This is a genomic window from Aequorivita todarodis (assembly GCF_028561335.1).
Lineage (GTDB): Bacteria > Bacteroidota > Bacteroidia > Flavobacteriales > Flavobacteriaceae > Aequorivita > Aequorivita todarodis.
In genome coordinates, this window is sequence record NZ_JAQQTG010000020.1 from 172,379 (window position 1) to 230,049 (window position 57,671).

Here is a 57,671-nt window from a genome sequence, read left to right on the forward strand (position 1 = left end):
TTCAATAAATTCTATAGAGACTTCGACATCATAATCAGTTATATTCCTTTTAGTTTTATAAATCGGCTCAATATCTGCCTCATGTGCAATCATATTTCTACGATCAATTATCAAATTCAATTGATTTTTAATATTCGTTTCAGAATCACCAAGAACTATTGCAATTTGTTGCCATAATTGTACAGGATGGAATAGTGAAATGGCTTCTTTAATTTTATTTGGTCTTTGAAATGTTTGCCATCCAAGTTTTTCTCTTAATTCCGTTTCAAATGAGATTAGTGGAGGCGAATGTGAAATCCCGTGAAAAAAAGCCAGTGAGATTTGTTGCTTATCATATCGTGGTGTAGTAGGACGAATTCCATTGAATATTTCCTTCATACCAACAATCGTAAGTTCATGTATTAGGTGATCAAGAGCACTAACTGTTAAAACAATACACGATCGTAGCACATTTGATGTGTCTATGATTGAAGGATTTGGAAGATGCAAGCTTTTTGTTATCAGATGAGTTTTCTTAATCTCTTCAATATTCGTTTGAAACTGATTAAAAACGTTATTCATTAATTGGTCATGTTTTCAACGTTTACAGCTAATTCTGAGAAAATGTTTAGAAACCTTTCACGTATTTGTTGATATTGCTCTAAAACTGTTCCTGTACCTAATTGAGCATCAGTTAATTCGTACACAGGAAGTCTTCCTCTTTGGGAGCGTGGAATTAGTCCTGAGAAATTTGGTATTTCAGCTAGACAATAACCTTTTGCAACTTGACCATTTATATATTTTGCTGGGTCTAATAGCATACCTTCAGCATTAATCGTTGGAACCAAAGTATTTGTTACTGTATTAGAAACCTCATCAATCCACTTCTTAAAAGCGCTTGATGGTTCACCATTTCGAATTGTGAAATTCTGTACTATTGTTCCTAAGAATTTAGTTGTTTTATCAGGGAAGGGATAAGAACTATCTTTAAATGTGATTCTTGCCATTTTTGCCCATTGTTCCCATTTAGGCAACACATTCGTCAAAGATTTAATGGCCATTACTGAAAAATAATCTGGCGATGTCGGAACAAGAAAATAATCAGATAAACAGAATAAATTTTGATTAATTGAGCTTAAACTGGGGTTCATATCTATAAGAATATAATCTGCTGAATATTTTTGTGCCAATAGATCCAAAAAACTATTAAGAGCACCAGGTAAGTTTTTTAGCGTTGGGATTGTATTAGACAGTTGATGCGCGATACTAAGTGGCACCTCATATTCGGATAATCCGATATGCCCAGGCACAAGAAGTAAATTATTGTTTTCCGGAATCTGATAGCAGTCAATTGCAGATAACGGTACAGGTGTAGCATCAAAGGCGGGAGCAATACCTGATTTTATATTTTCATTAGGATGATCGACATAAAAGTCGTCAAAATCATCTCCTAGTATTAAGCCAGTCAAATTGCACTGGGGATCAGCATCCACAAGAATCACTTTTTTTCCTTCTCTTGCTAATTTCCATCCTAAATTATAGGTCGTAGTCGTCTTGCTTACACCTCCTTTATGATTAAAGAGGCAGATTTTCTTTGTCATATCTTTTTCTATTTATGTTATTCACTATTGCAGCTAACGGTAAATTGTATGTTGTCGTAGCGGATTTCGAAGAGCGTCATCGTCCACCGGACGAATGACGGTCGAGAAAGGAGCAAAGACAACGCATACCACCGAGACCGCTATGCAATATACAAAATGTTAGCTGCTGGTGTTTTATTTTACTTTTATCTTAATGTCATACTTTTTTATAAAATCACTTACAACATCTGCAATTTTTTCCAATAACTCATTCGATGCTCCATTTGTCAATTGTCTAGTATGAATTACCAATTTAGGAAATACATTATTTTTTGTCTCGATGGAATAATGAATCCACAATTTATCTGTCTTTGCACAAATAATTTGCTCTGAATATTCGACATCAAACAGCTTACAAACTTCTCCTCGGTACGTTTCAATATATTTATTGTCTGTGGCAAAAATTAAAATTATTGGGAATTTGAATATAAACGGGCTCTTCCAAAAAATATCCTTACGTAATTCTAAAGCTGTTTTAAATCCTTTTTGTTTTTTTGCATCACTCGTCTTTGGAGCTGGTAAAGTGCTCAACTCAGTCGTAAAAACGTTTTCGACAAAACTAATTTCATAAAAGTCTTTTTTCGAAATCGTGTCACATATATTCAGTTTGTCTAAAATGAGATTGTATAATCTTTGATACTTTTGCCAAGTATGGTTCCTATTTCTTAACTTTTCCTCCTCTGGGATAAAACGATTCGAGTAATCTATTTTATTCTCTTTCCATAGTTGACTGCTTCCGTGAATTAATTCTGAATCAATCGGCATTCCTGCTTCTTTTCCAACAAATAATATTTTTGCATTTGGATTTCCCAATCCGACATATTGTTTGTCAATTATACACTTGTCAACTAGTTCATTAAAGTCTTTATTGTAACTCATTTTAGTCTTAGTTTATTGGTGAAGTACGCTCGTTAGTTTCACTTGCAGCTAACCCCCCCGCTAGTGCGCGATTGTATCGCGTTCCCTCCCCCCTGGCGCGGGCGTCTCGCCCGTGTCTTACACACTTTTAAATCCTTTCCTCATACATACTCGTAATCTTTAAATCCTTATCCCAAACGGCATGTATTTTTAAATGATAAATAATGTCCCTGCCTTTATTTTCTTTAAGGAGTTTGTAAATCATATTATAGGTTACGGCATAACCCTCAGCCAAGGGTGTGACTTTAAAGGTGTCCCATTGTATGTCTGTACTTGTTAGTGGATGGCGCTTTATGTATCTTTTAGTATCCTCTTTGATCTCTGAAAATGTAACATCAGAGCGAGTGTACCATTTATCTACGCTCGGACTTATAAAATCTTCCAAGGCATCTATATTTCCCGAATGTATGGTTGTGTAATATTCTGCTGTTTTTTGTTTTAAGGAATCTTCTATGGATGTATTAAAAGCATTGAACAACAAAATGGCCATCAATACCAACCCTATTCCAGTGGCAACTACTATTTTTTTATTTTTAAAAAAAGGAATGGAAGGTTTCTTTGCCGGGGTTTGTGGTTCTTCCCCTCGCCTTTTCAGCAAATCGTCTAATTTATTTTCTGATTGCTTTAAAGGTAATTTCAAAGTGGCGCTATCAATAAGTCCCTTAGTAATATTATAACGTTTTAAAAACGTAGGGTAAAGCTCAAGATAACTTAGTTTATTCAATGGAATTAAACTTAAGCGGTTTGGATTGTCGGGAGTGCCACCATAGCCTATTGCGATAAAAACAGGAATGTTTTCTTCCCTTTGTAAGGTTTTAAACCGTTCTATTTGCGTATAGCTAATTACCTCTATCTTATTATCGGCATTAAAGCCGGAACGGTACTTGGCTTCTACATAAAATTCTTGGGCAGTTTTTTTGCACCTGAACTTAAAATCAGGCCGTAAAGTATCTTCGGCATACCGGGTTATGTTTTGATCATAGTTGTTGGTTCTGGAAACAAGCACATAATCAGATCCCTTAAACAATTCATCCTCAACAAATTTTTCAAATAGGTCGCCTTTTTTAAAAGATTCGGGTTGCATTTTTTCTATTTCAATTTTATTCTTTTTGTTTCAGTATCGTATTCGTAATTCACGATATTTTCATTTAAAATCAATTGGATTGTTTCTTCAATGACTTCAAAAGGAACTACAAACCATTCTCGCGGATTGAGTCTTTGTCCTTTATCGTTAAACAAATCAATATCTAAACAAGCATTTGCAAAAAACCTATGCAGCAGGTTCTCAATTTTGTTCGCATTCCGATTGTAAACCTTGTAAGTCGCTATTTTCTTGACATCTGCAAACATATAGGTTGCTTCGTTTTTGGCGTTTTTTATTCTATCATCAACTGAACCACTTGCAAAGCCGATTTTGTATAAGTCCTTTATTTCGGCAAGTTCTTTTTTAGCTGACTTAGTTTTCAAAACGTAAATCCAACCTGACTGAACATCTTCCTCTTTTACAAGTCCTGAATTGATGAATAGGTCTTGTTCAATTTTGTCATAAGTGTTGGTAATTAATTTACCATCCTTCTGAATTTGTTTACCCAATGAACGATAAAGCATATTGCTATAAGTTCCGTTTTCAAAAATGGTTCTTGTTCGACCATCTTTTCTTCTAGCTGTTTCTATTGATAATTTTTCGTTAGATCTTTTAAAGTTTACATTTTCAAGATAGCACATTACTCCTGTCACAATATAATAGTTACCGACTTGAAGATGTTTATCTATATCCTTTAAGGGCTTAATCTTTCGTTTACCTTTTTTAATTTCTTTGTGAACTTGAAGGAACATTTTTTCATACTTCGCAAAGTCCTTTTCTTTCATTGGTTTTCTTTGAGCCACAAAATCGGCTTCTGCTCGGTCTTCAGGTCTTGGTGTATGTTTAAATTTGAAAATGTCTAAATCCTTGTCAGGATCTAACAAGCCCAATTCATCATCATTGAAAATGTCATCAATGGATTGTTTTTCCATTTCTACGTGACCTAATAAATTATGCCTATCAAAAGGTTTGAGGATTTTTTTCTGGTCCTCATTTTCTCTAAAGTTTTTGAGTTTGGCCATTAAACCATATTCAGACATACTTGATTTGTTGGGTTCTCTGTCGTTCTTGTCAATGAACACATTGATTTCCTCAAAAGAATCAATCAGCCTTTCGTCATCTGTTTTCACAGTTGAAGCCTTGACTTTAGAATCTAACAATCCAAAATCATCATCATTAAAAATGTCGTCTATGGTTAGTTTCTTCTTAGCCATTCTCAAGTGCTTTTTTACGTTTCAACTCTCTTAAAAACACTAAAGCTTCTGCCATTCTTTTTTCCTTGTGGTCAAAAGCTTGAATACTTGGTTGTTCTCCCTTGTTGTTTTTTACCCATTCTTTGATTTTTGGCCAAAGCAAAATCGCTTCTTCTTCGGTCATTTCAATTTTAGTGGATTGAATATGCTCGTCAATTAATTTTAAAACCTGAGTTGTTACCGATTTTGAAAGGATTTCAAAAGCCTTTTGGAACGGATTCACTTGGTCAATCAGGTCAATGTGGATGTCATCAATGTTCACAAAGCTTCCTGCCATACGGATGAATTTCTTATCGCCTTGTTCCTCAATTGTTCCGTTTTTAATTACTGAATCTACAACTACGTGTTGTCTCACTGCTTCAACATCTTCTTCGTCCAAATCAGGATAAACTTCTCTGATAATTTTAGGAATCAAAACTGTGTTTATTACTTCTGGTTCAATGTTTCCTGGCATTGCTTTGAGCATTTGTGGGTCTTGAAGAATTTTTGCTTTTAAATCATTCAAGTCCGTTTCAATGATGTCTTTTGCTCTTTGAGAAGTTGGTAATTTGAAACCTCTAATTTTTATCGTGTTATCGTCATCATCTTCGTCCTCATCATCTTCGTCTTTTTTGAGTTTGAATTTAAAGTTTGGTGCTAAAACTTGTTCCATTAATAAAGATGCTGTAATCGCTTTCAGCATATTATTTACTGATAATTTTACTTCTTCATCTTCGGCATCTGGTTGAGCAATGAGGTTGGTAAATTGTGCGTGTGTTTTGTTGTTGCTGTCTCTTGTAGCTCTACCAATGATTTGGATAATTTCAGTTAATGAACCTCTGTAACCAATGGTTAAGGCGTGTTGGCAGTAAGGCCAATCAAAGCCTTCTTTTGCCATTCCTAAAGCTATAATGATGTCTATGTCCTCTGGCGAATTTACAGTCCGTAGATAAGCACTTATTTTATCTCTTGATTTTGGATTGTCATTAACCAAATCGGCCACTTTTAAAATCCTGCCTGTTTTGTGGCTTTTAATGTGCAGAACGCCTGTTGTCTCGTCTTGATACTCCAATTCGCCCAAAACATCAATGATGTGATTGACTTCTTCGTATTTCTCTTTGGATGATTCGGCTGAATTTACACTTGGAATGTGAATGATGGTTTTCTGATTTTCATCTAAAATCTCCGCCAAAGCCGACATTTCTTTTTCAGGATGTTTCTTGAAGTATTTGCCCGTGTAAAAGTGGTAGCCGATTCCCAACGACTTTAAGAACTCGTATCCATTTAATTGTTGGTAATAGGTGTATGTTACTTTGGTAAATTTCGCTTCATCTTCGGGCATTAAAACAGGAATACTATCGCCTCTAAAATACGAACCCGTCATTGCGACAATGTGAGCGGTAGAATTGTGCATAATGCTTTTCAAAACCTGACCTAAAATATTGTCGCCTTCTGCTGAAACGTGGTGAAACTCATCTATTGCGACCAAAGTATTGTCTAACTTTTTGGGGTCTAAACCATCAAAAGCGAAACGCAATGTAGCGTGCGTACAAACTAGAATTTGTTCATCCGATTCTAAAAAATTCAAGAATGCCGTTACCTTACTTTTTTCTTCGCCTGGTGTGCAGAGGTTGTATTTTGGATTTGGATTCCAATCGGCAAAGAAGCCATACTTCTTTAATTCTGTTGAACCAAAAGATGCACCAATAGACTTTTCAGGAACCGCAACAATTACTTTGTTGATGCCCTGATGTTGAAGTTTATCTAAGGCGATAAACATTAAAGCTCTCGATTTACCTGATGCTGGCGGTGCTTTCAATAATAAATACTGTGCGGTTCTGCCTTCGTATGCCTTTTCTTGCATTTCCCGCATTCCAAGAGCGTTGGTGCTTTTGCTCTTTCCTGTTTGGTCGTATTCTACGTGTACTAAATTTGGCATATCTTATTTTTTAACTCTCTTATTTCTAGTTTTCTTCTGCTTCGCAAACAGCGTATCCTTTTTTACCATTTCCTCATATTGCTTAAACAAATACTCCAAACGCTCGGTATCGTTTTTAAAAGGTTGCAAACGGTAACATTGCTCTATGGCAGTATCGAGTGCTTGATGGGCTTGTAGCAAACCTTTGGGCATTGTGGCTGGGTTGTACAACTGAGCCATAGTTTTGCTGGGGTGTTTGGCTCGCTCATCCAAAATATCAAACACGTATTGGTTGAGGTTTTCCTTTTGCTTGGTGGTGATGTCTGGAAAAGGGAAGGTGTTGTAAACTAAATTTACAGAATACCTAATATCTTCTCTCATTTTACCACCAACAGCTTTAGCCCAAAGTAAATGTAACTTTGAACTTAATATGCCAAAATGGAAAGGTGAAAAATTATAAATAACAAACACTCCGTTACTTAATACTGAGCCATCTGGTTCAATACCAACAGGGATGTAATTCCGATTTGAAGAGCTAGTCATTGGAATTATAATTGACTCGCCACTTTGATACTTCCTATAAAAAAATCTGTGAGGCACTTCTGCTGCTTTACGAGCATCTCTCCCTGCATTCAATCTATATATTTCACATTTATCAACCCTGTCTTTAATAGGTTTTATATTATACGCTTCCTCAATTTTGTCATCTTCAATCCATAAACAATATCTTTCAACGCCATTTAAAAAATCATTACCACCAACAAATTTTTTAATGAACTTTTTGGAAGTTGAATCCGTTCTGAAAAATTCTTCACGCTCTTCTTTAGATAAAATCAGATGTCCACCATCAATTCCACTGCTACCAAGTGCCATTTCAGGTAAATTAGAAATTGGTGCATCTCTTTTTTGAATAAAAATGTTACTGCCTGAAGTTAAATAGGGATTTATGTTTTTTGATAAAGTTTTAAAGTTTTCATCGAAAATGACTTTGTCCTTATCTGAGATGTTTCTTAGAGAGATAATTACAACAGATACACCTGCACTTCCCTTTGCATTATTTGTCCATTTAAATGAATTATAAGCAAAGTTAATTTCAAGACTATTGAGTAAATAAGGCCATATTAAACTTACCTGTTCACCTTGACAGATTGAATTAGTGCTAACAAATGCGAGTTTTGCATTCATTCCTTTTATGTAGTCAGCACCTTTTTTGAACCAACAACTTATATAATCTAAGCGGTTAACAGTTTTAAACCCGTTAAATACGATAGACATATCCTTTTTTTGTTCTTCATCCCAACCTTTATAGCCTAAATAAGGCGGATTGCCAATCACATACACTTCATCCTTTTCCGTAATTGGGCAAACTGAATTCCAATCTCTTCTTGTGGCATTGCCTTGTTGTATTTGTCCTGCTTCTTTAAGTGGTAAAATGGGTTTGGATTTCCCGTAATCAAACAGCATTTCTTCAAACACTCGGTTCATTTGGTGTTCTGCCAACCAAAGCGAAAGGATTGCCATTTCGTGTGCAAAATCGTCTATCTCTATTCCGTAAAACTGTGAGAGATTTACAGAAGTCCATTTGAACGTTGGTGTAGTTTCTAAATCGGTAATTTTTTGCAGAATCTTTATTTCCAATAAGCGAATTTCTTTGTAAGTGATAATCAAAAAATTTCCGCTACCACAAGCAGGGTCAAAGAATTTGATTTTAGAAATGCGTTGAATGAGTGCATTGAGTTGTTTTACTGTTGTTGCATTTTCAAATTCCTCATACAATTCGTCTAAAAAGAGTGGTTTAATCAGTTTCAGGATGTTTTCTACCGAAGTATAGTGCATCCCCAAATCGCTACGATAATCTTTATCAACCACTGCTTGAATCATTGAACCGAAAATGTCAGGATTGATGTCCTTCCATTGCAATTCGCCCAATTCGATAAGCGTCTTTCTTGCTTTCGAAGTAAATCTTGGCGAACTGATTTTTTGACTAAACAAGCCACCATTTACATATTCAAATTTTCTAAGATAGTCTGGCAGATGGTCAACTTTTTCAGTATTCAACCTGTCGAACAACTCATCTAAAAATGTATTGGTGTCTTTTCCGTTTTCGACAGTATGTTGTGCAAGCGTATCAGTAAAAATACTTTCCGTTTTAAATATTTCGGTGTCTTCTGCAAAAAAGCAAAACAACAAACGAGACAAGAAAATATTGAGGTGGTGAATGCTTTCTTTTGAGTTGTAGATGTTAGGGTTTTCCTCAATCAACAAATCGTACAAAGAAGCCATTTTGTAAGAAGCGTTTCTGTCCGCTTCATTGTTGTTGCTTGCATTGTACACTTCACTTCCTGCCAAAGGCAAAAAGAAGTCGAAATAGTTGGGTAACTCCTTTATCTTGACGTCAAGGTTTTTACCTTTCAGAAGATCTTTAGCGACAATTTGTTTGTAGTCGGTAAGGATGGCAAATCTCGGTTTGTGTTTTAAGATACGTTCTTCTTTTGTTATGGTGTCAATACTGCTCAACAGTTTGTCCGTAGCTTCTACTTTAAAGAAAATTTTCTTTTTGTAAAGTATTTCACCTTCAACTTTGGATAAGTTGTAGTCTCCTTTTTTTAATCTGGTTACAGATGTTTTTGAAATGCCGTAGGCTATTAATAAGTCAAAGACAAACTCATCTTTAGAGAAGTTGTCAATCAGGTTCTGGACGTTATGCTGAATTTCGGTTGATTTCATCTGATATTGGGAAATTATTCAAATATAAAACAATATAAATCCATCCCATTACGGGAAACCGCATTGGCGACAAATTTTCTGGGGAGAACCCGAAAGATATATCAATTTTCCTTTAAGAAAAATTTAGGAAGTAAATAATCGATGAAATACGCCTCTTTAATTGCGTGAATGTTGAAAGCCAACAGCTTGGGTTTTTACCGCTTCCGGGGCTCCTTTACCACGTCTATAGATTTGCCTTTTAGCCAATTTTTCATTTCCGGGGTGGGCTGGTAGTTGATGTGGAACTTTTTTATCTCGTGCGGCCGCAGCAATTCGGGACTGGGCTGCGGGGTGCTTTTAAAGCCCATTTTAAAGCGGCCAATGTTTTCGAGGTTGATCACGTGGCCATCTGCCAACAGCTCCTTCATCTTATCGCCCAGGGCGGTGAGCACCGCTACCACGTCGGGCCGCTTTACGGTGCACTCATTGCTTATCAGGTAACTGAGCCGTTTAATATCTATCTCGCCCGTGCCAATGGCCTGCATGATATAATATTCCTGCCCCTCGGGGCCAATGTTGTCCTTGCGTTTGGTGATGCGGTATTTAAGTGCCATGGGAATTGCTATTGGGGGAATGGTTAATTTCTAATAAAGCTCAGGTAATTACAATGCAAAGTGCAGATAGTTGCGAATGCATCGCACGTTTCTTGCAGGTAAAAGTAATATAATTATTGAAATAAAATTATAAAATTGTTGTGGTGGAGTATTATAATTCTTGATAGGAAATTATATAATTTTTCACGTGGCTGTTTTTTGGAGGAGAATAGCAGCCCAAATGTGCGGTAGTAGCAAGATACGTATAAAATTGAAATGGATGTTCGTTTCTTATGATTTATTTGACCTAAATTTTTTGAGCTATCATTTTGGAGTCAAAACGAAAACAAAATAGGGAAAGACCGGGAAGAACGCGATGCAATCGCGCACCAGCGGGGTGAAACCTCCGAAAATGCCGTCTGGAATTTTTCCCATAATTTTTAAAATTTAAATTAGACATTCAGTTAAAAATTCAAGTCTAAAATAAAGTGCAATTTCCTGAACACCAAGCCCATAAACGTATTGACCGCTTTTGATGCGTATTGATTTTAATTGATTTTTTTTGGAGGGTTCTTGTGATATTTTGAACAGGTTTGAAGTATTTTGTAACACTTAAAAACCCCAAAAGAAGAAATTGGTTTGATCGAGCGGTTTTTAACAAACTTTGGAAACTTGATGCAAGGAATCAGTTATTTGCACGCAGGTTTAAAACACATTTAACCACCACGGACCAACTTTGACTGCCCTTGATGCCAAATGATTCTCCCTGACCACATTTGCACACTTTTGACCGTTTTTAAACAAAATTCAAACTTAGCAACTTGCGACCTTCAAGGGTGTTTGTTCGAGTGTTGTTCGTACCATGTTCGTATTTTGTTCGAAGAAAGGGCCCATTCTTCGAACAAGCTTCGAACAAAGCTAGAAGAAGGGTCGAATAACGTCATTGCGAAGGAGCGACCCAAGGAGCAACTGAAGCAATCTGTTGGGGGCATTGCCTAACCCTCATGAGATTGCTTTGCTGCGCTCGCAATGACGTTTGGTTCTTAATGATCGTGCCCCCCTCCTCCTTCTTCCTGTAAGAGCACAAATGCACCTTTGGTTAAAAACTTAGTTTCAGGTTTAAATTCTTCCGATTTCCCAATTGCTGTGAAGCCATTGTAAGTTGCTCCAATTTTTACTTCCACGGGAAGGATTTCAAATTCGTCGGCAGTTTCATTTTCAATTTTTAACACGTAGTGTTTCCCTTCCATTTCCACCACGGCGTTTTCCGGAAGCGCCCACTGGTCTGAAGTGCCCGTAACAATCTGCGCCTCAACAAACATTCCGGCAGTGAAGTTTTGCTCATCCTTTTCATCTATATGCCCGTGGACCAAAGAAGTTCTGTTGTTCGGGTCAATGGAAGTTCCCACTAAATATACCTTGCCCTTAAAAACTTCTTTTGAGGCCTCAGGCACCGTAAATAAAATTTCCTGTTCCTTTTTAAGCTGTAGGAGATCTTTTTCAAAAACCTTTAATTCCAAGTGGATATGGTCTGTATTCATAATTTCCATAATCTTATCGGCCGGGGAAACGTAGGTACCCGTGTTTACAAAAACCTGGGTCACGTTGCCGTCTATGGGACTGTAAATATTTACTGCTGAAACGATATTTCCCGCTTGGACCGATGCTGGGTTTATATTCAGCATTTCAAGGTTTTTCTTGAGGCTGTTGTAGCGCGCCAAGTTCGATTTGTATTCGCTCTCGGCTTTTAGAAAACTTTTTTGGGAAGTGATTTTTTCATCAAACATAATCCGCTGCCGCTCGTATTCCGATTTTAAATAGGAAAGCTGCTCGGCGGTTTCCAAATAGTTCTGCTGCATCGTTATAAACTCTGGATTTTCCAGTGTTACCAAACGTTGTCCCTTGGAGACTTTATTGCCCACCAACAACGGCGTGTTTTTAATATATCCGCCCGCGAAGGCACTTATCACCGCCCGGCTCTGTGGCGGCACGTCAATCATCCCGCTGGTTTGCACTGTTTCCGCAAAGGGTTTTTCGGTGAGTTGGCCTATCTCCATTTTTGCATTTTCAAACTGCGCTTTTGAAAGATGGATTATTCCTGAATTATTTTCTTCCGAAGCCATTTCAAGAGTGGCTTCCTCTGTTTTTGAATTGTTGCAGGCCGCCAAAACTAAAATGGAAAGCAACAAAAGTGATTTTATATAGTTCATAACGAATATTTTTAGAGTATTAAATAGTTAAGGGCGATGACCGCCTGATTGTAATTGTTCAGATTTTGGAGGTATTGCAGTTCAATTTCATAGGCGTTTTCAAGGCTTTGGATGAATTGAAAGAAGTCTATCTCCCCATTTTTAAAACCGATATTTGCCGTTTTTAAAATTTCCTCGGAAAGGGATTTTCCCTCGGTTTCATAATAACTCAGTGCTTCTTCATATTTTGAAACCTCGTTGAGCAATTGAAGTTTTCGTGAATTGAGTTGGATTTTATAATCCTCAGCTTGCTGCTGGCTTACGTTCGCCGCAATTTTGGAAGCTTTTATTTTTGAGGCATTCCCGCTAAAGAGCAACGGAATCTTAAGGCCAATTTGATAGGCATATAGATTTTGGCTCAAGCCCGAATTGCTTCCCAGGGAATAGGAAAGACTGATGTCTGGTAACAAATGCTGTTTTTCAAGACTGCGCTTTGCATTAAAAAAATCTGTTCTATTTTCATAATAATCTATTGCTGGGTGCGCTTCCATACTTGAAAGTGAAAGTTTCAGTTTTTCCAAAGTTTGGGTTGAAACCTGCAAGCTATCCTGGGATTGAACAACTGCCTTCAAACGTTCCCTTGCAATCCGCACATCTTCCCTACTCTGCCTATAATCGGTTTCCAACTGTCGCTGTTTGGCACGGGCAGTTATCTTTTCCAGATAATTGGTTTCCCCGAGTTCAAAACGGCGTTGGGCGGCGTGGGCAAAGTTTTGGTAAAGACTGTCCAAGCTTTGATAAACGCGTTCCCTGTTTTTTTCAAATTGAAACTGATAATAGGCAGCGGCCACCAAACCTTCCGTTTTTCGCTTTTGAAGTTCGTATTGGCTACTTTGCATTTCGAACTGCCTTTTATTGACATTCCTTTCGGCGAAATAAACCGTGGGGAAAAGAAAATCCTGCTGCACGCCAAAAACTTCGAGCGGCTCGTTGTTTGGTCCTAAATCATTTTCATTGAATTCATAAAAGACCGTAGTTTTATCGAAATTGAATGCACTGCCTATCAAAGCGTTTGCTTCCTCTTTCTGGAGGGAGGCCGCTTTTAGACCCGCGTTGTTTTCCAAGGCCATTTGCTGTAAGTCTTCCAAGGTTTTGGGCGACTCCTGCGCCATTCCCGAAAAGCCAAGCAAGAAAATAAGTATGGCCACAGGCAACTTTTTAGTTTTTCTTTTTAAACTGATTGTTTTTTTATCTGAATCAAAAATTGAATAGAGCACCGGCAACACAACCAAGGTTAAAATGGTAGCGGTTATTAAGCCGCCAATGACCACGGTTGCCAAGGGTCTTTGCACCTCAGCCCCGGCGTTTGTTGAAACGGCCATCGGCAAAAACCCAAGGGCGGCAGCCAAAGCCGTCAACAATACCGCCCGCAGTCGGTCTTTTGTTCCCTGTACTATCAGTTCCTTTTTATCTGTCATACCTTCTTTTTTGAGTTCCTTAAAATGTTCTATCAGCACTATGCCGTTGAGCACCGCAATTCCGAAGAGGGCAATAAAACCGACCCCTGCCGAGATGCTAAAGGGCATATCGCGCAGCCAGAGCAGCAACACGCCACCCACCGCCGCCAAGGGTATGGCGGAATAAATCATCAAAGCCTCCTTGACCGAATTAAAGGCGAAATACAGCATCACGAATATCAGGAGCAAGGCCACGGGTACCGCTATCAGCAGGCGGTCCTTGGCGCTTTGCAGGTTTTCAAATTGCCCACCGTAATCAATAGTGTAGCCCACGGGCAGCTTGATGTTGGCGTCAATCAATTCCTGTACATCGTCCACCACACTTTGCAGGTCGCGGCTCCGCACGTTGATGCCCACTACTATCCGGCGTTTGGTATCGTCGCGTGAGATTTTTGCCGCGCCCTTTGCGTATTTAATTTCCGCCAGTTCGCGCAGGGGCACTTTTTCCCCGGAAGGGGTATCCACATAGAGGTTTTGCAGGTTTGAAAGGTCGCGGCGGTTGTTTTCATCCAGCCGTACCACGAGGTCGAAGCGTTTTTCGCCCTCAAAAATGCTGCCCATGGATTTCCCCGCAAAGCCCATGGCAATCATTTCGTTTAAATCTTCAATGTTTAGGCCGTAGCGGGCAATTTTGGCACGGTTGAAAGTGACGTTCATCTCGGGCAGGCCGGCTACTTTTTCCACAATAATGTCATCTGCGCCTTCCACATTTTCCACCAGGTTTTTTATTTCGTTGCCAAGGCTGCTGAGCAGGTCGAGGTCTTCCCCAAAAATCTTGATGGCAATATCTGCCCGAACTCCTGTGATAAGTTCGTTAAAGCGCATTTCGATGGGCTGGGTAAATTCCACTTCCATTCCGGGGATTATCGCCAAGGCCTCCTTAAACTTCTCCGCCAGTTCATTTTTACTTTTGGCCGAAACCCATTCACTTTTTGGTTTAAGGGTAATAATAATATCGCTCTCTTCCATGGACATAGGGTCTGTGGGGACTTCGGCGGCACCGATACGGCTTACCACCTGGTCCACTTCGGGGAAATTGTCTATCAGGATTTTTTCAATCTGGGTGGTGATGGCAATGGTATTGCTAAGGGAGGTTCCCGTTTTCAGCACGGGCTGGATAACAAAATCGCCTTCGTCCAAGGTAGGGATAAACTCCCCGCCCATTGTTGAAAAGATAAAGATGGTTGCCGCAAGTATCAGCACCGCAACGCCCAACACCAACTTTTTCGCGCCCAAGGCCCAGCGGATGGTGGGTTCGTAAAAGCGATTTAGGAAAGCCATAATGCGGACGGAAACATTTCTCTTGGAAGCTACCGTAGGCTCTAAAAAGACCGAGGCGGCCACGGGCACATAGGTGAAACAGAGCATCATGGCACCGATGAGGGCGAAGCTGAAGGTCTGCGCCATCGGGATAAACATTTTGCCCTCCACCCCACTGAGGGAGAGAATTGGGATAAAAACGATCAGAATAATCAACTGCCCAAAAATGGCGGAATTCATCATTTTTGAGGAGCTTTTCACGGTAAGCTCGTCTTTTTCCATTTGCCTTTCGGAAGAAGGAAGGGCATTTAGCTTTGACGCGTGCTTGCTGATTTTAAAGGCGACAAATTCCACGATGATCACTGCCCCGTCTATGATAATTCCAAAGTCGATGGCGCCCATGCTCATCAAGTTGGCATCTACGCCAAAAATATACATCATAGAAAGAGTAAAGAGTAGCGATAGCGGAATAACGGAGGCCACCACGAGCCCCGAGCGGAAATTTCCCAACAAAAGCACTACTACGAAAATCACGATCAGCACGCCCAAAATGAGGTTTTCGGCAATGGTGAAGGTGGTTTTCCCGATGAGCACGCTCCTATCGAGAAACGGATTGATGTACACGCCTTCGGGCAGGGATTCGGATATTTCGGCCACCCGGTCCTGCACATCCTTGATAACCTGATTGGAATTGGCGTCCTTTAGCATCATTACCTGGCCGAGGATTTTTTCGCCTTGGCCGTTGCCAGTAATGGCGCCAAAACGGGGGGCGCTTCCAAATTGTACTTTGGCGATATCCTTCACATAAATAGGAAAGCCATTCTCGTTTTTTACTACTATATTTCGGATGTCCTCCAAAGAGGTAATCAGCCCTTCGCCCCGAATAAAATAGGCTTGGTTTTCCTTTTCAATATAACTTCCACCAGAAACGCTGTTGTTCTTTTCCAAGGCGGTGAAGACTTCCGCGGCCGCGATGTTCATGGCGTTCAGCTTATGGGTATTGATGGCCACCTCGTACTGTTTTAAATGGCCGCCCCAAGTGTTTACCTCCACCACCCCGGGAATGCCGGAGAGTTGGCGTTTTACGATCCAGTCCTGGATGGTGCGCAGTTCGGTGTCGGTATAGGCGTTCTCATAGCCCGGTCTCACGTCGAGAATGTATTGGTATATCTCGCCCAGCCCTGTGGTTATCGGGCCCATCTGCGGCGTGCCGAAACCTTCGGGAATGTTTTCGGAGGCCGATTTTATCTTTTCGGCTATGAGTTGGCGCGGCAGATAGGTGCCCATACGTTCCTCAAAGACGATGGTAACCACCGAAAGCCCAAATTTGGAAGTGGAGCGGATCTCGATCACCCCCGGCAAATTCGCCATTTCGAGCTCCACGGGATAGGTGATAAACTGCTCCATATCCTGGGTGGAAAGGTTGCGGGAAGTGGTGATTACCTGCACCTGGTTGTTGGTAACATCGGGCACGGCACCAATGGAAAGCTGGGTGAGCGAAAACACCCCAAAGCCTATCAACAGTAGCGTAAAGAGCCCGATGATAAGTTTGTTCTTTATACTGAATTGAATGATTTTAGTTAGCATAACAAATTATGGTTTTATCAACTTCAACATAAAACTGTTGAAAATCGAAATAATAAAAATTGATACTGACCGCTTTTAAAGCGATAAATGGTGGCCTCTAGAAGAAATTGGAAACGATTATTTCCGAATAAGGCCCGTTTTGTTATGCAAACTTAGGTGGCTGAAAAATTGAGAATTTTTCAAGTGAGGAGTATAGATTTTGATAGTGGAAGGTGTGCGATTGCCGTGCATGTATTTCCACCTTTACAATAGAAATTTCAAAAGGAACCAGCACCACATCTGTTGAAAGATGGTGGCAGGAAATATGCTGAAAAGGTAATTCTTCATGCTCCTCGTCTTCCTCATTGTGATTTTTCTGGTGCTCCATTTTTAAGGAGCCGTAGTGTTTTTCAACGAAAGTGAAGAAATCGTCGCCGTAATTTTCAGAGTGGTATTCAGCGTGCTGAACCAAGCGCCCGAGCAGAAGAATATCCTGCACCCCAAAACCTACGCTTTGGAAAACGATAAGCAAGGAAAACGTTATGGCAAACAGTGATTTCATTCAAAAGGTAAAATTAGTCAATAATTATGAATAGTAGGCGCATAGAAATAAGATTACTTGTGAACTTCACGCGTACCCCCATGACCTCCGGCCACGATGAGCAATACCTTAAGGCTCAAAAAAATAAATTTAAAAAATTGGATGATGGGGTTCATCATCACAAAACGTTTGAATTTTGATATTCTCTGTGTCATTTCTTATTATTTATTTTTATTACTATTATTATTGGTTTTTGAATACTACCTATGATTCTCACTTTACTAACTACTGCCTAATGCCTAATTATTCAGGAATTAAATACCAAAAAGGTTTCATTTTGGCCTTGTACATAAAGGCATAGTGCAGCATTAGTTTTAGCCAATGGCCTGCCAACCCGATTTCTCCAAAGGTTTTTCCCAGTTTTCTGCCCATGGTATCTGGATATTTTTTGTAATCTGGCACAATGGGAAAGGTGGTGATACTAACCCCACTGCCCTTTGTGATCCCAAAGCCCGCTGAGGCGATACAGGCCGCGCCCATATTGCCCATAGAGCCTTTATGGTGCAAGGATTCCGTATTGTTTTTTATACTGTCTATAATATTGTCTGCAACCAATTTGGCCGTAATTCCAGAGGGCATCCCCGTTCTTGGTGGCGCTGGAAAGATTTCGGTGCCATTTGGACTTTTGCGGGGTTTGGAAATGCTATGCGGCGGTGCAAAAGCAATCCCCGGTGCAAAAATGTTTTTATAGTTTGGGTTTTGATAGGTTTCGGGCCAGTCCTGCACCGTCCAATCTTCATAAGGTTTTGGCGCGTAGTCTGCATCCACGATCATAAATCCTTTAAAAAGTTTTTCCGTAATGTCGTTATTGTTTTTATCAAAAGCCTTAAATCCGTGGCCAGAGAAGGATGGAATCAACATCGCAAAATCGTATTCAATGGTTTTATATTCCCCGGTCAAAGTTTCATAATGTGCAATTCCGTTTTCAATTTTATTTACGCCTGCGCCCAGAATCCAATCAATATTGCGATCTTCAAAAACCATCTCGACCATTTCGTGCGATTTCATAATGTTGCTGCCGTAGCTTAGCAACATACCGTCCATTCCAAAGTCTCCCAATTCATATTCGTTGGAAATCCAAGTAATTTTAGCTTTGTCGCGAACCTTTTGACGGCGAAGCTCCTGTTCCACATTCAATATATATTCAAAGGCAGCACCTTGGCAGGTAGCCTTTGCGTGGCCTGTGCCGATAACAATTTTTGCCTCTTTACCCTTTTTCATTTCAGCAATTAGGGCCTGTAAACCTTCATTGGCGTGGTCTGCATGGGTATAGGTACAAACCGAATACGTTTTGTTTGTTCCGGGATTCAATCCTTCAGTAGCCTCAAAATTGAGTTTGGGACCTGTGGCGTTTATGAGGTAATCGTAAGTTATTCTTTCGGTTTCGCCTTTTTTTTCTGCGGAAACATATTCAGCCACCACAAATGGCTTTTCAGTTTCGCTATCGCCTTCGGGATAAAAGGAGGTAACTTTCGCCTGCTTAAAACCAATTCCTTTCTTTTTATATAAAGGTGCAAGCGGAAAAAGTATTTCCTTTGATTTCATTCGGCCAATGCCCACCCAGATGTTTGAGGGAATCCACTGATAATTGCTATTGGGCGAAACCACGATTACTTCGTGGGTCTTGTCCAGTTTTCTGCGAAGGTGTGAGGCAGCTACGTGACCCGAGATTCCTGCACCCAATATTACGATTTTTGACATTTTTCGAAGGTTTTAAGTGTCTAAATTACATCACCGAGCAAAACCTTAAAATGATTTTAATCATATAAAGGTGAGTCAATTAGACCTTTCAAAATTGCAGTAATTTATAGTGTAGTACAGTATCTTTTGTTACATAGCATAAAAAAATTCCTATTAAGGCTTTTTTTCAAGTCTGTTTCTTATAATCTTGACAGCAATCAACCCGATAGCACCACCTAATAGTGATACCGCCATATTAATTGCAAACAAAACAACATTTACGCCTCCAGATTCCATTATTGAAATAGGATCAAAACCAAGTTTTCCAAATATTTTAATAAAGAAAATACTGCCGAAAATTCCTGCGATGGTATTTGCTGTAAATCCCATTGTATATTTTTTCTTAATGGTGCCATATACATTAGCTCCAATAATGCCAACAAAAATGCTGATAATTGCTATGAGTGTATCTGTCATAATAAATGTATTTCAGAATACGGTTAATGTTCCCCATAGCCCACATCGTCCATCTTCCCTTTAAAAATACGATACTGAACAAACATATAAACTGCAACTAGAATGGCAGCAATTACAAACCAATATACACCAACTGACAATCCATATTCATGCGCAGCAACATTATAAAGCGTTAAGGAAGGATTCACATCATTGGTTGAAGGCAATACTTTTGGGAATATTGAGGCCACGGTAGTGGTTAATCCGCCAAATAGAAACAAGGATGAGAACAAAAAACCCACCCCATCCTTCTTGAAGGACTTTACTTTGAACAAACCGAAAAGTCCCGTGAATGCAATAAGTGGGAAAATCCAAAGCCACGGATTTTCTATAAAGTTATGAAAAGGTTTTGGTTCAATAATGTGCCAAGTCAATAATGAGGTTATTACCAAAGCCAACAATCCAATATTCAGTTTAAAAACTACTTTTTTTAGCTTTTGATTTAAATCGGAATTTGTTTTGAAGATAATCCAATTTGCTCCGTGAATGGTTAATGACACTACGCCTACCACCCCCAATAACAACGTAAACCAATCAATGATACCCAAATGTTCTGCATGGGGGCTAAAGGATGAATTCCAAAGGGGTAAAAAGAAATAATGGGGTTCGTGTGCAGAAACACCATCGGTTACCATTCCTAAATTCACGCCCCTAACTACATTCCCCAAGGCAATTCCAAAAAACAGAGCCAATAATAAACTTGCAATTCCAAAGGCTTTATCCCAAATAATTTCCCACATTTTATTATGGATTTGCCCCCGCAACTCCAGGCCAATTGCCCTAAAGATTAGCAACCACAAAATCATAATTAACGGTAAGTAAAAGCCACTAAATGATGATGCGTATAAAGTGGGAAAAGCAAAAAACAACACACCTCCAGCAGCAATAAGCCAAACTTCGTTGGCATCCCAAAATGGGCCAATTGCGCTTGTTATAGCTTTTTTATCTTTTTCAGTTTTAGCAAAAAATAAATGGATGATGCCTGCACCAAAATCATAACCATCCAAAATAACATAGATGGTCAACATTGTCATTAAAACGATATACCAAAATAATTCCATAGTTAGATTTGTTTTGTGGTTTCAGGCCCTTTATTGATGATTTTTCCTGCTAGCATTAAAAATAGCAATCCCAATAACAAATAAAGACCAATAAAACCAAGCAAGGTGAATAATGTGTTTCCCGATGAGACGGTTGGCGAAATGCCATCAGCAGTTCGCAAGAGATTATAAACCAACCAAGGTTGCCTACCCAATTCTGCGGTGTACCAACCCGTAGTATTCGCTATATAGGGAAATGGCAACATAAACATCAGAGACCATAAAATCCATTTGGTTTTATAGAGTTTCTTTCGGAACAATTGAATGCTTGCAAGAAGCATTAAAGCAATAAAAATTGTACCCAAGCCAACCATAATATGATATGAATAATACAATCCAGGAATGTTAGTGGGGTATAAACTTTCATCAAATTCATTCAAGCCTTTTATTTTAGCATCCCATCGCTGATAAGTTAAAAAGCTCAACACATTTGGAACGGCAATTTTGTTGTCGAGTTTTTTATTTTCCGTATCTGGCTGCCCAATTAAAATAATTTCAGAACCTTTATCTTCTGTTTCAAAGATTCCTTCCATAGCCGCGAAAGTTACAGGTTGATGTTTTACAACATTTTTAGCGGTCCAATCTCCTGTGGGAAAAGCCACCAAAACGCTAGAAACCAAACCAAAAATCACTCCAGTTTTTACGAAAAGTTTTCCGAATTCACTATGTTTATTGCTTAACAGATAGAATGCGCCTATGGCTGCCACTACAAAAGATGCTGTAATAACTGACGCCAATTGATTGTGCAAATAAGAAGGCAGCAACCAAGGGTTGGAAAATAGAGCCCCAAAATTGTTAAGCACAAATTTTCCATTCTCTAAAATTTCATAACCTACCGGATGTTGCATCCAAGAATGGGTAGCTATAATTAAATAACCACTAGCCCAAGACCCTAAAAACACTAGAAATCCCGTTAGGAAATGGAGCTTTTGACCCATTAATTTTTCTCCAAAAAGAAATAACCCCAAAAACGAAGATTCAAGGAAAAAGGAAAACATCCCCTCCATTGCAAGGGTCTGCCCTATAATACCCCCTGTAAGCTCTGAAAACTTTGCCCAATTGGTTCCAAATTGAAATTCCATTGGAATTCCGGTAACAACACCCATTGCAAAATTAAGTGCGAAAATCTTCATCCAAAATTTCGCGGCATCGTTGTATTTATCAATTTTGGTTCTTAGGAATTTCCATTTAAAATAGACAATCATTAAAGACAGTCCCATGGTCAATTGTGGAAATAAATAGTGGAAAGTGATAGTAAATGCAAATTGCATTCTATCATAAAAGAGCATATCTTCCATACTTCAGAAAATTGATGGTGAAAATCTAAACAAAGATAAAAGATGCAGCTTCTTTATAATGCAACTTTTGTTACAGTTTGTAAAATATGCTGCTCCTTTTTCTACCTTTATCTAAATTATCCATATTTTGAACCTCAGAAAATACCAATCTATTTAAAACCATGATAGTCCACGACTTCAGCAACGAAAATTCCGTTCTCAACCAATTTGTTCTGGAAATGCGCGATGTTTCCATTCAAAAGGATTCCATGCGCTTTCGGAAAAATATTGAGCGTATTGGGGAAATTCTCAGTTATGAGATGAGCAAAACACTTCACTATAAAACGGAAGTGGTAAAAACGCCGTTGGGGGAAAAGGAAATGAAAGTACCCGAAACGGATATTGTTGTTTGTTCCATTTTACGGGCGGCCCTGCCCCTTCACACGGGGGTTATAAGTTTTTTTGACAAGGCCGAAAACGCTTATATTTCTGCATTCCGGCACCACGCCGATGGCGATGATGCCTTTGAAGTGATCGTAAATTATCTGGCATCGCCCTCCGTTGAGGGAAAAACCTTGATATTGACCGACCCGATGCTGGCAACTGGAAAAACGTTGGAAAATGTGCTTAAAGCCTTTAAAAGTCACGGAATGCCAAAGCAAATCCATATTCTATCCATCATCGGCGCCAAACCCGGAATAGCGTATATTCAGGATAAATTTCCCGAAAATACACATCTTTGGATAGCAGCCGTAGATGAAAAACTAAACAGCCGCGGCTATATTCTGCCGGGCTTGGGCGATGCTGGCGATTTGGCCTTTGGTGTGAAATTGTGACTATTTAAAATCCTCAACATCGTCACTTAGATCATAAACTTTTTCAATCTTTAACTCTTTCTCCAGAATACTACTACCGGCAGCGCTGCGGTATCCTCCTGCACAGTGTACCACTATGGGTTTGTCGGTAGGAATCTCCTCCGCTTTTTCGCGCAATTGGTGTAACGGAATAGCAATGGCTTTGTCAAAGAATTTCCCTTCGGATACCTCACTTTCATTACGAATATCAACTATGGTGTACTTTTCTGTATTCTTTTTGAAATCCTCCAAATTGAAAGCAGCCGATTTTTCAAAACTGGCACTCCCGAGGGTAAATACTGTTTTTACATTGGCTTCATAACCTATCTTAGCCGTACGGTGAAGAATTTTTTCAGCATTTTCAATGGAATCGACAACCAAATGGAATTTCTCATCAGGCCGTACAATAGACCCCAACCAGGTTTCAAACTTTGATGTGTCGGAAGTAGCCATAATATTTATACTGCCCGGCAAATGGTTTTTCTTAAAATCTTCCTCATCGCGAATATCAATAATCAGGGCATCATTTTCGGCTTTTTCAACATCCAACTTAAATGAAATACCGCCCAATGCAGTCCGCAGGTTTTTTGCACCGTTTTTGTTTATATCCACATTATACCCAAAATAATGCGGGATAAAAGGTTGGGAAACCAGCAAATGATTTACAAACTGCTCCTCTGTCTGCTTCTTAAATGCCCAATTGCCAATGCGCTCATTGCCCAACGTACTTGACGAAGCGTCCTCGCTCATTCCTTTTCCGCAGAGGGAGCCTGCGCCATGGGCTGGATAAACATAGGCCGTATCGGGCAAATCGGTAAATTTATTTTGAATGGTATCATACATCATTTTTGCAAGTTCCTCGCGTTTGGCCTTCATATGGCCAGCCTTTTCGCGTAAATCGGGACGGCCAACGTCACCCACAAACAGGGTGTCGCCTGTAAATAGAGCTGTCTTGTTTTCTTCCGTGGCAACAATGGTAACGCTATCGGGCGAATGGCCCGGGGTATTTATAGCCCTAAAAGTGGTATTGCCCATTTTAACCTTATCGCCATCGTCAAAAGAGACGTGTGGGTAATCAGCGCCCGTTTTCACACTACAATATAAAGTTGCGCCTGTTTCGTTATGAATTTGAAGATGTGAACTTACAAAATCAGCATGCGGATGGGTTTCAAAAACGGCAACAATTTTAGCATCGTTTTCTTCGGCATATTTATAGTATTGCTGTGGGTTTCTTTCGGGATCTACCAATGCCATTTTGCCATCACTGATAATAGCGTATGAAAAATGCGAAAGAGGTTCGTATTCAAATTGTTTAATTTTCATAATCCTTTTTATTTAAATATAATAAAAATCAGCCTTGAAGACAAAACCCCAAGGCTGATTTTTTTAAGCGCTTAAATACTTTTCTTCGCCAAATACCAATCTACTTTTTCCAACGAATCGTCTGCCAATCTTTCATTAAGCTCATCCAATGTTTTTGGGGGCCCTACAATTACCTTATCCCCTTTTTTCCAATCCAAAGGCATTGCCACGCCATATTTATCTGATGTTTGAAGGGCATTCAGCGCACGTAAAATTTCGTCCATATTTCTACCCACATTTAATGGATAGTACATTATCAAACGTATTTTCTTATTGGGATCGATAAAGAATACCGCGCGTACGGCAGCTGTTTCACTTTCATTGGGTTGAAGCATCCCGTAGCGTTTTGAAACCTTCATATCCAAATCTGCTATAATCGGGAAATCAAAATATACGCCTGTATTTTCCCTTACATTTTGAACCCAGCCCAAATGTGCGTGTATGCTATCTATACTCAAACCTAAAAGCTCTGTGTTGAGTGCGTCAAACTCACCCTTTCGCTGTGCGAAACCACTCATTTCGGTGGTGCAGACAGGTGTAAAATCGGCTGGATGCGAAAACATCACTACCCATTTGTCCTTGGCAAAGTCTGAGAACTTTATTTTTCCTTTTGTTGTAACCGCCTCAAAATCTGGTGCGTTATCTCCTATTCTCGGCATTGTGTTTACTTGTTGTAATTCTGAAGTTGTTTCCATAATAATTAATTTTAACTATTCTTTTTAAATTTTAGATAAAATTAAGCTATAATGAATTTGTGTACAGTAACATAAGTTACACTACTGTTTGACTATAAATTCCATATAGAAGATGAAGATGGCCATTACAAAAATAAAATAGCCAAAAGCCTTTTTCAGTTTTTTTCCATCGATAAAATTCCCGAGATAGCTACCGATGAAAATACCTATCAGTGATATTGTTGTGATGGTCAATAGAAAAATCCAATCTATCTGTCGTACCAGGGCATCGCCCAGAAAAAAACCAATCAATGAATTTAGCGCAATAATAATAAGTGAAGTCCCTACGGCCACCTTCATCTCTACATTGGCCAAAAGAACCAGGGCAGGTATTATCAAAAAGCCACCACCCGCACCAATGATACCTGTTACGGCGCCTAAAATCAATCCCTCAATCAATATTAAAGGATAGTTGTACTTTACTTTTCCAGTAGTTTTTTTGGTTAGATTTTTTTTTCCATTTAGCATGGAAAAGGCAGCGGGAATCATTAAAAGTGCGAAAAGACCAAACATCCCCATTCTTCGGGTGAGTTGGAATTGGCCTATGGTCAATAATACATCCGGCAAAGCGGGCACTAAATAATGCCTTACCAATGTAACCCCGATAATTGCCGGAAAACCAAATACAATTGCAGTCCGCAAATCTACATAGCCTTTGAAATATTGTTTTATTCCACCAACCAGTGCGCTGGTTCCAACAATGAACAGTGAGTAAGCGGTCGCAGATTTTTCATCTACCGAAAATAAATAAGCCAAAACCGGCACTGCCAAAATAGAACCTCCGCCGCCAATAATGCCCAAGGATAAACCTATAAACAATGCGCTTATATATCCAAGGATTTCTATTAATGCCATAATTACGGGTTAAGGGTCAAAAATAGCTGGTTTAATTGAGGTATCAAGTAACATCGGTTACAATGTGGCTATGCCCTATTTTTTTGAAAGCATAAAAAACAATTCATTTCCCGCTCTTTGTGGAATTGAATTATAAGCGACCTCCATTGTCTCTATTTTAAATTTTTCTTTAAAAAGGGAGAGATACTCTGTTTTATTTCCCCCGAAAGGAGGTTTGTCATCGTTTAAGGGAATATTGAAAAGTAATCCTACCAACTTGCCATTTGGCTTGAGCATTTTGTGCATTTTATTTACATATTCTTCACGAAGTGATGGTTCCAACGCACAAAAGAAAGTCTGTTCCAAAATCAGGTCGAAGGTGTCCTCCAATTCAAAAAAGTCGGCGTGCAAAAGGTTGTCCTTAGGAAATGACGGGAGGCGCTCCGCAAGATTTTTTAAGGGTATAGATGAAATATCCACCACAAAAACATTGTTAAAACCGTTTTCAAAAAGGTATTCCGCCTCATAGGAATTACCGCCGCCGGGGATCAAAATCTTTAAATTTTTATCTGAAAGTTGGTCGATGTATTCCTTTATTGGCGTAGAAACGTAGCCAATATCCCAGCCCGTTTCACCACTAAGGTATTTGTGGTTCCAAAAGGTTTCGTAATAATTCATATGCTAATTTTCAAAACGGATACTCCAAATGCCGCGCACTTCATTTTCGCCATAGCCAGTAGCCTTATCCATTGGGTACAGTTCCTGTATCTTGGACAAGGTGAGGGTTTCCAGTTCCTTTCCGGGCGTGCCGTGACATTTTAAGCACATGGAATTGGTAACGATGGGGTAATAAAATTCTGTTTCCTTGCCCAAATCAACCACAATCGGGTTTGCCTCGTCTCCGGCAACTACTTGTTTTTTAAAGTTTTCAAGATATTGTAGCTCTGCGGCATTGGCTTTGTTTTGTGGGTTTCTCGGTTTATCGGTAACGCGTTTTATATGTGCCTTATGGACGGTAGCCATACTGTCCGTTATGGGCAGAGCTTGGACATTACAAAAGTCAAGTGCAGCGATAACCCCGTTTTTCTGGATCTGGCCCATCAGGTTTTTCCCCAATTCAGCCTTGGTGGACTGGGCCATTTGCATGCCGCGTTCCTTTACGGAAGGTTGGGCATTTGTATCTCGGTTTTTACCCATTCCTTTGCCATTCCCCATTCCGCGACCCATTCGGCCTTTCATCTGCGGTCTGTCGCCGTGCATTTGCTTGTAGTGGGCGTCAAACCATTCGGGCTCTTCTATATCGTTATCAAACATATAATCTGCAATTTGCTTGATAGTTTCCTCTGGATAGAATTGATAGGGCATCAATCCGAATTTCTTGATGGCGCCGGGCATTTTTGATTTTTCTTCGGAAGGATTCTTGGCCCACGCCACCATTGCCTCAATAAATTCTTCCTTTGAAGTTTCCTCAGAAATATAATGCATCTTTACGGCTACCATCGGAGGGGCAATCATTGCATCTTCGGCAGTTTTTGGATTGTGGCAAACGTAACAGTTGTTTTCCATCAATTTCTTGCCGGGATGTTCCTGATTTATTTCGGTTTCAGTGTTGTCTGCATTTTCGGCAATCGCCAAATATTCGCTGCGGGGATTGGTATTGCAGGCAGTGAATAAACTGATCAAAAATAATGTGGCTAAAAGTTTCATATTTTAAGTATAAAGTTGTGGACACTTCAAAAATAAAGGGAAACTTCACCCTTGACAGTAACAAAAGTTACACTTCAACGGTTTAAATATGTCATCTTAAAACTAAAGTGCGATTATTTTAATACTATTTCGGTTAAGTTCGATTTTCCCCATGGATTCCAGCTTTTTCAACAAACGCGATACCACTACGCGCGAAGTATGAAGCTCATATGCAATTTCCTGATGGGTGGAATTGATGAGGGAATCATTGGTTATCTTTTGTTTGTTTTGAAGGTATTTTACCAAGCGCTCGTCCATATTGTAAAATGCAATGCTGTCAATGGTTTCAAGCATTTCGGTAAGGCGGGCGTGGTAACTTTGAAAGACGAAATTGCGCCAACTTTTATACTTGCCCGTCCACTCCTCCATCTTTTGGATGGGAATCATAATCAAGGTTGTGTCGAGCTCTGCAATGGCGCGGATCTCACTTTTGGTCTGTCCCAAACAGCAGGTTAGGGTCATTGCGCAGGTATCGCCGCGTTCCAAAAAATAGAGCAGCAGTTCGTCCCCATCATCGTCTTCCCTTAAAATTTTAATCGCTCCTGAAATAAGCAAAGGCATGGAACGCACGTAATCGCCAATTTCAATTACCTTTTCGCCTTCCTTGACTTCCTTTAAAACCCCTACTTGGCCAATTTCGTCAATTAGGGCGTCCTCAAAAATATGCGAGAAGTTTTCCTTTAAATTATCGAGCATTATCACTTTTGTTTGGTTGGTTTTTTTTGACTTACGAAAATACCACTTTTATAATTATTTTTCGTTGGCTTCCCGCCTCTCTTGGCGCTCGATTTTTCTGAAATAACCACGGAAAAGGAAATTGTGTTTCAACGCCTCCATATTTTCGTTTAATTTTTCGGCGGCTTCCTTTATATTCCCCATCGTGGAATCGATGTTTTTTACCAAAACCTCATCCTGTGTAATATAGTTCAGAGTTCCCTTTCCAGCCTTTATTTCGGTGAGATAGGCTTCGAGATTTTTGGTTATTTCATTAATGTCCTGGCTCGATTTTTCAAGATTGCTGAATACGTCCCTTATTTGGTTGGCAGAAACCGTATCGCTCAAAAGCACTGCAGCCGCACTCTCATCATAATTCACTTTTGAGATAATAGTATTTATTTGTGAAATGGCGGCAGAGGTACCCTCAGTAGTTTTTTTGAGTTCTACCACTGTCTGTCTTAAATCCTGCGCCAATACCGTATCGGTAACCAATGCTCCTAAAGTGCCTTTACCTTCAAGGATTTTATTGGTTATTTTCAACAAATCTGCAGTTAACAAAGCGGCATTTTCATTGGTTGTGTTAAGTGTGGAAAGCATGTCGTCAGCGCCAATTTTACTGTAAGATTGAATGGTATCGCCCGCAATTACAGCTTGTGTGTTTTGACCCTTCCCGGGAATAATATTCACGACCATACTACCCACCAACCCATCGGAACCTATGGAAGCTATGGCGTCTTTTTTAATAAATCTTGAGGTTTTTGCCTCAACCTTCATTTGGATAGTGATGGTTCCCTCCTCGATCATTTCAATCTTGCTTACCGTGCCCACGTTAATGCCTGAGTAGCGCACGTTGTTGCCTATAATTAAGCCGTTTACGTTTCCAAAGGTAGCGTAGAGCTCAATGTTTTTGCTGAAAATGTGCTGTCGGTTGCCGATGGAATAAAGCGCCGCAATAAGAATGGCGGTGCCCACCACTACGAAAAGACCGACTTTTATTTTTTGGGAAGTTGATTTAGCCATAATTTTTAGTTTTTAAAGAATGCCCGGGTTTGGGGATCACTGGAATTTGACAGTTCATCATAAGTGCCCTCGGCATAGTTGATTCCATCTACCAGTAATATTATTCTATTCGAAATTACCCTTGCGCAATCCACATCGTGCGTGATAATGAGGGAAGAGGTGTTATACTCTTTTTGGATGCTTCGCATAAGCTGGATAATCTCGTTTGCCGTAATGGGGTCCAAGCCCGTTGTGGGCTCATCGTACATTATTATTTTCGGCTTTAAAATTAACGCCCGTGCCAGTGCTACCCTACGTTGCATTCCGCCGGAAAGTTCGGAAGGCATCAAATCGATTGTGTGCAGCAGTCCCACGCTTTTTAGCGCATCTTGTACGGATTGTTCCGTACTCTTAAAATCCTCAATTTTATCTTTGTGTCTTCGTAACGGAAACTCCAAGTTTTCCCGAACCGTCATAGAATCGTACAAAGCACTGCCCTGAAAGAGGAAACCGATTTGCGTCCGCAGAAAATCCAATTCCCTTTGGCCCATGGTGATGATGTCGTGACCGTTAATGGTAATGCTTCCGCTATCGGGCTGGATCAAGCCCACAATACACTTGACCATAACCGATTTCCCCGACCCAGACTTGCCCATAATCACCAGGTTTTCCCCTTTAAAAAGTTGAAGATTGAAACCTTTGAGCACATGGTTTTCGCCAAAGCTCTTATGGATATCTTTTAACTCAAGGACTGGTGTTTGGTTTTCTTTTTTCATTTAAACTTCAAAAAATATATCCGAAACAAATACGGCAATAAAATCTATTATAAACAATAACATAGAGGAATAAACCACTGCTGAATTTGAGGCTTCCCCTACCCCCACGGTACCTTTGGAACAATTGTAGCCTTTGTAGGTACCCACCAGGCCGATGGCAAAGCCAAAGAATACGGTCTTGACGGTTGCGGGAAGCACATCGCTAAAGCTCAAGGCGTCAAAAACCTTATTAAAATAGAGCGTATAGGAAACATCTCCCTTTAAATTCTCGATTATAGCAGATCCGAATAATGCGACGGTATCTCCCGCAATTACGAGCAAGGGCAACATTAAGGTAACCGCCAATATTCTGGTAACCACCAAATATTTGAACGGATTGGTGCCCGAGACCTCCATTGCGTCTATCTGCTCGGTTACACGCATGGAGCCGAGTTCCGCACCTATACCAGAGCCAATCCTTCCCGCGCAGATCAAGGCGATTATTACCGGGCCGATTTCCCGCACTATGGAAATACTGATCATGGATGGCATCCACGAGGCCGCGCCAAGATCGGTCAAAGTGGGGCGCGATTGAAGCGTAAAGACCAAGCCCAAAATAAAACCCGTCACCATTACCAAAAACAGGGAGCGGATGCCCATATTGTAGCATTGGCGTATCAGTTCCCTAAATTCAAATGGCGGACTGAACAATTCCCGAAAAAAACGTCCGGCAAATAAGGTCATATCGCCAATTTCAGCGAAAAACGATTTTGTACGGGTTATAAGGGAGTTTTCTTTTTTCATATACAACAGGGAAAATCAAAGATAATCCTACGAATAGGGAATAACTATGACAAACATCAGCAATAAATTTAATTAACAGATTCAAAATCTTATTCTTAGCAAACAGATACCATCCAAATTTAACTATCAATTTTGAGCTCGATTATGATTTTGGTCAGGGTTTATTTGCTTTAATTTTTACAATTTTGTTATCAAAATTTAGAACAATGACGAATCTTGGTTTAGTCCTTTCCGGTGGCGGAGCAAGGGGCGCCGCGCATATCGGGGTATTAAAGGCATTGGAGGAGCACGGCATTTCACCCACCCACGTTTCGGGCACCAGTGTGGGCGCCATTGTGGGGGCGTTATATTCGGCGGGGGTCCATTGGTCTGAAATATTAAAATTCTTTAAAACCGTTTCAATTTTTACCACCAAAAGATTTGCCTTTAACAAACCGGGGTTTTTGGATACCGAAAAGTTTTATGACGACCTAAAAGTGTTTTTTCCGAGGGATAATTTTGACGCCCTGGAAAAATCGCTCTATATAACCGCGACCAATGTGATTTCGGGAAATTTAAAGATTTTCAGCAAAGGCCAGCTTATAAAACCGGTTATAGCTTCCGCTTCCTTTCCGGGCGTTTTTACCCCAACCGAGATTAATGGTTCGTACTATATTGATGGGGGAATACTGAATAATTTTCCCGTGGAGCCGCTAAAGCAACACTGCGATACAATTATTGGGGTGTATATCAACTCCCTACAGAAAATCAGCATCAAGGATTTGAATCATTCCTATAATGTTGCCGATAGGGCACTTAAAATCAGGGCGGTTTCAGATTCTATAAGAAAATTCCCCGAATGCGATTTCGTTATTGCGCCCAAAGATGTGGGAGGCTTTGCCATATTCGGTATGAGCAATACGGATGCTATTTTTGAAATGGGGTATTCTGAAGCGATGACCGCTTTAAAGGAAAACGAAAACCTATTTAAGAATTGACTACAATTCAATTTCAAGTTGGATTGGGCAGTGGTCGGAGCCATAATATTCCGATAATATTGCTACATTTTTTATTTTTTCGAGCAAGGATTCACTTACCAAAAAATAATCTATGCGCCACCCACTATTGCGCTCCCGAGCCTTAAACCGATAGCTCCAGTAGGTGTAGGCCACGCTATCCGGATGGAAATGCCGATAGGTATCCACAAAACCTGCGTTGAGCAAATTGTCCATTCCGTCAATTTCAATTTGGGTATAACCTGCGGTTTTGTTGTAATTGGCCTTGTCATTTTTAAGGTCGATGGGACGGTGGGCAACATTTAAATCGCCGCAGAGAATTACAGGTTTTGATTTTTTCAAGTTAATGAGATAGCTTTGGAAGTCGTCATCCCAAGTCTTTCTATAATCCAGCCTTTCCAGTTGTTGCCCGGAATTGGGAACATATACATTGACCAAAAAGAAAGCCTCAAATTCCAAACAGATTACCCGGCCTTCGTTGTCGTGTTCCGCAACACCCATGTCGTACGTTACCGCCACAGGTTCCTTTTTGCTCAAGACCGCAACACCAGAATAGCCTTTCCGCTCTGCAGAATTGTAATATTGGTGATACTGGGTAATTTTGGACAAGGCCGTTTTTACCTCATCATCTTGGGCCTTGGTTTCCTGAAAGCAGATAATATCTGGATCCATGTTTGAAAAATCGTCAAAGAAATCCTTTTTGGTTATCGCCCTTACGCCGTTGATGTTCCACGAAATTATTTTCATAGCATCTGTTCTTTTTGTAAATATCTGAAAGGCGTAGAGAAATTGCAATTATATACCTATGAAATATTCGCAATTGCACGACTTAAGAGACACATCTATAAAGTACAATAATCACCGCAATACCAAAAATGGTAGTATAAATCAGTTTATTGTATTTCGCCAACCAATTCGGAAGAAAAATATCGAAGTTCGCTTTGGTGGAGTCGGAGTACTTTCGGGCAATAACCGTAAGCGGACAAAACATTCTAAAAGCCAGCAAAACCAAGCCTTCCATCAAAACAAGCGCAATGCAAATCCAGACCCATTTATCAATTTTATTGGCGATGGCGGCGTATAAAAGATAGAAAATCACCACGTTGAAAAACAGCCAAATAACCGTATGTAGGCTTTTTATAAACAGCAATTTCTTGTTTTTTGAATAGTCCATTTTCCTAATCTGAAATTTTTAAATTGTACTGAACATCCTGTAAATAGAACTTTCCGTAAACAAAATCGCCTTCGGGAAAGTGCCAAACGGCATCTGCAGCAACGGGCAGTTTATAGCCATTGACCGTGCCGTATTCGGTAACCGGGGTTGAAAACGGAACGTTTTGGTTAAAATTCACATCCACCCTATCTTCCGAAATAAAATTGATCAATCGCCCACTCTCGTCGAATTTCAAAATCGCCGATACTGAAACTTCTTCATTGTGAAAAACAGCCTTTACCGAATTATTATCCAAGGTTTGCCAATCGATCCTTTTATCAATCAAGGCTGCTGGCGCAAAAAGGCACATATCGTTAAAAAAAGTGACGGTCTCGGTCTTGAACATTTCGGGTTCCGCGATATTTACCACAGGAAAAACGGACAGCAGTTTTATAAGCATCGATGCCTTTCCATCTTTATATCGATGATAGCCCTGGGTGGGCAAGCCTTTGAAATTGGCCTTCATAAAAAACAAGCGCGTGGGATCTTCAAAAAAATTATACTGTTCCGAAGTGAACGCGAACCAATCCTTTCCCTTTTCGCGCATTTCCCCTTTAAAAATAGCTCTTGCAGTTTTTATTTTAGGTTTGCCGATTGTCCCGACATATTTGAGATAGTTCTGAACCGGAATAGGAAGTTGGGCAACATCGGCTTCGGAGATTATTTCTTCGGAAATACCAACATTTTTAAAGGACTGGGAAATATCTTTTTTAAATTCCCTTTCAAAATTCCAGCTCGCCATTGCCAATAGGGCTACAATAAGAACGATCAAATTGGCGAAAGTGCCAAATTTGGCGTCCTGCCAATTCACAATAATCAAGACCTGAGATACTACAACCGTTGCTACGGCGATCCAAAACCAAAGATTGTTTTTTAACAGAAATAGAATTCCTATCGTTATAAAAGTCAAAGCGACCGCGAGCCATAAAAGACCTTGCGGTTTTGAGAAATTTTGTGACAATTGTGGAATTTCAGCAAAGCCAAAAGCCTTTAAAAAGCCCATCAAATGAATAAGCCCGTGGAGTAAAAGAAGAATGAAGAATGCAATTTTCATTTTAAAATACTTTTCGTGATTTCGGTCTTAAAAGTCCCAAGCCAAACCAATTCCAAATGAGATATAATTCAGTTTTAATTCAGTTGAAGTATTTTCAATCGTTATATCCCTAGAAAGCGAACGGTAGCGAAGCATTGGGCGCAACGCGAGATTGGGGGCAAACTCATAATCTACTCCTGCAGCAACTTGCCATCCAAATCCGTGGCCAGTGTCGGCGGCAAAACTACCGCTGTTATTTTCCATTTCTATATGATTGTAAACCGCTCCAGCCCTTGCCAAGTAAGAAAATGCGGAAGTGCCGATAGGTTTTATGATTTGAAAACCGAAGGTGTACCCTGTTTCCCTGAGTTTAATTTCCTCAGTTAAAAAATTATCATCACCCTTAAACTCGTTTAATCCCCAACCCGCATAAGCTGCTAAATGGGGCATAATTTTATAGGCTCCCGCAAGTTCGAAACCAAAGCCAATTTTGGTGTCGGTATTGCCCACGTCACCCGTGGGAAAATTAAGACCAGGCCTGAATTCCAACGAAAATTTTTCCTGTGCTTCCGCTCCAATCGAAAACAGCAGCATGGTGGCAACAAGAAAAAAACTGAACTTTTTCATAATGTTTACGTTTTCGTGAAACACTCAAATTTACATTGGAAAGCAGTTTTTTACTATGATAAAAATCAGTTAAATATTGTTTATCAATAACTTAAATCCGATTAAGAAGAGGAAATAGCTGTTTTTGAAATTTGTTTGCGTTTCCACCATTTCACGATTTCAAACCACAACACACTCGACATCCCGATCCCAACACTGATGCCGAGCCGGTTTATATCAAGTCTTTCAAATTGAAAAAACTTAGTGAAGGGCGGCACAAAAAGGAGCAACAGGGTAATGCCCACGGTAATGCCCACGATGATTGGCACCAAGTTGTTTTTATATTTGAAAGTGGTAAAAATGGAGTAGATAAAAGAGCGGTTTACAAAGGTCAGCACAATGTTTGCGGTTATGAGGGCGGTATATACCATGGTCCGGGTTATCGCTTCATTTGCTCCATTGCCTACAGCAATTTGATATACCGCAAGTACGCCGGCCGTAATCGCCAATCCTTGGACAATACTGGTGAAAAGTTCGCTCCAATTAAAAAAGGTGCTGGAAAAAGGCCGTGGTTTTTGGAGCATGGAATCCTTTTCCAGCGGTTCGTTTTCATAAACTATCGAGCAGGTGGGGCCCATTATCAATTCCAACAAAATAACGTGTACGGGCGTGAAGATATTGGGATAGACCCAGCCCAAGACCAAAGGGATAAAAACGGTAAGAATTATGGGAATGTGGATAGAGATGATATACTGAATCGCCTTTTTAAGGTTGGAATATATTTTTCTGCCCATCGCCACGGCCTCCACCATTTTGGAAAGGTCGTCGTCCACAAGGATAAGCGAGGCGGATTGTTTGGCTATTTCGGTGCCTTTCTTCCCCATTGCCACCCCGATATTTGCGGCTTTTAGCGCCGGGCCGTCGTTTACGCCATCTCCCGTCATCGCCACTATATGGCCCTGCGCTTTTAGGGCGTTGATTATTTTAAGTTTCGCTTCTGGAAACATTCGCGCAAAAATATTTTTTTCCGAAGTGATCCTTGCCAGTTCCGAATCGTTCAGATGCACAAGGTCATCACCTGAAATAACTTCCCCCGAGCCCCTGAAATTTACCTTTTTGGCAATGGCTGCAGTGGTTTCGGCAATATCGCCAGTGATGATTTTAACCGCAATGCCCGCATTGTAAAAATCTTGGAATACTTTTGAAATGTTTCCTTTCGGCGGGTCATAAAAAGCGACGAGGCCCTTAAATTCAAACTTGAAATGCTGTTGTTTTTTTGGCCAGTCAGTTCCTTCAAATTTTGAAATTCCCACGCCCAAAACCCGATAGCCCTGGGCTGCCAGATCCGTTATTTTCTTTTTTAAAATTTCCTTTTCACTATCACTTAAACCTGAAACTGCCATCAAAGCTTCGGGCGCACCTTTGGCAGCGATGATTCTATCTCCCTTGTCATTTTCAAAAATATGGGTCATCATCGGGGGTTTGCCTCCCAGAGGATATTCGTGGACCATTTTGAAATTGGGCCTTTCATCGCTTTCAGCAATCCTTTTATAAAAACGGTGCAGCGATTGCTCCATGGTGTCAAAAGGAATGGGCTCGCTGGCCCACATTGCGGTAATTATGAGTTCCTTTTCACTGGCGGAAAGTACCTCTTTTACTGAAGTGACCTTATCGGTTTCCAGCGTGAAAATTTTATCGAGCCGCATTTTATTCTCCGTAATCGTCCCCGTCTTGTCCACACAGATTATCGTGGCACTACCCAGGGATTCCACGGTTTTCATCTGTTTTACGATCACGCCCATATTCATCAGCCGCCACGCGCCAATGGCCATAAAGGTGGTAAAGGCCACCGGGATTTCCTCCGGCAAGATGCTCATGGCAAGGGTAAGGGCCTTTAACAGACTGTCCAAAACGTCTTCGGAATTGTAATAATTGATGCCCCAAACCAAGAGAAAAACCACCGCTCCGGCGATTACCATCTTTTTTACAAAATTGTTTATCTGGAGTTCGAGCGTCGATTTTTCGGAAGAAATATCCTCTATGCTCTTCCCTATTTTGCCGACCTTGGTTTGGTTGCCTATTGCGGTTATTTCGGCAATGGCAAGCCCGCCCCCCACTTGGGTGCCCATATAAATTTTGTTGTCTGCGGAATTTGCCTCCTTTTCAACCGAAAAGGATTCCCCCGTTAAAATGGATTCGTTTACCGAAAAGTCGTTGGAGTGGACGATAATGCCATCAGCCACAATGGTTGACCCCTCCTCTACCATTAAAAAATCGCCCACTACCACGTCTTGGCTCATTATTTCGATGACTTCCCCATTGCGGATTACCTTGCAGTGCGGTTGGGAGAGCTCCTTTAGTTTTTCGAGGGCGTTATGGGTTTTGGCATCCTGATAAAGTGAAATGGCGGCAACCAAAAGAATGGCGGCGGCGAGGAAAATACCATCACCCGTATTTCCGGTGAAAAAGTAGAGGGTTGCGGCAACCAGCAGTAAAATCACCATCGGCTCTTTTGCCAAGCCTTTTATAGCCTCAAGAAAGTGGTTCTTCTTTTTTGATTCGAGAACATTGCTGCCGAATTTTTTCCGCGAAGCCAAGACCTCGGCGTCGGTCAGGCCTTTTATATTGAAGTTGGTTATGGGCATTTTTGGAGCGGGCTTAGTTAACCGTTAAAATTATGAATTTCCAACCCATTCATTTATGACAACTATCATCTAAAAAAAGAAAATTTCCAAAAAGAGGTCTCAACGGCGCCTGCCTGCTCTCCGTAGGAAGGCAGGCTCGACCGGACATCGATGTTACTAAAAAATTTACAACGGAATATTCCCGTGCTTCCTGTTTGGCCGCGGAACGTCCTTTGTTTCCAGCATCCCAAAAGCTTTCAACTATTTTCTGCGCGTTCGCGGGGAATTTCCCCTTCACTATTCGCTGTAACAATAGTTATTGTTTTTAAAATCAGATATATACTATTTTCTGGACTGAAAGGAAAGTATCAAAAAAAATAGCCGCGCCTTTATTGTTTTATAATTTTTTGGGTGAATGTTCTTCCTTCTTGAATTGTTGCCGTGAGTATATAAACACCTTTAGATAAATTTTCAATATTTACTGAAGAAATCCCTGAATCCCTTTTGAATAAAACTTCCTGTCCCAAAAGGTTTGAAATAGAGATTTCCGTAACAGGAGCCTTAGATGCAAGATAAAGGGAGGTATGAACGGGATTGGGATAGATAACAATGGGGACGGCCACATATTGTTCCAGTGAAAGAACCCCGTCGAGTTTGAACACCCAGAAATCGTGCTGCCCGTGATTCCCGCTCACATCGCCATCGTTGGATTTTGAATATCCTGCCAGGGCATAGCCGAAATCGGAAGTGGCAACAACAGCGTTGGTTGTATCAAGATCAGAGCCCCCAAAGGTGCTTTGCCATAGAATACCGCCCGAGGAGTCTATCTCCAGCACCCAGGCATCGCGCTCGCCGTGATTGTTTGTAATATCTCCATCGGTAGAAAAAGACACCCCGGAAATCACATACCCGCCGTTTGTACTCTCAACGATATAAGAGGAAAGGTCATCAGCACTCCCACCATAGCATTTCTGCCATTCCAAATTTCCGGCTCCGTCTATTTTAACGACCCAATAATCATTACCGCCGTGGTTACCACTAACTTCACCGTTATTGGATTTAGAATAGCCGGAAATAATATAGCCATTATCATCTGTCAATAAAATAGCGAGACTATAATCATCTTGGCTGCCCCCGTAGTTTTTTTGCCATTCCATATCTCCAATTGGATCCAATTTCAGCACCCAATAATCATAGCCGCCGTGAGGATTTGTTATATCACCATCGGTGGAACGGCTCATTCCGGTAACAATATATCCACCATTGGGGGTTTGCTTTACGTCCTGTGCATAGTCGCTTTCGGAACCCCCGTATGTTTTTTGCCATTCAATGGTTCCCTGGGCGTTAGTCTTAAAAATCCAATAATCGCGTTCCCCTTGGTTATTGGTTATATCGCCATCGTTTGAGGTGGTAGGTGCAATAAATAAAAATCCGCCATCGGTGGTTTCAATCATCCCAGTAATATATTCATTTAAGCTTCCGCCATACGATTTTTCCCATTGAATATCCCCAACGCTATTCAGTTTGACCGCCCACGCATCGTTCATTCCGTGGTTATTGCTTACATCGCCATCCGTAGATTCACTTTGCCCTCCAATTAAATATCCGCCATCACTGGTGTTTATAACACTGTACCCAAACTCATAACCTGAACCTCCATAGGAGCGTTCCCATTCCAGTTGGCCTGCCCCGTTTAGTTTAACCAGCCAATAATCCATATTGCCCTTGTTTTCCGAAACATCGCCATCACTCGATTCACTGTGCCCCATAACTATAAAGCCGTTATCAGGTGTCTGTATAATTTTATAGGCATATTCATTTCCAGATCCGCCCAAGGAATTTTGCCATTGCATATTCGCAGGTTGCCCCAGTAAACTATGGCTACAAATGAAAAGTACCAAAAACGTTAATTGTGTTTTCATTGCTTAAGAATTTTTTGAGTAAATGTTCTTCCTTCCTGAAGCGTAGCCGTAAGAAAATAGGCCCCTTTAGATAAGTTTTCAAGATTTAATGAGGAAATATCAGTATCCCTTTTGTAAAAAACTTGCTGTCCCAATAAGTTTGAAATAGAGATTTCCGTTACGGGAACCCCAGATTTAATATTAAGGGAATTAGCAACCGGATTGGGGTAAAGTTCAATGGGCACAATCGATACTTCCGGGGAAGAAAGCAGGCTCTCCAGCTGTATCGAAATAAAGTCTGAAGCTCCGTGGTTGCCAGTTATTTCACCGTCATCGGAATAGGAATATCCTGCAAAAAGTAGATTTCCGCTATCATTTAAGCCGATAGCATTTATATAGTCATGGTGAGACCCACCGTAGGAACGCTCCCAAGCAATGTTGCCCGTGGCATTTATTTGAAAGACCCAACAATCGAAGTTCCCATGATTATTGCCCACATCCCCATCGCTGGATTGACTGCTCGTTCCTATTAAATAATTCCCGGCATCCGTGGGTATGATCGCTTCGCCAAAATCGCCAAAACTTCCGCCGTATGATTTTTCCCAATCCAAATTTCCGGAAGCATCCAACTTCAAAATCCATACATCGTACCAATCGTAGTGGTTGCCGATATCCCCATCACTGGATTCTGAAGCACCTACCACAAGATACCCACCGTCATCGGTCTGAATTACATCTTTTGGGCGTTCCCGTTCGGAACCTCCATAATCATGCTGCCATTGCAATGCACCAAAACTATCTGTTTTTACAATCCAATAATCACTGAGGCCCTGATTGCCGGAAACATCCCCATCAGACGATTCAGAATCGCCAACCAATATATATCCGTTATCAGAGGTTTGTTTTATTGCCCAGACATACTCAATGGCCGAGCCACCGTAATTATTTTCCCATTCAATTGCTCCTGCGGGGTCTATTTTTACCATCCAATAATCTTGGATGCCATTGTTGGCGCCAACATCGCCATTGGAAGAATACGAATTTCCGGCAACCATGTAACCGCCATCTGCCGTTTGAATAATAGCTTGGGCATCGTCATTATTTGTTCCGCCATAGGTCTGTTCCCACACTATGTTTCCGGCACTATCCAATTTCAATACCCAAAAATCACGACTTCCGTGATTGGACGAAACATCACCATCATTTGAAGCGGTACTGCCCGCAACCATGTAACCGCCATCAGCGGTTTGGATAATTGAATTGGCGCGATCGTCCGCGGAGCCGCCAAAAGCCTTTTCCCATTCCAAAACGCCACTGGCATCAAGCTTTACGACCCAATAATCCTTGCCTCCGTGATTTCCGGTGACGTTCCCGTCATTAGACTCGGTAAAACCCGCCAAAATAATACCGCCATCTTCCGTCACGGCTGAAGATTGGGCTTCATCATTAAGCGTACCACCCAAGGAGTTTTGCCAGATAATATCGGGCTGCGCAATTATGCAAGAGGTCCAGAACAAAAAAATAAGAGAAGGAAATCCTTTACTAAGGATGTTAGAATTTAAAAAAAACGCATTCATAGATAAAAAGTTTAATGGTTTCTGTTGCAAAGATTTACTTAAACCATAAACTTCTTTTGCTCTATTGTTTCAAATAATAGAACAAATGTAACAAAGACGATTTTTTTTAAAATTTTACCGAATGGAATATTAAATATTGGGGTGGTTTTTAGGAGTTTCTTTAAAATGTACACTTTAATTTTTAAATCATAAAGGAATATTCCCGTGCTTTCGGTTTGGCCGCGGAACGTCCTTCGTTTCCAACATGGCAAAAGCCTTCAGCAGTTTTCTGCGCGTTTCGCGGGGCTGGATTACCTCATCGATAAATCCGCGCTGTGCGGCCTTAAATGGATTGGCAAATTTTTCGGCATATTCCGCTTCCTTTTCCGAAAGTTTCAGTTCGGGATTGGCAGCTTCGGCGATTTCTTTTCTAAAAATAATCTCGCTGGCGCCCTTTGCGCCCATCACGGCAATTTCAGCCGTTGGCCATGCGTAGTTCATATCGGTGCCAATGTGTTTACTGTTCATTACATCGTAAGCACCGCCATAGGCTTTTCGGGTTATTACCGTAACACGAGGCACGGTTGCTTCGCTTAAAGCAAATAATAATTTTGCACCGTTTAAAATGATGCCGTTCCATTCTTGGTCGGTTCCCGGAAGAAATCCCGGCACGTCCACCAAAACCAAAAGTGGAATATTGAAACAATCGCAGAAACGCGTAAACCGTGCACCTTTTTTGGAACTATCCACATCAAGAACACCCGCCAAGCTCATCGGTTGATTTGCAACGATGCCGATACTTCTGCCGCCCAATCGTGCAAAACCGACTATAATGTTGTCCGCGTAATCTTTATGCACTTCAAAAAACGAATCCGCATCAATAATTCCCTTGATTACGGCGTGCATATCGTAGGGTTTGTTTGCGGAATCCGGGACGATGCTTTCCAGTTCCTCCCGAAACTCATCGGCAGCTTCAAAAGGCAGTTTATCAGTTACGGATTTATTGTTCTGCGGAAGATAGCTGAGCAGGGTTTTAATCTGTTCCAAACACACAATATCATTCGCCGCCGTGAAATGTGTCACCCCACTTTTGGTGGCGTGGGTCCGCGCACCGCCAAGTTCTTCGGAAGTAACGTTTTCATTGGTTACGGTTTTCACCACGTTGGGTCCCGTAACGAACATATAACTGCTGTCCTGCACCATTAAAGTGAAATCGGTCATCGCAGGCGAATACACTGCACCCCCGGCACAAGGCCCCATAATTGCCGAAATCTGCGGGATTACGCCCGAAGCCTGCACATTTCTGTAAAAAATATCGGCATAGCCCCCCAAAGACCGTACGCCTTCTTGAATCCTTGCACCACCAGAATCGTTCAAGCCAATCACGGGCGCACCAACGCTCAGGGCGTGATCCATTATTTTACAGATTTTCTCAGCATGCGTTTCGGAAAGCGCACCGCCAAAAACCGTGAAATCCTGTGCGAAAATATATACCAAACGACCATTGATGGTGCCATAGCCCGTAACTACACCATCGCCGTAATACACTTCGTTTTGCATATTAAAATCGGTCGTGCGGTGAGTTACGAGGATGCCCATTTCCTCGAAGGAGCCTTCGTCGAGGAGATATTCCACACGTTCGCGGGCGGTGAGTTTTTTCTTTTCGTGCTGTTTTGCAATTCGTTTTTCGCCGCCGCCTTTTTTGGCTTCGGAAAGGATTGCTTGCAGTTTTTTATTGTTGTCGGTCATATTATATGCATTAAAACCCCAAAGGTTTTGGAAACCTTTGGGGTTTGGTTTGCTACTTCGGCATACGAAGCATTTCTGAATCTTTTAAATATTGTTTTAATGCGAAAAGCGCCGCCACTTTGGCTTCCTCTTCATTGATGGCTTTCAGCTTTTCTTCGGAATAGTATTTCTTTACAAAATTGGTGTCGAAATTTCCACTTCGGAAGGCTTCGTGTTCAAAAACGAATTTTCCAAAGGGAAGCGTGGTGCTTACACCTTCAATATCGTATTCCGAAATGGCTTCCAGCATCCGCTGCATCGCCTCGTTTCGGGTTTTTCCGTAGGTAATCAATTTTGAAAGCATGGGGTCATATTGAATCGGTACCTGCATGCCTTCGGTAAAACCGTCGTCCACGCGAATGTTTTTTCCGCTCGGCGGACTATACACTTCCAACTTTCCAACGCTTGGCATAAAGTTGTTCAATGGGTCTTCTGCATAAACACGCAATTCAAAAGCATGACCCGAGATTTTTAGATCTTCCTGCGAAAAGGAAAGCTTTTCATTATTGGCAACGTTTATCTGTTGTTCCACCAAATCGAGGCCGGTAATGAGTTCGGTAACGGGATGCTCCACTTGCAGGCGGGTGTTCATTTCGAGGAAATAGAAATTGTGTTTGTCGTCCAAAAGAAATTCCACCGTTCCCGCGCCCACATACTCACAGGCTTTTGCAACTTTTACAGCCGCTTCGCCCATTTGGTTGCGCAATTCCGGCGTCAAAACCGAGGAAGGTGCTTCCTCTACTACTTTTTGGTGGCGGCGCTGAATGCTGCATTCGCGCTCAAAAAGATGGACGGTGTTGCCAAAATTATCTGCCAAAACCTGGATTTCGATGTGTCGCGGCGAGGTGACAAATTTTTCAATAAAAACGGAGCCGTCGCCAAAAGCGTTTTCGGCCTCGCTGATGGCGCGCTTCATCTGTTCCTCAAATTCTTTGGAATTTTCAACAATGCGCATGCCTTTTCCGCCACCGCCAGCGGACGCTTTTATAAGAATTGGGAAGCCAATTTCTTTTGCGATTTCCTTTGCTGAGGCAACATCGGTAATAGCTTCATCGGTGCCGGGAACCATTGGGATATCGTATTTTTTCACGGCGTCCTTTGCGGCGAGCTTGCTTCCCATGATGCGGATGGCATGCGATTTTGGGCCGATGAAAATCATTCCGCTTTTTTCGACACTTTCGCCGAATTCGGCATTTTCACTTAAAAATCCGTAGCCGGGATGGATGGCATCCACATTCAATTCCTTGGCAACCTTTATGATTTTATCGCCTAAAAGATAGGATTCGTTGGAAGGCGGCGGGCCTATGCAAACGGCTTCATCCGCAAACTTTACGTGGGGCGCATTTCTGTCTGCTTCGGAAAAAACGGCAACCGTTTTAATGCCCATGTTTCGGGCGGTTTTCATTATTCGCAAAGCAATTTCGCCTCGGTTGGCGACCAATATTTTCTTAATCATTTTTTTTCAATTCAATTAGCAGTTTTCCTTTATCGACGGTTTCGCCTTTGGCAATAGTTACCGATTTTACAACGCCATCGCGCGGCGCCGTGAGCGTATTTTCCATCTTCATCGCTTCTAAAACGCAGAGGAAATCGCCTTTTTTTACTTCATCGCCTTCGGAAACGTTTACTTCCAAAATAATGCCCGGCATCGGGGCGTGGATTTCGTCTTCAAAAGAATCATTCCCAAGTGAAAGTCCCATTTTGGAAATAAGGGCGTCCAGTTCATTTTCAATCTTCACTTGATAGCGATTGCTATTTATTGATAGCGTGTAAATTCTATTTCTAAAATCTGCCCCGAGGGTTTCAACCTCAACCGATTTATTATTATAAATGATATTGGATTTTTTGTTATCGGAAATCACGTCAAGTGTTTCCAAATCTTTCGCTTGCAATGAAAACTCAAAGGTATCATTGACAATCGTTTTAAATTTTTCTTCCATAAACTGAAATTTTGATAAAGGTAAGATTTGTTGAAAGATTATGCCAATGCTTATCCATCGTAAAATAAAAAACCTCGCTGATAAATTATATCAACAAGGTTTTTGCTTTAAACATTTGGCTTTAAACCTATTTTTTGGGCTTTGATTTGGGTTTTGGTTTCGGTTTTGAACTTGCCGCTTTTGGTTTTGCTTTTACAGCACTTTCTGACTTCAACTTTTTTCTAACCCCGCTTAATGCTGTCCTCAACTCATTGATTCGGGTTTCCAAATCCTTTTGCGGCTTAAAAACTTCGCCAGGTAAACCTGCTGCTACATTAAGAGAATGGGTCAAAAATTCGAGATGCTCCAGTTCTGCCGCTTTTTTTCCTTCGGAACCGGCTTTTTGCCATATTTTCTTAAAGTTTTGAATGACCTCATCCCATTTTGTTTCAATTTTTTCATCTTCAATAATCATGAGAAGACATAAATCTATATTCAAACAGGCAATCAAGTCCCAATAGTCAAGGTCTTGGACCTCAGATTTTTCTTTTAATTTATTTTGTTGCTCCCCCAGTATTTGTTGTACTTCGGAAATAGATCTCAATTTATATTTTTTTCGATCTACGGTAAATTCACTGCCATAGCCCATTGCACCGCTCAATACTAATATGCAAGCGAGTTCTATGGAATTTACGATGGAATAAGTTTTATTTGAATTGAAATCATTAGTATAGGCCCTCTCATAATGGGAGATTGCAGTTTTAAAGGCATTTATTCGCTTTTTGGCGTCTGGAGCCAACATCGCCAACCGTTTGTAGGCACTGCCCAAAAGATTGTGGCGTTCGGCTGTTTCGCCTGCAAAAAGCAATACGGTAAGGTCGCTGATAACGCGTTCCGTCTTTTGATACGCTTCTTTTTTGGAAGCTGCAGTGGCATTTTCATTTTCGAAAATTTCCTTGATGTACATCTTTGCCCGTGTGTTGCAATATTTTTCCATACAGGAAAAGGAGAAATCGGCATTTTCCATTTTTAGGAGCTCTTCATAATTATTTGAAGCTTCAATATACATGGCCAGTTCCTGATAAATTTTAGCGACTCTTTCAATAATTTGCGGGGTCCTGAAAACATCCCTGTCCACCGCGGTCATAATAGTGTTCAATTCTGCTAAATGGTCTTTATCTGAACTCGTTGTCATCTGTAATTGATTCGATAGGTTATCGAGATCTATCTCTGCTTCCTGTGGGACGATATAACTTGGCAACCAAGAACTTTTTCCTGCAGAGACCCCTTTCAGTTTAAAGAAAGGATCGCCATAACATTGATAGGCTCCCCAAGTATTGTTGCCCGGATGTTTTTCATAAATATAATTTCGGGCATTTTTCACGGCATCGCCAAAATTATTCCCGGAGAACATATTGTTATAAAAAACCTGTGCAAAATCCAATGCTGCGGCATCATTAACAGCCCAACCGGCAGCGATCACGGCTTTCACTCCTATGCTTATCAATTGTGTGCCAATGTTTGCGGCCAATTTGTACCGGTCCCGATAAAACCTTTCGTCTTCCGAATTAGTATAACCAAGGTGGCAACAGTTTACGAAAACGAGTTCCGGTACTACGGGCATCTGCTCAATTTCGAATACCGTAAGAAAAATATCCTTGCCGATAACCATTCCCGATTTTCTTGGAGACTTTGCGTTGAAAACCCCATGACCTGCCAAATGTATTATTGTATAGTCATTGCAGAAAAAACTCTTGACTATGCTCGCGGCGCCTGTTCCTATAAGACTTGTGGTAGGGTAGCCTACATTTTCCAATGTATCTTTAACCATAGTTCCCTCTTCTTTTGCACCTGGCAATTGGGAAATAAAACCATCTAATATAGGGTCAGCTATAATCAGGGCTCCTTTTTCCGCCACACGTTTTATATTGATTCTGTAGTCTTTGGTGGATAACTGTCGTATCATACCGGCACTGATGCAAAGCGGTTTGGAATTGGTTGTATTGTCCTGAAGCAATTCCCACGGATAGGAAGCTGTTTTGCTATCGAGTATCCAAGAAATGTTTCCTTTTCGTTTAAGTTTCTCCTTTAAGTTATTGGGAATCAATAATTCGAAAAGCGTTTTTGCCGTACAGGCAGACCACTGGTTACTGCTGGAAACTTCCGAGATAAAGAGGTCTATCAATGGCGTACTGCTGTAGAGTTCGTTCTCTTCTTCCCTGGAATCGCGTGTGGAAGAACCAAAAACCATACTGGAAAGTTCTCCGGTTTGTTCGTTGGCTTCTTTGTATTTAATAGTTATCCTGTTCCACCAATCTTCCGCAGTGTCCAACGGCGTTCTTTTTTGGATACCCAATAAATTTGTGATCCGCTTATTGCCAATAATAATATTGAAAGTTGAATTTTCCTTATTGGCTATTTTGTTGAGCACATACATACAGTTTAAGGCCCGGTCTGCGTAAAGTTCAACTATTTCAATATGCTGAACCGTGCCGTAACCATCGGCCCCCAACATTTTTATTTTTTCATTGGCTCTATTAACCCCATAAATAATCGCTTTAAGCGAGCCTTCAACGGAAAGGCCACCGTAGCCCGATGCAACGCTTAAAGAAGAAACCCCTATGCCTTTTTTGGAAACGGCATCACCTCGGATTATTATCAAATAATTCAAAACTGCTTGTTCCACAGATTTTGAAAGTTGATAAGCGGTAAGTTGGTCTGGTTCCCCAAGCCCAACGATGATTGCACCTTCAAAGTCGCATTCCTTTATTTTGCGAAATATAGCGCTCGTACCAATTTCACCGGGGTAAAGCCCCAATCTGTGTTTAGCAGTCAGGCTACCGTTAAGATAATTGTCTATGGACTTTTCCGCATAAAGCACACCATCATTCAAAAAATGGCCTGCAATAATTGGATATTCAGCATATCGTAAATCGCCATTACTAACGGTGACGCTAACCGGAATTTGGCTGCCAACCGGTTCTATTTCATCAGCAAGGCCCAAGATTGTTTTTTCCAAACCATTTTCGGATAGATCAAAATCTATATCCGGTTCAGCCCTAAAGATTGTTTCCTCCCCGCGCAATAAGGGTTTGGTATTGCGGAGCAATTTGGTTTGCCCGGTGGAAAGGATTTCTTCTATCGCATTAAAAAGATCGGGCTCATTGGCCAGGGCACCGTGGGTAACCCGTGAATAATAAACCGCATTGGCCTCAACAAGCTGTTTCGGAATACCGGATGCCCAAGTTACACTTTGGTCGCCTTCGCTGGTGTAGAGGAAATACAGTTGCTTTTTCGGCGGAATTTCGTCGAGATAATAACCACAGGGTGTCATTTTATCCTTTCCGGCAATATAGACCATGCTTGAATAATCTATTTCGTCCCGTTTCTTTAATATGTTGTCGCGGTAATTTTTAAAGTAATCCAAATCGGACTGCTGCGGTAAGGGCCAATCCGTTTTTCCGAAATATTTCCGCATATTTTCCCAAGTCTCCATTTTTGCGAAATCGTTTTTCGGATCGGTTGTTAAAGGCAGCAAGGCCAAAATTCCAGGAAATTTCGAAAACATTTTAAGCAACGTTTCCTTGGTATGGAAAAGGTCCAATTTGCTCAACTTTTGGATTATGGCGTCCTCTCCGAACAAAACCGAAGGAATACGGAACGAGCCCCCAAGCGGCGATCCGAGAAAGAGCAATCTAAAGCCTTTTGAATCTTTTAACTCCCGCCAAGTATCGTCGTGGTTTAGAATAAAATCACGCACCAACAGCCCGCCCATGGAATGCCCAATAATCTTTATGGGCTGCCCAATTTTAAGCAGACTTTTAATTTTTATATTGAATTCACTTGCACATTCGGGAAGCGGTTTGCGCCAATCAAAGGGATAGACCACCACATCGTATTTGCCCGATAACCATTTGTAAAGTTTGAAATATGAAGTTTTTACAACGGAATCCGCAACAATTTTATTTACATTGGAATAGTTAAGGTTTATCAATCCGCCAGTAAGAATACGTCCGTAATGGAGCCATATTTCCTTGTCTTTTTGCGTAAGGTTGGAGCCCATGATTCCCGGCAGCATAACCACAATGGGTTTGGAGCCGGAAGGTGGCGATGTGGAAGGATACAGTTCTCCAGATTCCACGAGGGCTCTATCGCTTCCGGGAATTTCATTTTGTGCAATACATTTAAATCCCGGAATAAGCTGCCCTTCAGCGGTTTTAAGCACCAAGTCTATTGCTTCGCGGGTTTTATCATTTTCGAAGTACTTTACGTGGTTTACGTCAGCCCCTTGGTCGAAGAAATATTGAATATTGTCCTTGCGCTTTGCACCCAAATACATAGAATCTGTATTCACGACCAAGTCATTGCGTTGCCAGTAGAACAATTTTCCGAGGATTACAAAAAGCCCCTGTCCTGAAAAGCTTACCCGTCCGTTTCCTGAAATAATAGCCAAAGGTTTTCCGTTGATGGCGGTTTCCGGCGAAGGGTCGTTCAAAATTTTTATAAACGGCGATTCCGGTCTTTGGGCTTCCAAACCGGGAAGTACCGAAACGTCGTCCTTACTCTCAACGGCTGCGGAAAGCAATTCCTTTAAAATATCTCCAAACGCACCTCCAACCAAGGTTATCAAATTAAAAAACACATTCAGAATGTGATCCAACCTTTTTGAGGCCAGCTTGGTACCCGCGGCGGGACAGCCAACCCTGATAAATTTGGCTACGGTTATCTTTTTATGCTTAAAAATTCTGTTGAGCGCTTCTATGTTTTCAATGTCTTCTTCCCTATCGCCTTCTTTTTCGAGCAATGCAATGTGGTCATTGGTAAACCCAATGGCTGCTTGCTCATTGTTATTGCTGTACTTATTCAGAATATCGCCCACAATCCCGCCTCTGGAATGGGTGAGCATATGCACAACGGAATTATCGGGCAACATTTTGGCCAATTTCACCACATTCAATAACGGACTTTCGGTAAGGGTCCTATGCTGAAAAGCGAGCACGTTTTTACCATAAATCTGATGCAGCGTATTCCAAACGGGAGAAGCCTTTAAATCCTGGAATGCCCCAAACGTATCTGAATTCGTTCCGTGTATAAAAAGAAAAAACGGGCTATTCGAAGGTTTTCCATCGAAAACACCAAATTTAAAATCCCTATCAACCGTAAACAATGCTGCGCCCGTAGCCAAAAAGTTTTTGGGCATAACGGCAGGGTCTATTTCGTTTTGCAGATGTTGGTCTTCCAGTTTTTTTGAAAGTGCCGCCACGCCACTACCAAGGGCCTTTTTCGCGAATACTTTTAAAAGTTTCAACGCAATTTTGCCAACAATTCCCCTTTCCGTTGAAGGCGCATCCACCGAATCGGGCATCACAAAAACATCGGGCTGCATATCGCGGCTGCCCGGAGGTTTTAGGGCTGGATCGAGTTCCGGAAAAACCTCGTGCATGGTCGAGGCATCGCACATCCAAGAGGTGCCGTCGTCGAGAACCAGTTCCAACAACTTGTCATTTCCCTCTAATTGGATTTCGTGCTGATTGGAAACATCCCTATTGCTGGCCTGTAAATTATAAACAACGGCTCCTTCTGCGTCGGTTTCCTTTTCACCATAAACTACTAGTTTTTTGATCGGTTCCATAATATCGGGTATTAGGTTATTTTAAAAAATAGACTGCTTTTTTTAATAGAAAAACCTGGATTTTGGCATACAATGCTCAAATACAGCAGTTTGAATAATTTCTAAATTTAAGGTTAAATGAATTAAACAAACCCTAAATCACTGATTGTAAGCTACTTAAATAAAAAAGGGGATGTTTCGTGAGGAGATCAAAAGTTACAATAATTTTTCACATTCCGGCAAAATTTTATCGGTTGAATTTTCTGAAGGAAGAAATAACCATTTTTCAACGCAATAAATTTTTAAGGGTTTCCATTTTTATAACATAATTTCAGTATCTTTTTGAAAACAAAATGATTATGAAATGCCCATTGCCAAAATGCAAACCAACCGAAAATGTCCCGGCAGCTATCGGCATGGGCATTCCACCAGCCTGCTTACAAGGCAGGTCTTTCTATTTTTCTAAATATGTTATACAGATGAAAAAGTACATTGTCTTTGCAACAGCCTTCATTTTTTTCACATCCTGTGCCCAGCACAAAAAGAAAAATGATGTAGCGCTGAAAACCGAACCGCAAACCTATAAAATTGAAGAAGCGGTGGACGGGTTGACCATTCCGTGGGGAATGACGTGGCTTCCCGACGGCAGTATGCTCATTACCGAGAAGGATGGGCGATTGATTCATTTTAAAAATGGTGAAAAAACCGAGATAGCCAACGTGCCGGCCGTTTACAACAGTGGCCAAGGCGGTTTGCTGGATATAGAATTGCACCCGAATTATAAAGAAAACGGTTGGATTTATATGACATACGCTTCGGAAGAAGGACCCGGGAAAGGAGGCAATACCGCTTTGATGCGGTGCAAGTTGGAAGGCAATTCGCTTACAAATATTGAAACCCTTTACAAAGCCGAACCCAATACTACGGCCGGACAGCACTTCGGTTCGCGGATTGAATTTGACAACGATGGTTTTGTGTATTTCTCCATTGGCGACCGAGGTGAACGCGATGTAAATCCGCAGGACATAACCCGTGATGGCGGTAAAATTTACCGATTGAACGATGACGGCAGCATCCCAACTGACAATCCATTTTACAACGAAGCCAATGCCAAAAAAGCAATTTACACCTTCGGCAACCGCAATCCACAGGGAATGGCAAAGCATCCCAAAACCGGAAAAATCTGGATGCACGAGCATGGGCCAAAAGGAGGCGATGAAATAAACATTGTAAAGAAAGGCGCCAATTACGGCTGGCCCATTGTAACATACGGTATCAATTACAGCGGTACAAAAATTACCGATGAAACCACGAAACCCGGAATTGAACCGCCCATTTATTATTGGGTTCCATCCATTGCGCCCTGCGGGATGGCGTTTGTTACAGGCGATAAATACACGGAGTGGAAATACAAGTTACTGGTGGGTTCTTTAAAGTTTGGCTATGTGGAATTGCTTACTTTGGAAGACGAAGAGGTGACAAATCGTGAAAAAATAGCACAGGATATCGGGCGGGTTCGAAACGTAAAAATGGGCCCGGACGGATTGATTTATATCGCCGTGGAAGGGCAGGGAATTTTTAGATTAGTGCCTGAATAAAAAATGACCACGAATATATTTATAAAATTATTCGTGTATTCGTGGTCAACCTTTACTTTTTAGTTCCTTTTTTTCTTTTTCTCCAGAAATCAAAAACGAACCAACCGATAACGGCAATCACAAAATACATCAGGTAAGAAACTGGCTTCCCGCTACCTCCAACGGTGGTGAAAAGCCTGTCCCAACGTACTTTTTTGTTTACTCCGTCCCAGCTCATCCATACAAAAACCGGTTTCCCCACCACGTGGTTGAAAGGTACAAAGCCCCAGGTACGGGCATCCTCACTGTTGTTTCGGTTGTCGCCCATCATCCAATAATAATCCATTTTAAAGGTGTAATCTGTAAGTGGCTGCCCGTTCAATAAAACTTCGGTGCCGGATTGGGTTATTTTATTGTCGATACCGAGTTCACTTCCTTCATATACTTCAATAATGCGTTTGTACAATGGCAGTGTTTCCGGGGTAATGGCAACGGTTGCGCCTTTCTTCGGAATATATAGCGGCCCAAAAAAATCGTTGTTCCAAGGATAGTTGTGGTTGTTTGGGAAAATGCCTTGGTCCCATATTCCTTTTTCATTGCGAAGACGCGCAATTTCAACCACATTTGGGTTGTTTTTCAGCATATTCAACGATTCTTCCGAAATCGCCGAAAAACGATAAGTCCCGTTTTGATAGCCATAACGGTCAGTAATGTCGTAACGGTTGTTAAGCATTTCGGGGTTTAGCTGCCCGTTTACTTTCACATCGTAAGAAAACTGAATTTTTGCGCGATCGGGCAAATCATTCTTTTTTCCGTTGATGAAAACATAGCCATCACGCACTTCCAAAGAGTCGCCCGGAAGTCCAACGCAACGTTTAACATAGTTCGATTTTTTATCGATAGGCTTGTAATAATATTTTCCGTCGCCGTACTGCTGAAAGGCATTTACCGTATCCACGGGCCAGTTGAAAACTACAATGTCGTTATGCTTTATATCCTGAAAACCCGGAAGACGGAAATAAGGAATCTGCGGTTCAGAAAGATATGATTTTGTGTGAACCACCGGAATGGTATCGTGTACCATCGGAAAGGCAACGGGCGTCATAGGAGTACGCGCGCCGTAATGGAATTTACTCACAAAGAGGAAATCGCCCACCAAAAGTGTTTTTTCCAAAGAAGAAGTGGGGATGGTAAACGGCTGCATAATATAGGTATGCACTATAGTAGCGGCAACCACAGCAAACAAAATAGAACTCACCCACTCCCCTGTTGAAGTTCGAGGTTTTAGGCTTCTATCCTTTATATGAGATACTTTTTGAGTGTAGTTAATGTAATAGATATAAAGACCCAAGGTCACAATTCCCAAAATGGTATCTGTCGTCGAATTTCGGCCAAAACTGCGCAAGGTTTCTACCCAAACTACTGGGAACATAATTAGATTAACGATGGGCACGAAAAGCAAAATGGTCCACCACCACGGACGGTTGATAATCTTCATCAAAACCACGGCATTGTAAACCGGCACGGCTGCTTCCCAAGCTTTTCTACCCGCTATTTGGTACAACTTCCAGGTGCCGGCAAAATGGATTACCTGAACTATCAAAAAAAATATAAACCAACCTGTCCAACTCATAATTAATAAGCCCCCCGGCCCCCGAAGAGGGAGCAAGAGGAAATTTTTAAAATGTTATTTTTATAATCAAATTTGTAAATTCTAAATTCAAATGGATCTGCTCTATATTCCCCCTTTGGGGGTTAGGGGGCCAATACCTCTTTCATCGTAAAAATACCTTTTTTATCCTTTAAAAACTCTGCGGCCAAAATGGCTCCCAAAGCAAACCCCTCGCGGCTGTGGGCTTCGTGTTTTAGGGATATGGTATCTAAGGAAGAGTCGTAGGAAACGATATGGGTTCCCTTTACATCTTCTTCCCGTTTTGCTGTAATATTTAAAAAATTTTCTTCGGAAGTATTTAGCTTCCAATCCTTTTTATCACTGTGCTTCAATATTCCCTCGGCAATGGTGATGGCCGTGCCGCTGGGCGCGTCCTTCTTTTGAAGGTGATGGATTTCTTCTACGGAAACATTATAATCTTTCCACTTCGCCATCATCTTTGCGGCATAATCGTTTATGCTGAAAAAAAGGTTTACCCCCACGCTGAAGTTGGACGCATAGATAAAGCTTCCGTTACGGTTTTTACATAAGTTTACCATTTCATCATATTTATCAAGCCAGCCCGTTGTGCCCGAAATAATAGGTATTCCGGCTTTCAACGCCTTGGAAATATTTTCAACCGCGGCTTCGGGCGAAGAAAATTCGATGGCAACCTCAGCGTCCCCAAAATTTCCTTCGGAAGATTCGCTCGTACTTTTAAAAACGATGGAATGGCCCTTTTCCAAAGCCAATTTTTCAATGGTCTTGCCCATTTTTCCGTAACCGAGAAGTGCTATTTTCATAATTGGCGGGTGTTGGGTGCGGGATGCTGGGCGCGGGATGACGAGTGACGGGTGACGGAAGTATGAGGAATACATACAAAAAGTTGCATCCATTCTTGGTTCATATTTCTTTGTTCTCTCATCTTTATTCTGTTCTCTGTATTCTACTTAAACCGATACGTCAACGACATTCCGTACTGCGGTTTGGCGTTAAATTGGTTATAATCAAAATTGGGTTGCAGCGAAAGGTCCTCGCTTACTTCATATTGCCGTAAATGCGCATCCACATTGGCATCAACTACATTTAATAAATAAAAAGCAACCGTAACGATAATACTGATGCTCTTGTTTTTTTGGGCAGATTTTTGGGCATTTATCAAACGGTCGTCCGAGATTCCCTGAAACTCATCATCTGTATATCCCGCCAATCTTCTTTTATAAGCATTTCGAAAACGGTCGTAATCATCATCCTGCTGTTTGTAAAAGTAGATTCCGGCCGCCATTCCTGCGTAAATGATTGGGATTTTCCAATATTTTTTATTGTAAACCTGTCCAAGCCCGGGAACCACTGCGGAATAAAAAGCAGCCTTTGCCGGAGCCAAGGGGTTGTATTCTTCCTTTGGAAGAAGCGAATCGCTCACCACAATTACCCTTTCTTCCTTTTTTACAGTCAAAGAATCGGAAGTCTGCGCAAACAGTGCTGTGGCGAAGATTGAAAAAAAAATATTTAGGAACTTACTTTTCACTTTTGATCAGCTTCAAAATGCGCTCGAAGTCTTCTTTGTTCTTAAAAGGAACCACAAGCTGCCCTTTTCCCGATTTAGAAACCTTGACCTCTACCGAAGTCTCAAAAAGATCGGTCAATTCTTTCTTTGCCTTTTTGGCGAAAGGGGGCGCAGTCGCTTTTTGTGGCTTCGCTTTTTCTTCAGGGTTTTTATAGCCCCGTACCAAAGCCTCGGTATCGCGAACCGAGAGGCTTTGGCTTAAAATTTTTTCGTAAATATCAAGCTGGTCACTATTATCTTCAACATTTATCAATGCACGGCCGTGGCCCATCGTGATGAAGCCGTCGCGCATTCCTGTTTGGATGATGGGGTCCAATTTCAGCAAACGCAGATAGTTGGCGATCGTGGAACGGTTTTTCCCTACCCTGTCGCTCAGTTCCTCTTGGGTTACGTTTATTTCCTCGATCAACCGTTGGTAGGAAAGCGCGATTTCAATGGGATCCAAATCCTGCCGTTGGATGTTTTCCACCAAAGCCATTTCTAGGGATTCCTGATCGTTTGCAATACGAATATAGGCTGGAATAGTCTCCAAACCGACCAATTTTGAAGCGCGAAAACGGCGTTCGCCACTTACCAATTGATATTTGTTGAAATCCAGTTTTCGAACCGTGATGGGCTGGATAACGCCCAATTCCTTAATGGACGAGGCCAATTCACGAAGCGATTCTTCGTTAAAACTGGTTCGCGGCTGAAATGGATTTACTTCAATACTGCCCAATTCCAGCTCTACAATGCTGCCCACAACCTTGTCGGCATTTTTGTCTGCAACTGATTTTATATCGTTGGACGGGTCTTTCAAAAGTGCTGAAAGTCCGCGGCCCAAGGCTTGTTTTTTGGTCGCTTTCGCCATTTATTCTTTTTCGTTTTTCTGAATTAATTCGTGCGCCAGACTTAAATAATTGTCGGCGCCTTTACTCGCGGCATCGTAACTGATAATGCTTTCGCCATAGCTGGGCGCTTCACTTAAACGCACGTTTCGCTGAATGATTGTTTCAAAAACCATTTCGTCAAAATGCTTCTTCACTTCATCCACCACTTGGTTTGAAAGGCGTAGTCGCTGGTCGTACATAGTCAACAACAGACCTTCAATATCGAGGTTTACGTTGTGAATTTTTTGGACACTTTTAATGGTGTTCAAAAGCTTCCCAAGCCCTTCCAAGGCGAAATATTCACACTGAATTGGAATAATTACCGAATCTGCCGCAGTAAGGGCATTCAACGTAAGCAATCCCAGCGATGGCGCGCAATCAATCAGGATATAATCGTAATCTGCCTTTAGGCCATTGATGGCCTTTTTCAGCATATATTCGCGGTTTTCCACATCTACCAATTCAATCTCGATAGCAACCAAATCTATGTGTGAGGGTATTAGGTCTAAGTTGGGTGAATTTGTGGAAACGATGGCTTCCCTTGCGCTGGCGCTGTGCTCAAGCAATTGGTAGGTTCCCACTTCAACACTTTCCACATCAATGCCCAAACCTGAGGTGGCATTGGCTTGTGGATCTGCATCTATGAGTAAAACCTTCTTCTCCAAAACGCCCAATGCGGCCGCTAAATTTACTGAGGTCGTGGTCTTTCCGACGCCTCCTTTTTGGTTTGCAATTGCAATAATTTTACCCATTAATTTGCTTAAGATTTTAGTGGTTAAAAGTACAATTATTTATGTGGATAGAAAATTGTATTTGTTAACAGGAAGTAAACATTACCCCCTCCGTCAAAACAAACCGTTTCTGCCATAAACAGAAACGGTTTGTTTTGCCACCTCTCCCTGAAAAAGGGGGAGGAACTTTTGGGGAAATTCCAAATAATATTCAATTAGCAAAATTCAAAGCTAATAACACGTGCCATTTTTTTGGAATTTGGTGCTTGTAATTTGGAATTTCTTTATTTGGTTTTTTTAGATCGGATCATCTCCTCCAGCATATCCCACATCTGTTGGGGAACTTCTTCTAAAAGATTCATCTGTCCCGCTCCTTTCAGCCATTCGCCGCCGTCAATAACCACTACTTCACCGTTGATGTATGCCGAAAAATCGGAAACTAAATATGCGGCGAGGTTAGCGAGTTCCTGATGTTCGCCCACGCGTTTTACGGGAACTTTTTTCGCGGGATCGAACTTTTCCTTTAAATCGCCCGGCAGCAGTCTGTCCCAAGCACCTTTTGTAGGGAAGGGTCCCGGGGCAATGGCGTTAAAGCGGATGCCGTATTTTGCCCATTCCACAGCTAATGAACGCGTCATTGCCAATACGCCGGCTTTTGCCGTGGCACTGGGCACAACATAAGCAGAGCCTGTAAAAGCGTAGGTTGTAACGATATTTAAAACGGTTTTGTTCTCTTCTTTTTTATCTATCCAATGTTTTCCAAAGGCGAGGGTACAATTTTTAGTTCCTTTTAAAACGATGTCAATGATGGTATCAAAAGCATTTGCGGAAAGCCGTTCGGTGGGCGAAATGAAGTTGCCAGCAGCATTGTTCAGCAAAACATCCACGGTGCCAAATTCTTTCACAGAGGCTTCCACCATTGCTTCCACTTCGTCGTAATTGCGCACATCGCATTGTACGGGTAAAACTTTTCCGCCCGTTTGTTTTTCAAGCTCCTCTTTTACGGTTTGTAGTTTTTCAAGGTTTCGGGAAGTGATTACTACATTGGCGCCGAGCTCCAAAAAGTAGGTCGTCATTGCTTTTCCAAGGCCGCTGCCGCCGCCGGTTACTACTATCGTCTTTCCTTTTAGCGCGTCGTCGCGAAGCATTTTTGCTGTGTGGTCCATATTTTATGTGTTATTACGCAAAGATACGCAGAGAGGCGCAGAGTTGCACGGAGAATTCACTCTAAATAAACATTCAAAAAGACAGGTTTTATTTATTCAGATTTCCAAAGCAGTTTCTGTGCGGTGCCGTGATCACCCAGCTGATAAACGCGCAACGATGCAGCTTTAAATTTAATCGGTTTAAAAACATTTTCCGCCAAGCTGTCCAACACAATTTTCTGGGCAACCCCAAGACTGATGTGCGGATCGAAATTTTCATAACTGTATTTGTCCACAAATTTTG

46 protein-coding genes (2 of these 46 running past the window's edge) are annotated in these 57,671 nt (G+C 41.2%); 3 read left to right on the forward strand and 43 right to left on the reverse strand.

Annotated elements, in window-relative coordinates; translation table 11 throughout:
* The 16 genes from POV26_RS10080 to POV26_RS10155 all read right to left on the reverse strand — a co-directional run.
* A protein-coding gene (locus POV26_RS10080) for a HEPN domain-containing protein (protein ID WP_272856345.1) crosses the window boundary here: on the reverse strand, positions 1 to 561 show its 5' portion. It extends 36 nt beyond the left edge of the window; 561 of the gene's 597 nt are visible here — the first part of the coding sequence; its start codon is at positions 559 to 561; its stop codon lies off the left edge, out of view.
* Complete coding sequence (locus POV26_RS10085; protein WP_272856346.1) at positions 561 to 1,580, reverse strand: ParA family protein; 1,020 nt, start codon at positions 1,578 to 1,580, stop codon at positions 561 to 563. Before POV26_RS10085 ends, POV26_RS10080 begins: the two co-directional genes overlap by 1 nt.
* Positions 1,581 to 1,754: 174 nt before the next feature.
* Positions 1,755 to 2,498: a hypothetical protein gene (locus POV26_RS10090; RefSeq protein ID WP_272856347.1), complete on the reverse strand. Its 744-nt coding sequence runs from the start codon at positions 2,496 to 2,498 to the stop codon at positions 1,755 to 1,757.
* 127 nt (positions 2,499 to 2,625) lie between these two features.
* Positions 2,626 to 3,621: a hypothetical protein gene (locus tag POV26_RS10095; protein WP_272856348.1), complete on the reverse strand. Its 996-nt coding sequence runs from the start codon at positions 3,619 to 3,621 to the stop codon at positions 2,626 to 2,628.
* 5 nt (positions 3,622 to 3,626) lie between these two features.
* On the reverse strand, positions 3,627 to 4,835 hold the full coding sequence (locus POV26_RS10100) for a GIY-YIG nuclease family protein (RefSeq protein ID WP_272856349.1): 1,209 nt from the start codon (positions 4,833 to 4,835) through the stop codon (positions 3,627 to 3,629).
* A complete protein-coding gene (locus POV26_RS10105; protein WP_272856350.1) occupies positions 4,828 to 6,792 on the reverse strand; it encodes a DEAD/DEAH box helicase in 1,965 nt (654 codons plus the stop codon). The genes POV26_RS10100 and POV26_RS10105 overlap by 8 nt, the downstream gene beginning before the upstream one ends.
* A gap of 3 nt (positions 6,793 to 6,795) precedes the next feature.
* Positions 6,796 to 9,498: a class I SAM-dependent DNA methyltransferase gene (locus tag POV26_RS10110; protein ID WP_272856351.1), complete on the reverse strand. Its 2,703-nt coding sequence runs from the start codon at positions 9,496 to 9,498 to the stop codon at positions 6,796 to 6,798.
* 194 nt (positions 9,499 to 9,692) lie between these two features.
* Complete coding sequence (locus POV26_RS10115; RefSeq protein ID WP_045080050.1) at positions 9,693 to 10,091, reverse strand: HU family DNA-binding protein; 399 nt, start codon at positions 10,089 to 10,091, stop codon at positions 9,693 to 9,695.
* 1,022 nt (positions 10,092 to 11,113) lie between these two features.
* The gene (locus POV26_RS10120) at positions 11,114 to 12,280 is read right to left on the reverse strand and encodes an efflux RND transporter periplasmic adaptor subunit (RefSeq protein ID WP_272856352.1); all 1,167 of its coding nucleotides are present in this window, start codon (positions 12,278 to 12,280) and stop codon (positions 11,114 to 11,116) included.
* An 11-nt stretch (positions 12,281 to 12,291) separates the two neighbouring features.
* Positions 12,292 to 16,623, reverse strand: coding sequence for a CusA/CzcA family heavy metal efflux RND transporter (locus tag POV26_RS10125; protein ID WP_272856353.1), 4,332 nt, complete (start codon positions 16,621 to 16,623; stop codon positions 12,292 to 12,294).
* Between the two features lie 142 nt (positions 16,624 to 16,765).
* Complete coding sequence (locus POV26_RS10130) at positions 16,766 to 17,164, reverse strand: hypothetical protein (protein WP_272856354.1); 399 nt, start codon at positions 17,162 to 17,164, stop codon at positions 16,766 to 16,768.
* Positions 17,165 to 17,217: 53 nt separating this feature from the next.
* Positions 17,218 to 17,358: a hypothetical protein gene (locus tag POV26_RS10135; RefSeq protein WP_272856355.1), complete on the reverse strand. Its 141-nt coding sequence runs from the start codon at positions 17,356 to 17,358 to the stop codon at positions 17,218 to 17,220.
* Between the two features lie 88 nt (positions 17,359 to 17,446).
* Positions 17,447 to 18,904, reverse strand: coding sequence for an NAD(P)/FAD-dependent oxidoreductase (locus POV26_RS10140; protein ID WP_272856356.1), 1,458 nt, complete (start codon positions 18,902 to 18,904; stop codon positions 17,447 to 17,449).
* A 153-nt stretch (positions 18,905 to 19,057) separates the two neighbouring features.
* Entirely contained in the window at positions 19,058 to 19,360 is a 303-nt protein-coding gene (locus POV26_RS10145; RefSeq protein ID WP_272856357.1) for a hypothetical protein, read from the reverse strand.
* 23 nt (positions 19,361 to 19,383) lie between these two features.
* Positions 19,384 to 20,460: a cytochrome d ubiquinol oxidase subunit II gene (cydB, locus tag POV26_RS10150; RefSeq protein ID WP_272856358.1), complete on the reverse strand. Its 1,077-nt coding sequence runs from the start codon at positions 20,458 to 20,460 to the stop codon at positions 19,384 to 19,386.
* Positions 20,461 to 20,462: 2 nt separating this feature from the next.
* The gene (locus POV26_RS10155; protein ID WP_272856359.1) at positions 20,463 to 21,797 is read right to left on the reverse strand and encodes a cytochrome ubiquinol oxidase subunit I; all 1,335 of its coding nucleotides are present in this window, start codon (positions 21,795 to 21,797) and stop codon (positions 20,463 to 20,465) included.
* Between the two features lie 161 nt (positions 21,798 to 21,958).
* Here POV26_RS10155 and upp point away from each other — a divergent pair, with 161 nt between their 5' ends.
* Entirely contained in the window at positions 21,959 to 22,612 is a 654-nt protein-coding gene (gene upp / locus POV26_RS10160; RefSeq protein WP_272856360.1) for a uracil phosphoribosyltransferase, read from the forward strand.
* Here upp and POV26_RS10165 read toward each other — a convergent pair whose 3' ends face one another.
* The 9 genes from POV26_RS10165 to POV26_RS10205 form a co-directional block, all read right to left on the reverse strand.
* The gene (locus tag POV26_RS10165) at positions 22,613 to 23,953 is read right to left on the reverse strand and encodes an MBL fold metallo-hydrolase (protein WP_272856361.1); all 1,341 of its coding nucleotides are present in this window, start codon (positions 23,951 to 23,953) and stop codon (positions 22,613 to 22,615) included.
* Positions 23,954 to 24,024: 71 nt separating this feature from the next.
* Complete coding sequence (locus POV26_RS10170) at positions 24,025 to 24,687, reverse strand: peroxiredoxin (RefSeq protein WP_272856362.1); 663 nt, start codon at positions 24,685 to 24,687, stop codon at positions 24,025 to 24,027.
* 81 nt (positions 24,688 to 24,768) lie between these two features.
* Complete coding sequence (locus tag POV26_RS10175) at positions 24,769 to 25,581, reverse strand: sulfite exporter TauE/SafE family protein (RefSeq protein WP_272856363.1); 813 nt, start codon at positions 25,579 to 25,581, stop codon at positions 24,769 to 24,771.
* A gap of 75 nt (positions 25,582 to 25,656) precedes the next feature.
* Complete coding sequence (locus POV26_RS10180; protein WP_272856364.1) at positions 25,657 to 26,238, reverse strand: methyltransferase; 582 nt, start codon at positions 26,236 to 26,238, stop codon at positions 25,657 to 25,659.
* Positions 26,239 to 26,241: 3 nt separating this feature from the next.
* On the reverse strand, positions 26,242 to 27,267 hold the full coding sequence (locus tag POV26_RS10185; RefSeq protein WP_272856365.1) for a c-type heme family protein: 1,026 nt from the start codon (positions 27,265 to 27,267) through the stop codon (positions 26,242 to 26,244).
* Positions 27,268 to 27,369: 102 nt separating this feature from the next.
* Positions 27,370 to 28,002 (reverse strand): Crp/Fnr family transcriptional regulator, encoded by a 633-nt coding sequence (locus POV26_RS10190; RefSeq protein ID WP_272856366.1) that lies wholly within the window; start codon positions 28,000 to 28,002, stop codon positions 27,370 to 27,372.
* 54 nt (positions 28,003 to 28,056) lie between these two features.
* Positions 28,057 to 29,043, reverse strand: coding sequence for an MlaD family protein (locus tag POV26_RS10195; RefSeq protein WP_272856367.1), 987 nt, complete (start codon positions 29,041 to 29,043; stop codon positions 28,057 to 28,059).
* Between the two features lie 5 nt (positions 29,044 to 29,048).
* Entirely contained in the window at positions 29,049 to 29,798 is a 750-nt protein-coding gene (locus POV26_RS10200) for an ABC transporter ATP-binding protein (protein ID WP_045080070.1), read from the reverse strand.
* A complete protein-coding gene (locus POV26_RS10205) occupies positions 29,799 to 30,581 on the reverse strand; it encodes an MlaE family ABC transporter permease (protein WP_272856368.1) in 783 nt (260 codons plus the stop codon).
* 206 nt (positions 30,582 to 30,787) lie between these two features.
* On the opposite strand from POV26_RS10205, the gene POV26_RS10210 reads away from it, so the two are divergent.
* Positions 30,788 to 31,558 carry a patatin-like phospholipase family protein gene (locus POV26_RS10210; protein WP_272856369.1) on the forward strand — a complete coding sequence of 257 codons (771 nt, stop codon included), beginning with the start codon at positions 30,788 to 30,790 and terminating at the stop codon, positions 31,556 to 31,558.
* Here POV26_RS10210 and POV26_RS10215 read toward each other — a convergent pair whose 3' ends face one another.
* The 11 genes from POV26_RS10215 to POV26_RS10265 form a co-directional block, all read right to left on the reverse strand.
* A complete protein-coding gene (locus POV26_RS10215) occupies positions 31,559 to 32,323 on the reverse strand; it encodes an exodeoxyribonuclease III (RefSeq protein ID WP_272856370.1) in 765 nt (254 codons plus the stop codon).
* A gap of 82 nt (positions 32,324 to 32,405) precedes the next feature.
* Entirely contained in the window at positions 32,406 to 32,750 is a 345-nt protein-coding gene (locus POV26_RS10220) for a hypothetical protein (RefSeq protein WP_272856371.1), read from the reverse strand.
* A 4-nt stretch (positions 32,751 to 32,754) separates the two neighbouring features.
* A complete protein-coding gene (locus POV26_RS10225; protein WP_272856372.1) occupies positions 32,755 to 33,843 on the reverse strand; it encodes a DUF6544 family protein in 1,089 nt (362 codons plus the stop codon).
* Positions 33,844 to 33,870: 27 nt separating this feature from the next.
* A complete protein-coding gene (locus POV26_RS10230; RefSeq protein ID WP_272856373.1) occupies positions 33,871 to 34,449 on the reverse strand; it encodes a porin family protein in 579 nt (192 codons plus the stop codon).
* A gap of 101 nt (positions 34,450 to 34,550) precedes the next feature.
* The gene (locus POV26_RS10235; RefSeq protein WP_272856374.1) at positions 34,551 to 37,073 is read right to left on the reverse strand and encodes a cation-translocating P-type ATPase; all 2,523 of its coding nucleotides are present in this window, start codon (positions 37,071 to 37,073) and stop codon (positions 34,551 to 34,553) included.
* A gap of 368 nt (positions 37,074 to 37,441) precedes the next feature.
* Positions 37,442 to 38,974, reverse strand: coding sequence for a T9SS type A sorting domain-containing protein (locus POV26_RS10240; RefSeq protein WP_272856375.1), 1,533 nt, complete (start codon positions 38,972 to 38,974; stop codon positions 37,442 to 37,444).
* Positions 38,971 to 40,530 carry a T9SS type A sorting domain-containing protein gene (locus POV26_RS10245; protein ID WP_272856376.1) on the reverse strand — a complete coding sequence of 520 codons (1,560 nt, stop codon included), beginning with the start codon at positions 40,528 to 40,530 and terminating at the stop codon, positions 38,971 to 38,973. Before POV26_RS10245 ends, POV26_RS10240 begins: the two co-directional genes overlap by 4 nt.
* A 186-nt stretch (positions 40,531 to 40,716) precedes the next feature.
* Positions 40,717 to 42,258, reverse strand: coding sequence for an acyl-CoA carboxylase subunit beta (locus POV26_RS10250; RefSeq protein WP_272856377.1), 1,542 nt, complete (start codon positions 42,256 to 42,258; stop codon positions 40,717 to 40,719).
* 52 nt (positions 42,259 to 42,310) lie between these two features.
* Positions 42,311 to 43,750 carry an acetyl-CoA carboxylase biotin carboxylase subunit gene (gene accC, locus POV26_RS10255; RefSeq protein WP_272856427.1) on the reverse strand — a complete coding sequence of 480 codons (1,440 nt, stop codon included), beginning with the start codon at positions 43,748 to 43,750 and terminating at the stop codon, positions 42,311 to 42,313.
* Positions 43,746 to 44,237 carry an acyl-CoA carboxylase biotin carboxyl carrier protein subunit gene (locus tag POV26_RS10260; RefSeq protein WP_272856378.1) on the reverse strand — a complete coding sequence of 164 codons (492 nt, stop codon included), beginning with the start codon at positions 44,235 to 44,237 and terminating at the stop codon, positions 43,746 to 43,748. The genes accC and POV26_RS10260 overlap by 5 nt, the downstream gene beginning before the upstream one ends.
* A 127-nt stretch (positions 44,238 to 44,364) precedes the next feature.
* Positions 44,365 to 49,848 carry a CHAT domain-containing protein gene (locus POV26_RS10265; protein ID WP_272856379.1) on the reverse strand — a complete coding sequence of 1,828 codons (5,484 nt, stop codon included), beginning with the start codon at positions 49,846 to 49,848 and terminating at the stop codon, positions 44,365 to 44,367.
* 458 nt (positions 49,849 to 50,306) lie between these two features.
* On the opposite strand from POV26_RS10265, the gene POV26_RS10270 reads away from it, so the two are divergent.
* Positions 50,307 to 51,425 (forward strand): PQQ-dependent sugar dehydrogenase, encoded by a 1,119-nt coding sequence (locus POV26_RS10270; protein WP_272856380.1) that lies wholly within the window; start codon positions 50,307 to 50,309, stop codon positions 51,423 to 51,425.
* A gap of 52 nt (positions 51,426 to 51,477) precedes the next feature.
* Here POV26_RS10270 and lepB read toward each other — a convergent pair whose 3' ends face one another.
* From lepB to POV26_RS10305, 7 genes are all read right to left on the reverse strand, one after another.
* The gene (lepB, locus tag POV26_RS10275; protein WP_272856381.1) at positions 51,478 to 53,037 is read right to left on the reverse strand and encodes a signal peptidase I; all 1,560 of its coding nucleotides are present in this window, start codon (positions 53,035 to 53,037) and stop codon (positions 51,478 to 51,480) included.
* Between the two features lie 122 nt (positions 53,038 to 53,159).
* Entirely contained in the window at positions 53,160 to 53,858 is a 699-nt protein-coding gene (dapB, locus tag POV26_RS10280; RefSeq protein WP_272856382.1) for a 4-hydroxy-tetrahydrodipicolinate reductase, read from the reverse strand.
* A 143-nt stretch (positions 53,859 to 54,001) separates the two neighbouring features.
* Positions 54,002 to 54,583, reverse strand: a complete 582-nt coding sequence (locus tag POV26_RS10285; protein WP_272856383.1) for a DUF5683 domain-containing protein — start codon at positions 54,581 to 54,583, stop codon at positions 54,002 to 54,004.
* Positions 54,573 to 55,472: a ParB/RepB/Spo0J family partition protein gene (locus POV26_RS10290; RefSeq protein WP_272856384.1), complete on the reverse strand. Its 900-nt coding sequence runs from the start codon at positions 55,470 to 55,472 to the stop codon at positions 54,573 to 54,575. The genes POV26_RS10285 and POV26_RS10290 overlap by 11 nt, the downstream gene beginning before the upstream one ends.
* Positions 55,473 to 56,243: a ParA family protein gene (locus tag POV26_RS10295; RefSeq protein ID WP_272856385.1), complete on the reverse strand. Its 771-nt coding sequence runs from the start codon at positions 56,241 to 56,243 to the stop codon at positions 55,473 to 55,475. It abuts the gene before it with no gap.
* Positions 56,244 to 56,506: 263 nt separating this feature from the next.
* A complete protein-coding gene (locus tag POV26_RS10300; protein WP_272856386.1) occupies positions 56,507 to 57,388 on the reverse strand; it encodes an SDR family oxidoreductase in 882 nt (293 codons plus the stop codon).
* A gap of 92 nt (positions 57,389 to 57,480) precedes the next feature.
* On the reverse strand, positions 57,481 to 57,671 hold the end of the coding sequence (locus POV26_RS10305) for a 2'-5' RNA ligase family protein (RefSeq protein ID WP_272856387.1). The gene runs 493 nt beyond the window's last position; 191 of the gene's 684 nt are visible here — the last part of the coding sequence; its start codon lies off the right edge, out of view; it ends in the stop codon at positions 57,481 to 57,483.

Coding starts and splice junctions, on each gene's coding strand:
- upp (WP_272856360.1), top strand. CDS start 21,959: ATGATAGTCCACGACTTCAGCAACGAAAATTCCGTTCTCAACCAATTT.
- POV26_RS10235 (WP_272856374.1), bottom strand. CDS start 37,073: ATGCCCATAACCAACTTCAATATAAAAGGCCTGACCGACGCCGAGGTC.
- POV26_RS10145 (WP_272856357.1), bottom strand. CDS start 19,360: ATGACAGATACACTCATAGCAATTATCAGCATTTTTGTTGGCATTATT.
- POV26_RS10290 (WP_272856384.1), bottom strand. CDS start 55,472: ATGGCGAAAGCGACCAAAAAACAAGCCTTGGGCCGCGGACTTTCAGCA.
- POV26_RS10220 (WP_272856371.1), bottom strand. CDS start 32,750: ATGGACTATTCAAAAAACAAGAAATTGCTGTTTATAAAAAGCCTACAT.
- POV26_RS10295 (WP_272856385.1), bottom strand. CDS start 56,243: ATGGGTAAAATTATTGCAATTGCAAACCAAAAAGGAGGCGTCGGAAAG.
- POV26_RS10200 (WP_045080070.1), bottom strand. CDS start 29,798: ATGAAAAAAGAAAACCAAACACCAGTCCTTGAGTTAAAAGATATCCAT.
- POV26_RS10120 (WP_272856352.1), bottom strand. CDS start 12,280: ATGAACTATATAAAATCACTTTTGTTGCTTTCCATTTTAGTTTTGGCG.
- POV26_RS10240 (WP_272856375.1), bottom strand. CDS start 38,974: ATGAAAACACAATTAACGTTTTTGGTACTTTTCATTTGTAGCCATAGT.
- POV26_RS10140 (WP_272856356.1), bottom strand. CDS start 18,904: ATGTCAAAAATCGTAATATTGGGTGCAGGAATCTCGGGTCACGTAGCT.
- POV26_RS10125 (WP_272856353.1), bottom strand. CDS start 16,623: ATGCTAACTAAAATCATTCAATTCAGTATAAAGAACAAACTTATCATC.
- POV26_RS10185 (WP_272856365.1), bottom strand. CDS start 27,267: ATGAAACTTTTAGCCACATTATTTTTGATCAGTTTATTCACTGCCTGC.
- POV26_RS10215 (WP_272856370.1), bottom strand. CDS start 32,323: ATGAAAATAATTTCGTGGAACATCAACGGCGTAAGGGCGATAACCAAA.
- POV26_RS10170 (WP_272856362.1), bottom strand. CDS start 24,687: ATGGAAACAACTTCAGAATTACAACAAGTAAACACAATGCCGAGAATA.
- POV26_RS10115 (WP_045080050.1), bottom strand. CDS start 10,091: ATGGCACTTAAATACCGCATCACCAAACGCAAGGACAACATTGGCCCC.
- POV26_RS10175 (WP_272856363.1), bottom strand. CDS start 25,581: ATGGCATTAATAGAAATCCTTGGATATATAAGCGCATTGTTTATAGGT.
- POV26_RS10260 (WP_272856378.1), bottom strand. CDS start 44,237: ATGGAAGAAAAATTTAAAACGATTGTCAATGATACCTTTGAGTTTTCA.
- POV26_RS10090 (WP_272856347.1), bottom strand. CDS start 2,498: ATGAGTTACAATAAAGACTTTAATGAACTAGTTGACAAGTGTATAATT.
- POV26_RS10110 (WP_272856351.1), bottom strand. CDS start 9,498: ATGAAATCAACCGAAATTCAGCATAACGTCCAGAACCTGATTGACAAC.
- POV26_RS10130 (WP_272856354.1), bottom strand. CDS start 17,164: ATGAAATCACTGTTTGCCATAACGTTTTCCTTGCTTATCGTTTTCCAA.
- POV26_RS10085 (WP_272856346.1), bottom strand. CDS start 1,580: ATGACAAAGAAAATCTGCCTCTTTAATCATAAAGGAGGTGTAAGCAAG.
- POV26_RS10100 (WP_272856349.1), bottom strand. CDS start 4,835: ATGGCTAAGAAGAAACTAACCATAGACGACATTTTTAATGATGATGAT.
- POV26_RS10230 (WP_272856373.1), bottom strand. CDS start 34,449: ATGAAAAAGTTCAGTTTTTTTCTTGTTGCCACCATGCTGCTGTTTTCG.
- POV26_RS10250 (WP_272856377.1), bottom strand. CDS start 42,258: ATGACCGACAACAATAAAAAACTGCAAGCAATCCTTTCCGAAGCCAAA.
- POV26_RS10205 (WP_272856368.1), bottom strand. CDS start 30,581: ATGAAAAAAGAAAACTCCCTTATAACCCGTACAAAATCGTTTTTCGCT.
- POV26_RS10225 (WP_272856372.1), bottom strand. CDS start 33,843: ATGAAAATTGCATTCTTCATTCTTCTTTTACTCCACGGGCTTATTCAT.
- POV26_RS10270 (WP_272856380.1), top strand. CDS start 50,307: ATGAAAAAGTACATTGTCTTTGCAACAGCCTTCATTTTTTTCACATCC.
- POV26_RS10105 (WP_272856350.1), bottom strand. CDS start 6,792: ATGCCAAATTTAGTACACGTAGAATACGACCAAACAGGAAAGAGCAAA.
- POV26_RS10300 (WP_272856386.1), bottom strand. CDS start 57,388: ATGGACCACACAGCAAAAATGCTTCGCGACGACGCGCTAAAAGGAAAG.
- lepB (WP_272856381.1), bottom strand. CDS start 53,037: ATGAGTTGGACAGGTTGGTTTATATTTTTTTTGATAGTTCAGGTAATC.
- POV26_RS10165 (WP_272856361.1), bottom strand. CDS start 23,953: ATGAAAATTAAACAATTTGAATACGAACCTCTTTCGCATTTTTCATAC.
- POV26_RS10265 (WP_272856379.1), bottom strand. CDS start 49,848: ATGGAACCGATCAAAAAACTAGTAGTTTATGGTGAAAAGGAAACCGAC.
- POV26_RS10180 (WP_272856364.1), bottom strand. CDS start 26,238: ATGAATTATTACGAAACCTTTTGGAACCACAAATACCTTAGTGGTGAA.
- POV26_RS10190 (WP_272856366.1), bottom strand. CDS start 28,002: ATGCTCGATAATTTAAAGGAAAACTTCTCGCATATTTTTGAGGACGCC.
- cydB (WP_272856358.1), bottom strand. CDS start 20,460: ATGGAATTATTTTGGTATATCGTTTTAATGACAATGTTGACCATCTAT.
- POV26_RS10135 (WP_272856355.1), bottom strand. CDS start 17,358: ATGACACAGAGAATATCAAAATTCAAACGTTTTGTGATGATGAACCCC.
- POV26_RS10210 (WP_272856369.1), top strand. CDS start 30,788: ATGACGAATCTTGGTTTAGTCCTTTCCGGTGGCGGAGCAAGGGGCGCC.
- POV26_RS10195 (WP_272856367.1), bottom strand. CDS start 29,043: ATGGCTAAATCAACTTCCCAAAAAATAAAAGTCGGTCTTTTCGTAGTG.
- POV26_RS10155 (WP_272856359.1), bottom strand. CDS start 21,797: ATGGAAGATATGCTCTTTTATGATAGAATGCAATTTGCATTTACTATC.
- dapB (WP_272856382.1), bottom strand. CDS start 53,858: ATGAAAATAGCACTTCTCGGTTACGGAAAAATGGGCAAGACCATTGAA.
- POV26_RS10245 (WP_272856376.1), bottom strand. CDS start 40,530: ATGAATGCGTTTTTTTTAAATTCTAACATCCTTAGTAAAGGATTTCCT.
- POV26_RS10095 (WP_272856348.1), bottom strand. CDS start 3,621: ATGCAACCCGAATCTTTTAAAAAAGGCGACCTATTTGAAAAATTTGTT.